Source organism: Rhizobacter sp. Root1238 (genome assembly GCF_001425825.1).
Lineage (GTDB): Bacteria > Pseudomonadota > Gammaproteobacteria > Burkholderiales > Burkholderiaceae_C > Rhizobacter.
In genome coordinates, this window is sequence record NZ_LMDM01000029.1 from 1 (window position 1) to 47,971 (window position 47,971).

Below are 47,971 nucleotides of genomic sequence, written 5' to 3' on the forward strand. Positions count from 1 at the left end.
ACTGACTCATCGGCACTGTTTGACCACAGCGAACGAAGTGAGCGGAGGGAGTTTGCCGATGCATCCCCAAAGCCGATCTTCGCAGTGGAGTCGACGGGCCCCCCGGGGGGCCCGTTGACCGCCCCAGCATGAGCCCCCAGCCCATCCCCTCACCCGCCGCGACGCGCCGCGACACACAGAAGCAGAAAACAAGGAGACCAACATGTCGGGCCTGACAAGGCAGAGAGTGAAGTGGGCCTGGTGGATGCTCACCCCGATGCTGGTCGTGCTGCTGGCCGTCGCCGGCTGGCCGCTCGCCCGCACCTTGTGGTTCAGCCTGACCGATGCGTCGCTCGCCCACCTCGACGAGTGGAAATTCATCGGCCTCGAGAACTATGGCGGTGAATACGGCGTGCTGCGCGATCCGGATTGGTGGCGCGCCGTCGGCGTCACCTTCGCGTTCGCGTTGCTGTCGGTCACGCTCGAGACGGTGCTCGGCCTCGGCGTCGCGCTGGTCATCAACCAGCCGTCGCGGCTGCGCACGCTGCTGCGCGCCGCGATGCTGGTGCCGTGGGCGATCCCGACCGTCGTGTCGGCGCGCATCTGGAGCTGGATGCTGCACGACCAGTTCGGCGTCGTGAACCACTACCTGCTGGCGTTCGGACTCATCGCGGCACCGCTTGCGTGGACGGCCGACCCGACGCTGTCGCTGTTCACCGTCGTGATGGTCGACGTCTGGAAGACCACGCCCTTCATGGCCCTGTTGATCCTGGCCGCGCTGCAGATGGTGCCGCTCGACTGCTACGAGGCGGCCAAGGTCGATGGCGTGCCGACCTGGCGGGTGTTCACCCGCATCACGCTGCCATTGATCGTGCCCGGGGTGGCGGTGGCCGTCGTGTTCCGCACGCTCGATGCGCTGCGCGTGTTCGACGTGATCTACGTGATGACCTCCAACAGCCGCGCCACCAAGAGCATGTCGATCTACGTGCGCGAACAGCTGATCGACTTCCAGCAGGTCGGCTTCGGCTCGGCGTCGGCCACGGTGCTGTTCTTCATGATCGCGCTCGTCACCATCGTGTACCTCGGCGCCACGCGTCGCCGTGTCGAGGAGGCTTCGTCATGAACGGCCCCAGCATCCACAAGCGCACGCCGGCGATGTCGGCGCTGTACTACGCGTCAGCCGCGCTGCTGCTGTTCGTCTCGCTGTTCCCGCTGCTGTATGCGGTGTCCACCTCGCTGAAACAAGGCACCGCGCTGTTCTCGCCCGAGCTGTGGCCGGCCCATGCGACGCTCGTCAACTACGCCAGCCTGTTCCGCGACCAGCCGTTCGCCCGCAACCTGCTGAACTCGGCCGTCGTCGCCGGCGGCGTCGTCGCGCTGTCGCTCGCGCTCAGCCTGCCGGCCGCGTGGGCGCTGTCGCGCGTCAGCTTCCGCGGGCGCGGCACGCTGATGCTCACCGTGCTGTCGGCGTCGATGTTCCCGCAGGTGGCCGTGCTGTCGGGCATGTTCGAGCTGGTGCAGGCATTCGGCCTGTACGACCACCTCGGCGCGCTGCTGCTCGCCGACCTCGTCATCACGCTGCCGTTCACCGTGTGGGTGCTCGTGACCTTCATGCGCCAGCTGCCGAAGGAAGTGGAAGAGGCGGCGATGATGGACGGCCTGGGCGTCTTCACGCTGATCTTCCGCATCTTCATGCCGCTGCTGTGGCCGGCCATGGTGGCCACCGGGCTGCTGGCGTTCATCGCCGCATGGAACGAGTTCCTGTTCGCGCTGACCTTCACGATCAGCACCGAGCAGCGCACCGTGCCGGTCGCGATCGCACTCGTCAGCGCCGGCAATGGTTACGAAGCGCCGTGGGGCGCGATCATGGCGGCATCGGTGATCGTCACCCTGCCGCTGATCGGGCTGGTGGTCTATTTTCAACGGCAGATCGTCGCCGGTCTCACGGCCGGCTCGGTCAAGGGCTGATTCCTCTTTTTCAAACGCACGACCATGACAACCACTCCCTCCGACTGGTGGGCCGGTGCCTGCATCTACCAGGTCTACCCGCGCAGCTTCCAGGACAGCAACGGCGACGGCGTCGGCGACCTCGCCGGCATCACGCAGCGGCTCGACCACATCGCGTCGCTCGGCGCCGACGCGATCTGGATCTCGCCGTTCTTCCGCTCGCCGATGCGCGACTTCGGCTACGACGTCACCGACTACTGCGACGTCGACCCGATGTTCGGCACGCTGGCCGATTTCGATGCGCTGGTGGCCCGCGCCCATGCGCTGAAGATCCGCATCCTGATCGACCTGGTGATCAGCCACACCTCGAAGGACCACCCCTGGTTCGTCGAGAGCCGCGCAAGCCGCGACAACCCGAAGGCCGACTGGTACGTCTGGGTCGATCCGCAGCCCGACGGCTCGCCACCGAACAACTGGCTGTCGCTGTTCGGCGGCAGCGCGTGGCAATGGGAGACGAAGCGGCAGCAGTACTTCATGCACAACTTCCTGGCTTCCCAGCCGGACCTGAACTTCCACCACCCGCAGGTGCAGGACGCGGTGCTCGGCGCCGCGCAGTTCTGGCTCGAGCGCGGCGTCGACGGCTTCCGGCTCGACACGGTGAACTTCTACTTCCACGACCGGCAGCTGCGCTCGAACCCGCCCCAACCGGCCGGGCAGTTCGCGGTCGGCGTGCCGCGTGCGAACCCGTATGCGCGGCAAAGCCATCGGTTCGACAAGACGCAGCCGGAAAACCTCGCGTTCCTGCAGCGCTTTCGCGCGCTGTGCGATCGCTATCCCGGCATCACGACCATCGGCGAGATCGGCGACGACAACGAATACGCCACGCTGCGCGCGTACACCACCGGTGCGCGGCTGCACATGGCCTACACCTTCAACCTGATGACCGAGCGCCACGAGCCGCGCTACGTGCATGCGGTGCTCGCCGAGATGCTGGCCGAGGCGGGCGATGCCTGGGTGTGCTGGGCGCTGAACAACCACGACGTGGTGCGCGTCGTCACGCGCTGGGCCGGGCTCGGCCCGGCCGAACGCGTCGCGCCGCTGCTGGTCGGGCTGCTCGGCTCGCTGCGCGGCTCGATCTGCCTGTACCAGGGCGAGGAACTCGGGCTGGCCGAGGCGGCGATTCCGTTCGAGCAGATCCAGGACCCGTACGGCAAGGAGATGTGGCCGGAATTCGTCGGCCGCGACGGCTGCCGCACGCCGATGCCGTGGGTGGCCTCGGCACCGAATGCCGGCTTCACGAGCGGCACGCCGTGGCTGCCGGTGCCGGACGGGCAGCGCCAGCGCGCGGTCGATGCGCAGGTATCGCAGCCGGCGTCGGTGCTGAACCGCTACCGGGCGTTCCTGAACTGGCGCGCGACGCAGCCGGCGCTGCGGCAAGGCGCGATGGCGCTGCTGCCGGCGCACGACCAGGTGGTCGCGTTCACGCGCGGCGACGGGGCGGACCAGGTGCTGTGCGCGTTCAACCTGTCGGACCGGCCGGCGCGCGTGGCGCACGGGCTGGCGGGCCGCTGGACGGCGATCGACGGCCACGGCTTCGGCGGCCGCATCGACGGCGACGAGATCGTGCTGGAGCCGCAGGAGGCGGTGTTCGCGCGACGGTGAGATGAACGGAACGCGCACCGTTCGGGCTGAGCCTGTCGAAGCCCTGATCGAACACACACGGAAGGAACCCAGATGTCCCAGATCCAGCTCCGCAAGGTCCGCAAGAGCTTCTCCAACGTCGCGATCCTCAACGACGTCGACCTGACGATCGCTCCCGGCGAGTTCTGCGTCTTCATCGGCCCGTCGGGCTGCGGCAAATCGACGCTGCTGCGGCTGATCGCCGGCCTCGACGACGTCAGCGGCGGCGAGATCGTGATCGACGGCCAGGTGGTCAACGAGCTGCCGCCGGCGCAGCGCAACGTCGCGATGGTGTTCCAGAGCTATGCGCTGTACCCGCACATGTCGGTGCACGAGAACATGGCCTTCGGGTTGCGCCACCACAAGCTGCCCGAGGCCGAGATCGAGCGCCGCGTCGGCGAGGCCGCCGGCATGCTGAAGCTCGAAGCGCTGCTCGAACGCAAGCCGCGCCAGCTGTCCGGCGGCCAGCGCCAGCGCGTCGCGATCGGCCGCGCGATCGTGCGCCAGCCGAAGGTCTTCCTGTTCGACGAGCCGCTGTCCAACCTCGACGCCGCGCTGCGCATCAACACCCGCGTCGAGATCGCGCGGCTGCACCGCAAGCTCGGCAACGTCAGCATGGTCTACGTGACGCACGACCAGGTCGAGGCGATGACGCTGGCCGACAAGATCGTGCTGCTGCGCCCCGATGCCGCCGCCAAGGGCCTGCTGAGCGTTGCGCAGATCGGCCGTCCGCTCGACCTGTACCACCGGCCGCAGAACCGCTTCGTCGCCGGCTTCATCGGCTCGCCGTCGATGAACTTCCTGCCGGCTGCGGCGGTCGCGGGCGATGCGGCACGGCTCGACTGCCGCCTGCCCGGCGGGCTGGCCTGCCGCGCCGCGGTCGATGCATCGCGGGTCGCCGCCGGCACCGAGATCACGCTCGGCGTGCGGCCGGAACACGTGCAACTCGGGCAGGGCGACGGCCGCGGCCACATCACCCACCTGGAGCACCTGGGCGAATTCAGTTACGCCTACGTGACCTGGCGTGACGACGAGCCACCGCTGCTGGCGAAGGTGACCGACGAGTCGCTGAAGCTCGGCGACCACGTCAGCTTCGAGCTGCCGTCGACGCAGCTGCATGCCTTCCTGCCGGATGGCGAGGCGCTGGCGCGGACGGCGGTGCACTGAAAAAAGCGGGCGACGGAACCGGCGCCGGTTTCGGCACGCCTGCAACGCCGGCGGTATCCAAACGTGAACGGGGTGAAAGGTGGCTTGTACCGAGCCCGGCGCGGGCGCTTCGGTGATGTAATCGGTGGCCGTTCTGGCAGGACCCGGGTTTCATCGTCCATGCGCGTGGTAGCCGTCATCAATCGCAAGGGAGGCAGTGGCAAGAGCACGCTGGCGACCCACCTTGCCGGCTATTGCGCCCGCCAGGGGCTGAAGGTGATGCTCGGCGACGTCGACCGGCAGCAGTCGTCGCTCGCGTGGCTGAAGCGCCGCGCCGAGCAGCCGGTGGCCCAGGGCGCCCCGGTGGTCGGCTGGGCCGTCGACCCGCGCAGCGTGCTGCGCCCGCCCGCCGGCATCAGCCATGTCGTGATCGACACCCCCGGCGGCCTGCGCGACAGCGAACTGGCCCGCGTCGTGATGTATGCCGACGTGATCGTGATGCCGGTCTGCCATTCGGTCTTCGACCGCGAATCCGCCGCCGCCTGCTACGAGGAACTGCGGACGCTGCCGCGCGTGGCCAGCGGGCGCTGCAAGGTCGCGATGGTCGGCATGCGGCTCGACGCCCGCACCAAGGCTGCCGAGCAGATGGTCGAGTGGGCGGCGCAGGCGAATTTCCCGTACCTCGGCGCGCTGCGCGAGACGCAGGCGTATGTGCGCTGCGTCGAGCAGGGCGCGACGCTGTTCGACCTGCCGGCCGCCAAGGTCGAGGCCGACCTGGCGCAATGGAAGCCGATCCTCGCGTGGGTCGAGCAGGCCTGGGCGGCGGCCGCGAAGGCCGACGTGGTGGCCCGCGCGGCGGCACGCATGACGGTGCCGCCGAGTGCGGCGCCGGCGGCCGCTGTGGCGGCTGTGCCCCGGGCGGCCCCGGCGCGCGTGGGCACGGCCGCGACGCGCGGCGTGCAGACCGCCGACCCGTTCGGTGCGCGGCCGACCAGCCCGCTGATCAAGGTGTCGTCCGGCGAGCGCGGCATCGCGGGCCGCATCGGGCGGCTGTTCGGGGTGTTCAAGTCGTCGGGTTGAACCGCTGAGCCCGCCCAGGGCGGACGGATGCGGTCGGCTACATTGCCTGCCCATGCCCGTCACCACCGACACGCTGCTCGGCGAGCTGCTGAAGCGCGTCTCCCGTTCGTTCTACCTGAGCCTGCGCATGCTGCCGCCGGGGTTGCGCGCGCCGGTCAGCCTGGCGTACTTGCTGGCCCGCGCCGCCGACACAGTCGCCGACACCCCCGGCCGCCCGACCCCCCAAAGGCTCGCGCAGCTGCTGTCCTGGCGCGAGCAGGTGGCCGGCGCGCGCCCTTCGCAACCCATCGATGCCGGCACGCCGGCCGATGACGGCGAGGCTGCGCTGATGACCGCGCTGCCCGAGGCACTGGATCTGCTGCGCCGGCAGCAAGCCGCCGACATCGCCGACATCCGCCGCGTCGTGACGACGTTGACCGACGGCATGTGCTTCGACCTCCAGCACTTCGAGCACGGCCGCCCCGGTGCGCCGGTGCCGCTGCAGACCCGCGCCGAGCTCGACCGCTACACCTACCTCGTCGCCGGCTGCGTCGGCGAGTTCTGGACCGATATCGCGATGCGCCACCGGCCCGAGCTGCAGACATGGCCGCGCGACGAGATGGTCGCGAAGGGCGTCGCCTACGGCCAGGCGCTGCAGCTGACGAACGTGCTGCGCGACGCGGCCGAGGACCTCGCGAACGGCCGCTGCTACCTGCCGGCCGAGCTGCTCGCGCGGCATGGCCTGGCCGTCGCCGACCTGGCCGACCCGGCGCGCCGCGTGGCCGCCCGGCCGCTGCTGGCCGAACTCAGCGCGCAGGCGCTGGCCGGCTATCGCGCCGGCGCCGACTACGTGCTGCGCATCCCCGCCGGCAGCCTGCGCCTGCGGCTTGCATCGCTGTGGCCGCTGATGCTCGGGCTGGCCTCGCTCGAGCTGCTGCTCGGCTCGCCCGGCTGGCTCGATCCGTCGCGGCGCGTCAAGGTCACGCGCGGCGCGGTCTACCTGATGCTGCTGCGCTCGCTGCCGACCGTGTTGTCGACCAGCGCACTGCGGCGCTGGACCGATGCGGCGCTCGCGCGCACCGCCGCGGCTTGCCGTGCCTGAACCCGACCAACCCCACCCGACGAGACTGCCGATGAACCGATCGCGATGGAGGGCCACGCTGGTGGCCGTGACCTTGGCCGTGACGACGATGGCCGCGCCGGCCGCCGAGCTGGTGCCACCCTTCACCGGACAGCACCATCCGTTCACGCCGACCAGCGGCAAGGTCGTCGGCGTCTACGTGCCGAACTGGCAGCCGCCGGCGTTGCTCGACCGCGTGCCGGCCGGCAATGTCACGCACCTGCTCTACGCCTTCCTGCACCTGTGCGGCCCGGGCCAGTTGCCCAAGGATGCGCAGGCCTGCGAAGGCAAGGCCGATTTCCAGCTCGCCACCTCGGCGCGCGACGATGAATTCGACGCCGTCTTCGCCCGCTTCAAGCAGCGCGCGCCGCACGCCAAAGTGCTTGCATCGGTCGGCGGCTGGGGCGGCTCGGACCCGTTCTTCCACCTTGCGAGCGATCCGGCCCGACGCGCGGTGTTCGCCGCGTCCGTCGCGCAGTTCCTGCAGGCGCACCCGGCCTTCGACGGCATCGACATCGACTGGGAGCACCCCACGTCGAACGGCAGCGCCAACGGCGTCGCGCTCGGCACGCCGGCCGACGGGCAGGGCTATGCGGACCTGATGGTCGACCTGCGCCGCGCGCTCGACGGGCTGGCCGCACAGACCCACCGGCGCTACTTGCTGACGGCTGCCGTCAACACCACCGAATCGCTCGCGGCCAAGGTGAACCACGCCGATGCGGCGAAGGTGATGGACCTGGTCTTCATGATGACCTACGACTTCGCCGGCGGCTGGACGCCGCTGGCCGGCCACCACACGCCGCTGGCGAGCCCGACGCCCGGTTCGAACGACAGCCTCGAAGGCGCGGTGCGCGTGATGACGAAGGCCGGCGTGCCGGCGAACAAGCTGGTGGCCGGCGTCGCGATGTACGGCCGCGGCTTCTCGGGCGTGAAGGGGCCGGGGCCGAACGGCTTCAACGGCGTGCCGCGCAGCGGCGTGTTCCCCGGCGCCGAAGGCGACATCACCTACCGCGAGCTGGCCGACGGCTGGCTCGGCCGCAAGGGCACCGGTACGCAAGGCTGGAAAGCGGCGTACGACCGCAGGACGCAGTCGTACACGCTGTGGAATGCGCGCACGCAGCAGATGATCGGCTACGACGACCCGCGCAGCGTGCGGCGCAAGGGCCGCTTCGCGGTCGCGCACGGGCTGGCCGGCGTCTTCGCATGGGAGCTGTCTCAGGACAACGGCGACATCCTGAACGCGATGAACCTCGGGGTCGGACAGACGCCGACCCCCGTGCCCGCTGCCGCGTCGATCACACGGCCATGATCGACACGCTCTTCGTGACCAGGTAGGCCTCCATCGCCTCCGGGCCGCCTTCGGTGCCGTAGCCCGAATCCTTGACGCCGCCGAACGGCATCTCGGCCACCGGCGCGGCCGGCTGGTTGATCCACAGCATGCCGAGTTCCAGCCGCTGCGCCAGCTGGTGCGCGTTCTTGATCGAGCGCGTGAAGGCGTAGCCGGCCAGCCCGAACGGCAGGCGGTTGGCTTCGGTGATGGCTTCGTCCAGCGTTTCGAAGGTGCGGATCGCGGCCACCGGGCCGAACGGTTCGTTGTTGAACACGTCGGCATCGAGCGGCACGTCGACCAGCACGGTCGGCGCAAAGAAGTTGCCGCTGCTGCCGACGCGCTCGCCGCCGGTCGCGACGGTGGCGCCGCGCTTGCGCGCATCGTCGACCACCTTGGCCATCGCGCCCAGCCGGCGTGCATTGGCCAGCGGGCCGAGCGTGGTGCCTTCGGCCAGGCCGTCGCCGAGCTTCAGCTTCTCGGCGTGCTGCACCAGCGCCGTCGCAAACGCGTCCTTCAGGCTGCTGTGCACCAGGAAGCGCGTCGGCGAGATGCAGACCTGGCCGGCATTGCGGAACTTCGCGCCGCCGGCCGCCTTGACCGCGAGCGCGACGTCGGCGTCGTCGGCGACGATCACCGGCGCGTGGCCGCCCAGCTCCATCGTCACGCGCTTCATGTGGCGGCCGGCCAGCGCGGCCAGTTCCTTGCCGATCGGCGTCGAGCCGGTGAAGGTGACCTTGCGGATGACCGGGTGCGGGATCAGGTAGGCTGAGATCTCGGCCGGGTTGCCGAACACCAGGCCCAGCACGCCGGGCGGGATGCCGGCATCGACGAAGGCGGCCAGCAGCGCGGCCGGCGACGCCGGGGTTTCTTCCGGCGCCTTCACCAGGAACGAGCAGCCGCTCGCGAGCGCCGCACCGAGCTTGCGCACGATCTGGTTGATCGGGAAATTCCACGGCGTGAACGCGGCGACCGGGCCGACCGGCTCCTTCAGCACCAGCTGCTGCGCGGCCAGGTTGCGCGACGGCACGATGCGGCCGTAGACGCGGCGGCCTTCGTCGGCGAACCAGTCGATGATGTCGGCGCCGGCCATCACCTCGACGCGTGCTTCGGCCAGCGGCTTGCCCTGTTCCTGCGTCATCAGGCGGGCGATGCCGTCGGCGCGTTCGCGCAGCAGCGCGGCGGCGCGGCGCATCACGTTGGCGCGCTCGTGCGCCGGCGTGACGCGCCAGGTCTCGAAGCCGCGCTGCGTGGCGGCCAGCGCGCGGTCGAGGTCGGCGGTGGAGGCATGTGCCACCTTGCCGATCGGCGCGCCGGTGGCGGGGTTCAGCACGTCCAGCGTCTTGCCGCCGGTGGCGTCGACCCACTGGTTGTCGATCAGCAGGCGGGTGTCGGGGTAGGAGGTGTCGCTCATGGGGGGCTTTCGGGGGTCGTCGCAGCGGAGAAGGCCGCCATTGTCGGCCTTCCCCCAAGCCCTTGCAGCCTGCTCAGGGACGGTAGAAGTACGGGTCGAGCACCGACACCTCGGTGATCGTGCCGACCGGCAGGTCGGAGCGTTTCGCGGACTGGCGGATCGCCTCCGGCGACGGGCCGTCGTAGATGCAAAAGGTCTTGCTGCGGTCCGGGTTCACATAGGAGTGGACCCAGGTGACGCCGGATTCGGCATTGCCGTCGACGACGGCGCGGCAGGCCTTGCTGCCGGCGGCGTCCATCGGGATCGAAAGGCCTTGGGGGAAGTCGCGTTCGACGAGGTAGCGGGGCATGGTGATCTCCTGGATTCGTTGGATCGGTCCGGACATCGAACCGTGGTGCAACGATAGGTTTCACGGCCCTCGCGGCACAGGGCAGCCGTTGCCCATCTTGGGTGGTGCGCCTGCCTAATTTGAAGTCGGGTCGGCGAGCAGCCCGAGCTGCCGGGCCGCGGCGGCCGCCTCGCTGCGCGACGGCGCGCCGAGCTTCGCGAGGATCGCCTCGACATGGTGGTCGATGGTGCGCGTCGAGCGCGACAGGCGCGCGGCGATCTCGGCATTGCGGCAACCTTCGGCGACGAGCGCGAGGATCTGCAGTTCGCGCGCTGTCAGGCCGGCCGCGTTGCGCCGCGTCGCGGCACGCGGGCCGCGCGGCACGGCGGCGATGCCGGCCGCGCGCATCGCGGCGCGCACCTGTTCGGCCAACGGGCGCGCGCCGAGCCGGTCGAGCAAGGCCAGTGCGTCGCGCTGCGCCGCTTCATCGCCATCGGCGAGGGCCCGTGCCTCTTCGTAGGGGCAGCCGCGTTCGCGCCACGCGGCGGCCGCTTCGCGCCAGCGCCCTGCGATCTGCAATGCATGCGGCGCCGCGCAGTGCGGCGGCGCCACCGCGTTGCCGCCGGCGCGCCAGCGCCAGAACGCCAGCTCGCCGATGAACCACGGATGGCGGTGCGCCGCCGCCAGCGCGAAGACGGCGTCGACCTCCTGCTGCACCGCGGCCGGCTGCCGCGCCTGCCAGGCCGCCTCGGCGCGCGCGCAATGCACCGGCGCGAGGCGCTGCAGCGTGCCGCTCTGGCGGGCCAGCGCGAGGGCCTCGTCCAGCACCTCCATCGCGCCAGGGTCGCCGCGCCGGTTGCGCAGGCGGGCCAGCGCGACCAGCGCCATCAGCCGGTTGGTCGATCCGGCGGCTTCGCGTGCGACCGCCGCATGCGCTCGCTCGCCGGCCTGTTCCCAACGCCCCTGGTACAGGTCGCACAGCGATTGCCAGGCCTCCATGTAGCCGGCCAGGCGGTCGAGGTCGCGCTCGCGGGCGAACGCGATGCCCTCGGCGATCGCGCGATCGGCGGCTTCGAACTCATGCACCTCGCCCGATGCGGTGCCGAGCATCAGCAGCGCGTCGGCGACGCTGGCCCCGCCGTCGTCCAGCGTGCGCGCGATGTCCAGGCTCTGCTGCAGCAACGTGCGACCGCGCGCCGGGTCGACGAACAGCAGCGCGGCCCCGACGGTCTTCAGCGCACCGGCCAGGATGGCGGGCAGCTCGAAGCGGCGGGCCAGCGCGATCGCCTGCTCGCCCCATTCGACCGCGTCGTCGAGGTCGCGGTTCAGCATGCGCAGGTACGACTCGGTCGCGCAGGCCAGCGCGAGCGGCGGGCCGGGCGGCAGGCGGCGTGCCAGCTCGATCGCACGGCGGCTCGCGGCATCGGCTTCGGCGTTGCGCAGCGCGCGCACCAGCGGCATCGTGTGCGCGGCCAGCGTCTCGACCTGGCGCGGCAGGTCGCCGGTCTTCTCGAACAGCGCGAACGCGGCTTCGCGCGCCGGGATCGCGGCGGCCAGGTCGTTCAGCTCGAAGCAATGCGTTGCGTAGACGTCGAGCAGCAGCGCGTGCTCAGTGTCGCCGAGGCGGTCGGCCCGCGCGAGCGCGTGGCGGCAGTGCGCCGCGGCTTCACGGCGCGCGCCGCGCGCGGCGGCCTCTTGCGCGGCCTGTGGCGCCAGGCGCAGCACCGCGTCGTCGTCGCCGGCCAGCAACGCGTGGTGCATCAGCCGCGCCAGCGGTGCCGCTGCAGGGCCTTGCTGCAGCGCCGCGAGCGTGCGCGCGTGCAGCGACCGGGCGCGTGCCGGCAGCAGCGCCTGTTCGACGGCGACGCGGGCCAGCTCGTGGCGAAAGCGCAGCGTGCTGCCGTCGGCCACCAGCAGGCCGGCGAGCAGGCAGGCGTCGGCGCCCGGACCGGCCTCGGCCGCGGGCAGCACCGCGTCGACCAGCGCCAACTCGATCGCGCGCGGCACGATGGCCGCGAGGTCCAGCACCTGGCGTGCCGCCGGCGCCAACTGTGCGGCGCGGGCGAGCACCGCGTCGCGCACCGTCGCCGGCACGCCGCCGCCCGCATCGGCAAGCACCTGGGTCACGAAGAACGGGTTGCCGCCGGTCGTCGCGTGCACGCCGCGGCCGTCGCGCTGCGCGGCGGTGGCCATGTGCTGCACCGCCGCGGGCGTCAGGCCGGGCACCGCGATGCGGGTCACGTCGGCGGCCGGCAGGTCGGCGAAGACCGGACGCAGCAGTGCCATCGCGCCTTCGTCGTCGCGGTGGGTCAGCAGCATCAGCACCGCGCTGCGCGCGAGCCGGCGGCCGAGGAACTTGACGAGATCGAGCGTTGCGGCGTCGGCCCAATGGATGTCTTCGATGACCAGCAGCACCGGTGCGGGCAGGCGAGTCAGTTCGTCGAGCAGTGCCGAGAACAGCGGGCCCCGATCGGCCTGGCCGGCGAGCATCGCCCGCAGCGCCGGGCTCAGGCCGCGTGCGAGGTCGTGCACCGGGCCGAACGGTCGCGGCGTCGACAGCGCCTCGCAGGCGCCCCACAGCAGGCTGCGCGGCGCGGCGTCGTGCATGAAGCGCTCGGTGAGCGCGGTCTTGCCGATGCCGGGCTCGCCGGCCACCAGCACGGTGCCGCCGCGCCCCTGCGCCGCGAGCGCGAACCGGGCTGCGAGCGCGGCCAGCAGGTCCTCTCGTTCGAACAGCATCGACATGGTGCGCGGCAGGCTAGCACGATCGTTGCTACGTCGGCTGCATCGTCCACAGGAGCATTGCCATGAGCCGCCTCGAAGTCACCGAGAAGATCATCGCCACCAAGGTTGTCAAGGGCCTGAAGTGGTCCGACGTGGCCGCGAAGGTCGGGCTGAGCAAGGAGTGGACGACGGCCGCCTGCCTCGGCCAGATGACGCTGACGCCGCAGCAGGCCGGCGTGCTGGGCGAGATCTTCGGGCTGAGCGATGCCGAGCAGAAGTGGCTGTGCGTGGTGCCGTACAAGGGGTCGCTGCCGACCTCGGTGCCGACTGATCCGCTGATCTATCGCTTCTACGAATTGGTCAGCGTGTATGGCACGACCTTCAAGGAATTGATCCACGAGGAGTTCGGCGACGGGATCATGAGCGCGATCGATTTCAAGATGGACCTGCAACGCGAACCGAATCCGGCGGGGGATCGGGTCAGCATCGTGATGAGCGGGAAGTTCCTGCCGTACAAGACGTATTGATGACATCCTCAAATCGAAGGATGAGGGATGTCTTTTTGTGATGCGCGACCTTGCGGGAGCAAGCGGGCTTCGGTTAACGTGGGCCGCTTCGGTCACACGCTGACCGCGAATTGAATCGGCAGGCGCCCACGAGCGCCTCTGTGCTGGAGGAACCGTCCGAGATGTCCATCGCTCATGCGAGCGGGGAGTGCTCGTGCGGTCGTTGAACGAGGAATGACTTGATGAAGACGATGCGAAGCCTGCTGGCCTGCGTGCTGGCGGCGATGTCTGCGCAGGCGGGGGCGACCTATTCGTGTGCCGGACCGGTGGGCTACCTGGGCGTTGACCAGAGCGGCATCCTGGCGGTGGCCTTGGTCGGCGCACCGATCCACAAGGTGTGCACGGTTGGAACGACAGGCGGGTTCCAGATGGGGCCGGCGGGCTGCAAGCTGGTGTATGCCACGCTGCTGAGTGCACGTCTTGCGGGCAAGAGCGTGACGATCTACTACGACGACAACGGGTTCACCTGCGCCACGCTTCCGGCATGGGGGGCCGTGCCGACCATGTATTTCATCGACGGGCCGAATTGATGAGTCGCCTTGCTTGCGTCATCGGTGACGTCGTCCTTCGCACGTTGCTTCTTTCCGGGCTCTGGTTGGTCGGTGCGAATGCCAGCGCTGCCGAAGGCAGCATCACCGGCTATCTCCAGTTCGTGGCTGTGATCCAGGCCAACACCATTGGCCACCAGGCCGGCAATCTGGAGGTTCAGGTCGCCGGCGGTTTCACCGTCCCATCCGGCATGTCGTGCGATTCGAACTACATCACGACGCTGAAGAGCGTCGATGCAGACAAGCGCATGTTCAGCCTGCTGTCGATGGCGCTTCTGGCGCAGAAGCCGGTCACCCTCTACATCAGCGACAACCCGGCGGTCACTGCATTCCCGGGACGTTGCAGTCTGGTGGCCGCGGCGCTGCTGCGGTGATGCGGACAGCCTGGAACGGCATCGAGAGCGACACGGCCACGGCGCAGTTCATCCATTCGCCCTGAAGCACGGGCGAGCAACCTCGGATCCCCATCGACATGCTCCAACTTTTCACACGGCGCAGCGTGACCGCAGCGCTTGCGTTCATCGCAGCCTTCTCGTCACCCATTCCGGCAATGGCCTTGGAGAGCGTGTCGGGTCAGGTCAAGCGGATCGGCTGCCATTACACCGACAACACCTGCTTCGTGGCGCTTGACAGCGCCAACTTCGGCGCGAGCCTGGGATGTGCCAACCCGGGTACCGAGTTCCGCTTCGATGGAGCCGACACACCCGCAGGCAAGCGAGCGTATGCGAGCTTCCTGGCGGCTTACCTGTCGCAAAGGACGGTGGGCGTCGTACTGGACGGCTGTTCGGCCCAGGGCTATCCCGCCCTGCGGTATTTCAATCTGCTGTGACTCACCGACGAACCAACATGAATGTGCTTTTCACCCTGCGGGCTGACGCCTGGTTGATCAGGTTGGCGAAGCCCGCACCGCGCGTGCTGGCGATGGTGTTGTCCACCGCGGCGATCAGTGCGTCGGCGCAAGGGCTGGTCGTCAGCGAAAGCGGACAGGCCGTTTACAGCTACCCGATCGCCGTGCCGCCGGGTGTGGCGGGGATGGAACCGAAGCTCAGCCTGGTCTACAACAGCGGCGGCAACAACGGGCCGATCGGCGTAGGCTGGACGGTGCAGGGCATCTCGCAGATCACGCGCTGCCCGAAGATCGAACCGGTGGCGGCCAACGGCGCGGTGAAGCCGCAGATCACACCGGTGCGCTACACGGCAGACGACAACCTGTGCCTCGACGGCCAGCGTCTGATCAAGGTCGACACCACGCAGGGCTGGGTCGGCAAGGCTGCCGCCAGCCAGGCGACGCCGGCACTGGGACTGGCGAGCGGCTTTGTCGAATTCCGCACGGAGAACGACGGCTATTCGCGCATCCGAGCCAGCGGCATGGTCGGCAGCGGCGGCGCCGACAAGGGCCCCGCCACGTTCACCGTGCAGACCAAGGCCGGCCTGACGCAGGTGTATGGGCAGACGAGCATTCGCGGCGTCGCCACGTCCGATGCCGTTGCTTTGTCGGTGGGCGGTCAGTTGCCCGGCGTGGCGACGGCCTGGATGCTGAAGAAGGTCGTCGACTCGGCCGGCAATGCGATCGAATTCGAGTACGACAACACGACGCGCACCTGGGGAAGCAAGGGGCCCGGCGACCTGGTCCTGCCGGGGCGGGAGTGGAACCTGAAGCGGGTCTACTACGGCTGCAAGGATGCCGAGGGAAGCGCGTGCCCGCAGAGGCACCAGGTCGAGCTGGTCTACGAAGAACGTCCGGACAAGGCCGAGGCCTATCACCTGGGCTCCAAGGTCGTCAGCACGCAGTTGCTGAAGCAGGTGACGGTTTCCACCGGAGCAAGCGCCGTGCGCAACTACCGGATGGCGCACGTCACGTCGAAGGCGACGAACCGGCAATTGCTGCAGGCCATCGCCGAATGCGCAGGCAGCGCGGCGGTCACCTGCCTGCCTGCGACGAAGTTCAATTACCCCGGGTTGGCCTACGACGTGAACTACGTCGGCTCCTCCAGCTTCAACCTGGGTGGCATGCCGCTGGTGAAGTTCGACGGATCGCGCGGCACGATCACCGGCGACTTCAACGGCGACGGCAAGACCGATCTTTTGCTGTGGACGAAGAACGCTGGCGTGAACGGCGAGGTCAACGAGTTGTGGCTGGCCGATGCGACGGTACCGGGCCAGTACGACAAGGTGCCGTCTCTGGGTGACCTGGCCACTGTCAGGCTGGGCGGCGTGTTTTCGGGTTACGACACGACGGTGGCCGACATCAACGGCGATGGCCGCATGGACCTGATCCGCCAGTGCCCCGTGATGGGGACGACCTCTTGCCAAGGCGCCAGTCGGCCCCGGATGTGGCTTTCCATCTCCGACAACAACGCCGGCAACTCCGGCACCTACGGGCAGTTCGTCGAGATTCCGAACCCGGCGGCAACGGTCGCAGGTCCGCTGTCGAGCGTGACTTACAACACGACGAATTTCGTCTGCAAGGCCTGGAACGGGCGACCGGATGCCGTTGCACCACAGGTGGAGTCGCGCGCGCAAGAAGCGTTCTGGCAGGACTTCGACGGCGATGGTCGCCTCGACCTGGTGACCTTCGAATGGGTTACGCAATCGGGGCTGCCGACAGGTTGCAACTTCACGATCCCACCGGAGCTGAAAGTCTTCCGCTATTACGTGGGCAACGGGGCGGGGCAGTTCGCGCTGAAGCAGCAGACGGCGATGACGGTGCCGCTGCACACCCTCGACACGGCCGCGAACGCCGGCATGTCGTTCGTCGAAGCGATGGACGTGAACGGCGACGGCCGCCTGGACGTGCTGGCCGTCAACAACCGCTGGATGCAAGGCGACGATGGCCTCTTCCACGAGACCCTGGTCGGGATCGATCCGGCACCACTGGCGGGAACGGCGGCACGCATGCTCGTCGTCGACGCGAATGGCGACGGCAAGAGCGATGTGATCCTGATGGACCCCACTGCAACGCGCACCGTGACGAGCCCGATCCCGCCGGGCCAGAGCGGAACGCCGAACGGCGTGCCCGCGAACCCGCATGAAGCGCGCCTGTTCATCAACCAGGGCGGGACCTTTGTGCGAGACGATCGACCGCTGGACTGGCTGAAGGCGTGGGGCAAGACATCGTGGAATGTCCCGATCGGCGATGGCGGTCACCTCGTGGCCGGAGGTCCTCGCTTCTTCGCGTTCGGCAGCGGTGCCGCCGGGTCGATGCCGCTGGACATCAATGGCGACGGCCTGATCGACTTCATGGCCTGGACGGGCGAAGACGATCGCCACGACCTGCGGTTCTTTACCAGCCTGGCCGGCACGGACGGCGGCAAGCCGGACGGCAGCTTTGCGGCCTTGTCGAGCACCGACCGCGGGCGCTACGGGTTGCCGGAGATGGCCACCGGTGGCGTCACCTTCCTGTCCGGCGATTTCATGGGTCTCGGCAGCGTCGGCTTCATCCGGATGCAGGACGGGGGCAACAACAACCTGTGGTATCGCAACGGGCCGCCACCCGACGTGATGAACATGGTGACGAACCTGTCCGGCGTGAGCACCTGGATCAGCTATTCGTCGACCGGCATGGCCAGCGCCGGGCTCGTCGTAGCCAACAATTCACCGATCGGTGCGGGGGTGTATGCGAACACGCGTCCGCCGATCGACCTGAGCGGCATCACCGATCCCCAGGCGCGTGCCGACAAGGCCGGCAAGCACAGTTGGCCGACGCACCACGCCCACCCTGCGCAATGGTTGGTGGCGAGCACGATGCAGCCCAGTCTCAACGGCGTAGGCAACGCGAGCAACCTGGGCGTCACGACGGCGTTTGCCTACGTTGGCATGAAGTCCGACCTGTCGGGTGGTGGCGACCTCGGACTGGAATCGGTCACCAAATACTTCCCATACGCCAACGGCGGGATGATGGCGTCGACCACCGAGTACCTGCAGCCGCTGAACAGCGAGACCGGGCAGGAGGGCACGCAGCGCAAGCAGTTCGTCGGCATGCCCAAGTGCACGTACACACGCTACATCGCAGGGTGGACACCGAACGCGCCACCGTCGAACGTGGTCCACGAGGACGTCGACAACAGCCGCAACGTGCGGCCGGGCTCGCCGCGGCAGTTGCCGAAGGCCTTGGGTGCCGGCACGCAGTCGACGGCTGGCACCGGCGTCAACAGCGAATGCTTCGATGTCGACGGTGACGTGCCCGACAAGCCCGACAAGGCCGCCGGCGGGTGGGGCTCACAGATCATCAACATGACGACCTACGTGTACTGCGATGTCCAGTCGCAGGCCAGCGGTTCGTCGGCCACCTGGATGACGCCTTGCGGCACCACCGAGGCGGTCAAGCGCCCGTACCAGATGCGCTCCGTCGAGCGAACCTGGGATCTGACGACGCCTGCGTTGAAAGTCAGCAAGGTGGACGCCGTCAACTCGACGATGACGCCGTACGGTGACGTCGGCAACGCGACGATCACGACCACGGGCTACGGCGTGGGCGGCCGGTCGGAGCCGGTCGTGGTGACCAAGTCGACGACCAACACCTACCTGAGCGGGGACGGTGGATCGAGCCGCTTCGTCGACGGAAACCGGTGGTTCTTGGGCCGCCTGGGCAGCAGCACCGTGGTGTCCTCCACGAACCTGACGCAGCCGCTCGATCGGAGTGACGCCAATCTGAATGCTGCCGCGAAGGCCACGCAGGATCCTGCGTTGAACGGCACGCCGACGAAGTTGATCCGGCCAGAAGTGCTGATGACCATCCTGCAGTTGCTGTTGGAAGACTGAGCCACGCCATGTCTGATCTCCACACGACCCTTCCCCGCCTGCTGGGCACCCTGGCCGCGCTGGCGCTGGTTGGCGCGAATGCGCTGGCCCAGACCCTTCCGGCGCCCACCTTCACCGAGACGCGCTCGAGCAAGTTCGACTACGACAACGAGACCGGGCTGCTGATCGAAGAGCAGGTCGAGGCGTTGGACCCGGCCAACACGGCCCACCCGGGCGATCCCGCGTTGTGCGTCAAGACCCGCTATGCGCTGGATTCGTACGGCAACCGGAAGCAGACGACGACTTCGAACTGCACCAGTTCGCCGCCACCGGGCGCCGCGTTTGCTGACCGCACCGCGAATGCGTCGTACAGCAATGCGGCGCAGCCACTCGGCACGCTCGACGGCAGCTACGCTACCAGCGCCTGGAATGCGCTGAACCACACCGAAGCCAGGTTCGTGGATCCGCGGTTCGGACAGGTGACGTCAATGACCGGCCCGAACGGGCTGACGACGACCTGGGAGTTCGACGCGCTCGGCCGCAAGGTGAAGGAGACGCGGGCGGACGGCAGCTTCAGCCGGATGTGGTACTGCTACGTCCAGTTCGTGGTGGACAGGACGAGCAACACGCCAGGATGCCCGGGGACGAGCGACTCGATGCCGAACCTGCCGGCGACCGACCCGAAGCCGCTGCTCGCACTGAGCTTCGTGCACACCCAGTCGTACGGTGCGAACGGTGCCGTGAGCGGCCCGTGGACCCGCGCCTACCAAGACATGCGCGGGCGCACGATGCGCAGCGTGACGCAAGCGTTCGACGGCGACAGCAGCACCGCGGGCAAGCTGATCGTCGCCGACATGTTCTACAACCAGAACGGCGCAGCCGTGCTGACGACGCAGCCGTACTTCCTGGACACGCTGAGTTCGGGGATCAACGGCAGCGCGCACGGTTTCACATACACGCAGTTCGACGTGATCGGTCGGCCGGTGGCGGTGTACACGGCCGATACCGGCGAAGGCAGCGAGTTGATCTCCGACGGACCCCTGGTGACCGAGTTGACGGCCTATGGCCATGCACCGGGCGCGATGCGGTTCGCGGTGGTGCGCTATGCCTACGAAGGCGCGAAGACGACAGTGACGCGGCGCAACCGAGGCGGCGGGCAACAGGTCGACATCCAATGGCGCGATCCGCAAGGCCACGTGGTGCTGGCCGAAGATGCGCAGCACGCGCAAACCGCCTTCCTCTACGACGCGCAAGGCAGCTTGGTGACCACGGTAGATCCGCTGGGCAACCGCGTGGAAGTTCGCTACGACGGGCGTGGCCGCAAGACGGCGATGCTCGACCCGAACAAGGGCTACTGGACCTACGGCTACAACGCGCTGGGCGAACTGACGTCGCAGCAGAGCCCGAACCAGCGCACAGCGGGCACGAGCAGCACGCTGGCCTATGACGTGCTGGGACGCCTGGTCGAGAAGGTGACGCCGGAGTTCAAGACCAGCTATCTCTTCGACACGGCCACTGGTGCTGCGAATGGTGCGGCGTGCCTGTCCGGCGTTGGAGGCGCGAACGCCACCAAGGGCAAGCTGTGCGGCAGCAGCACGACGCACGGCGTGGTGCGCTCCACGGTGTACGACCGCTACCTGCGGCCGGTCAGCGAGACCACGGCGATCAGCCCGGACCCGCGCTACGTGCAAAAGAGCTTCACGCGGAGCCTGGAGTACGACGCGAACTTCGGCCGGCTCGTGAAGCAGACCTGGCCGACCGGCGTCAGCGTTCAGTACGCCTACACGGCGCTCGGCGCGATGCAGACGGTGCACAACGGCAGCGGCTACGCCTACTGGACGGCGCAGAGGGTGAACGCGTGGGGCAAAGTGGAAGACGCGCTGCTGGGCCATGGCGTGAGCAGCCACACGCGCTTCGATCCGGTGAGCGGACGGGTCACCGATGCAGCCGCGGGGACGGGCACCGACATCACCAACGCGGCGGCGATGAACGTGTTCAAGCACCGGTATGTGTGGGATGCGCTGGGCAACCTGAGCACGCGCACCGATGTGAACGGCGCGGGGAGTGGTGATGCGAGCGAGGTGTTCGTCTATGACGAGCTGAACCGCCTGACGCAATACCAGACGACGAATCCGGGAGGCCAGACGCAGAACGTGACGCTGGCCTACAACGCGATCGGCAACATCTTGTCGAAGAGCGATGTCGGCTCGTACGTGTATCCGCCCAGCGGCCAGCCACTGCCGCATGCGGTGAGCGCGATCCGCGCACGCGCCGGCGGACCGGCCTACAACGCCGACTACGACTACGACGCGCAAGGCAACGTGAAGCGGGCCTTCGGCGACGCGCGCTATCGCACCATTCGCTACAACAGCTTCAACCTGCCGCAGGGCGACGGCTACACGCCCGGCATCGTCGGCGTCAGCAACAGTGGCGTCGCGCCCAGTTATGACTGGGTGTATGGCGAAGCCGAACAACGCCTGATCGAGCTGCGCAGGACGAGCCGCGGAACGCGCACCACGTGGAGCCTGCATCCCGATGGCGCGAACGGCCTGAGCTACGAGCAGGAGATCGACGAGAGCGGGGTGGCGACGAACCGGCACTACATCAGTGCGGGCAATGCGACGGTGCTGTTGACGACGACGGCTGCCGCGCCGACGACGGTGAGCAAACTGGAGTACTGGCACAAGGACCACCTGGGCTCAACGGTGGCGCTGACGGTGGCCGGTGGTGGCGACTGGCGCAGCCTTGTGAAGACGATTCGCTACGCGTACGACCCGTGGGGCAAGCGCCGCTATTCGAGCGGAGCAACGGACCCGGCGAACGCGCTGGTCGGCGACTATCACGACGGCGCGCCGGATGCGGCCAACGGTACGGACCGCGGATTCACCGGGCACGAGCACCTGGACGACCTCGGTGTGATCCACATGAATGCGCGGCTGTACGACCCGATGATCGGGCGCTTCATGCAGGCCGACCCGGTGGTGGGGGATCCGTTCGATATCCAGACCTACAACGCCTACAGCTACGTCTACAACCGGCCGCTGAACACGGTGGATGCGGATGGGAAGTGCCCGGTCTGTGCGGCGTTCATCGTGGGTGCGCTGATTGCTCGGGCCACCGGGATGATCGATCAGCAGCAGATGCGGATGGTGATCAGCATTGCGGTGGCGGCGTGGATCGGGCCGATGGGGCCGCAAATGGGATGGCTTGGAGCGGGGCACGCAGCGGCGACGGGGTTTGTGTCGGGGGCCATTGCCTCCGGAGATGTGAAGGGTGGCGTGCAGGGGGCGTTTTCCGGGGCTGTGTTCTTCGGAATAGGCCAAGCGGCTACGAGTTTGGCCGGCTCCGAAAACATGATGAACAACAGCGGAGCGTGGAGCGCGGGAGGCCTGGGGCGAGCGGCGTTGCATGCGGCTGGTGGATGTGTGACCTCCGTTGCTGGCGGTGGAAAATGCGGAGTCGGGGCCGCAACCGCTGGTTTGGGTAAGGTTATTGACTCCAACTTGACACCGCTTTCTGATGACGTTTTGGGCGCCATGCGGGCCGCGATTGTTGGGGGGACACTTTCGGTTATCGGCGGTGGAAAGTTCGCGAGTGGAGCTCAAACGGGGGCATTTCAATACCTGTTTAATGCGGCAATCACACGAAAAGCTCTGGCAGAGTTGTATGATCTTCGTAAGAGTGATTTCTCAAATGAACTCAAAGGGCATCATCGATTTTCGGAAAATATTGCTGCGGACTATCAAGGGGTGATGAGTAGTGAGGCTTTGAATGCGGCTAGTATCGATCGCATCGGGCAAGGGTACGTCTCAAGAGGAATTGCAGGTGATCCGCACGGGGGTTATCCTACAGCGGCCCGCCAAGCCGATGCTGCGCTGCGAACAGAATTGGATAAATTCATCGTCAATAATCATATTGATGCCAATAATCCCATGACTCAAAAGCAGTATTTTGAATTTATGAATCAGGCTGGGCGGGTTGCTGTGATCCAGAACTTCTGGAAAAGTATTACTGATTTTGTGGATCTGGCGACAAGCCGGGGAATTCGCCCGAAATTCCGTGGTCTGCCGAGTCCCAGAGGGATTACTGAGTAAAATCATGAGAAACGATGTCCGAATAGAGATATTGGAGAATAATCTCGTTGGGAGGCATGCAGAATCAGTTGCGATCCTCCAGAGTCATATTGCTACTGGAGACTTGGTCGCGACGGTGATGCTTGCTCGAATGGGTGAGGCTGCCGGATTGTCGCAAGATGCTGTAGATGAAATGATTGCTCATGTGGAGTCAGTCATGGATCCCCGGGATCCGGCAGTCCATTTAGAATTGAGTAAGGCTTACGATCAAAGATTGGGGAATTTGCCTTACGAAGAAAAAGCATTGAGAAGCTTTTCTCATCTGGTCTCTGCTGCTGAACTGGGTGGGGGGGCGACCTGTTCTTTGGCTGTAGCACGGATATATCTAACGGGCGCGATTGGTGTTGTCGCGGATGAATCACAGGCCCTTCGCTGGTATCGGCGTGCTGTAGATGAAGGAAGCGAAGAGGCATTGCAGGAGTTGCGTGCCGTTAGAAACGGTTCTGCATAGTGGTTTGCGATTATTTTGAAATGAACTCTGCAGAGGGTGCCCATAACCTTGAACAATTTGTCGATGGCTAATTATTTGGTTGCTTTGATATTAAGATGCGCCGACCCGATCATCCAGTCGAGTAACCTCTTTCCGCGGGACTGAGTCAGAATTTCGGCTCACTAGAGAAATGTTCTTCGTCAAGCTCCTGTCAATAGTGTTGTTTCTTGCGGGGTGTGCAAGCTTCGCTGGCGTTCTTTTTTTCAACTCGCGCCTTCTTGATGCACAGCAAGTCGCCAAAATGGACATCTGGCAACGTCTGCGTATCGCTGGAATCGGCCCTTTGTCGATTTTTCATGAAGCGCGCTGGCCTGATGAAACCTGCAGGTACTACGTTAGAAGGATTCGCCGATTCTCTCTGGTGGCGGCTCTGTCATTTTCATCGGCGGCACTTCTTGTCTGGGTGTACTCACTGTTCGGTGTGATTCGATGAGTGTTCGCGATATTTAGACAAGTATTTAGTCGCAAAGCTTTCTGAGGCATATCGGTGATAGCGATGGCATCCACAGTCCAGACCTTAACAGGCGCCACTTTGAAAGCCTCACAAGGAGAAGCATTGAACAAGGCATGGATAGTGGGATTGGTCGCGGCAATCGGCTGCGCCTCAGTGAACGCAGCAACCGAATGCAAGGAGACCATCACCCAGGTCTTCAATCATGCAAACGGCGACGTCTACTTCTCCACCGACAAGACCTGCAAGGCCGGGTGGTGCCAATTGAACGGCAATGCGGAGTTCGTGAAGCGCGGCTACGCGATGCTGCTTGCCGCGCAGCTGGCAGGCAAGCAGGTGGCGTTCTGGTGGCGCAGCTGGCGAGTTGCACGCAGAATGCGACCTACGCCAGCCCGGAATACATGTGGACGAGCCCGTGAGGCCAGTCCAGGCCGCCAGCCTCATCCCACCGGATCGTACTGATCCACCTTGCAATGCCCGCTCGGTCCGATGCCCTTCGCGTAGACGGTCACGGTCTTCTTGCCCAGCGCGAACATCATCATCGCTGTTGCCATCACTGCCTTGTTCGCGGTCTTGACCAGCATCCAGACGAAGGGCGCGCCATTGCGGTTGGTGGGGGGCCGGTGTCGAGCCTGATCAAGTAGCCGAGCGGGGTGCTAGTGGTGTCGGTGATGGTTCCGATCACGTACGTTGCCTGGACCTCGGCTTGCGCGCCGATGGAGCCAACGCTGCACCGGCGACCTGGAGTGCCCTTGCGGAATATCTTCAGACGGGCGCGTGGCATGTCTGCTTTCGAAGAGAACGCGGGATGTTGCCGCCAGGCGGCCTCATCGACAGGGAATTTCTCCGAATTTATGCGCGACACTCCTTCCTCGCCGGGCGTCATCCGGTTCTGCGCACCAGCCCACGGCTCCACAAGACCTCGCGGTGCGCTTCACGGGAGGACCCCATGCAGCTGACCCACTTCATCGTCATCGACCCACTGCCGCGCCGCATCATTGCGCTGGTTGACCGGTCGCTGTCCCACTGTCCCGGGCGTGTGTTTGATACGCGATGATGTCGTCCCTCAGGAATCGATCGTGGAATTGGGCGTTGTCCCGGCAGTGGCATCAGGCCCGGCTTCCGTGGCTGGCCTGGGCGCTGAGCGTCCTCGCGGGGCTCGCGGCGGTGGCCACGGCCGGCGCCTGGGTTTACCTCCAGCAGCGTCAACTGGTCGATGCCCGTCGTGAGCTGGTCGCACTCCAGGCCCGCCCCGCACCGCCCGCACCCAGCGCCCCCGCCGAGCCCGAAGCCGATTTCGCCCGCCGCCTGCCGCAGGAGACCAACACCGCCACCTGGGTCAACGACCTGCAACGCGCTGCCGCACAGTTGGGCGTCACCGTCGTCAGCGTCACCGATGCACCGCGCGCCGCCACCCCCACGCTGCTCGGCCGCCACGACCTGCAGCTCACGCTGCGCGGCGCCTACCCGCAGATCAAGCTGGTGCTGAAAGAGCTGCTCGACCGCCACGCCGGCAGCACCGTCAACCGCCTCAACCTGCGCACGATGACCAACCCCGGCGATGTCGAGGCCTCGGTCTCTGTCACCCGCTGGAGCCGGCCGTTGCCGACCCCGACCCCCGCCTCGGGAGCCACCCGCTGATGGCCCTCGGACGCGGTCTTTCGTGGGCGCTCGGCAGCACGCTGGTGCTGACCGCGCTGTCGCTGTGGAGCTCGAAAGAGGCGCCGGTGCTGGTCGCTGCCGTGCGCGACGACGCCGCGTTGCCACCTGGATCCGCCGTTCCTGCGGCGACAGACCGCGCTCCGTGGACCGGCGCCGCCGACGCCACCGCCCCGCTGCCCCCGCAATGGCCCGCGCAAGCGCTCGAGCCCGCCAAGCGCGACATCTTCCAGCCCGTGCTCCCCCCTGCGCCGCCCCCGCCGCCCGTGGCCAAGGCCCCACCGCCGGCACCGCCCCCGCCGCCTCCGCCACCGATGGCCCCGCCAATGAACTACCGCTTCTACGGCCAGATGGTCACGCCGGAAGGCGGCCACATCGTCTTCCTCGTGAAGGGCAACGCCGCCCCGATCGAGGTGACCGCGCAGCAGATGCTGGACGACGGCTACGTCGTCGAGTCCATCACCGACGAAGCGGTGAACCTGATCTACCCGTCCCTCGGGCAGCGTGCCGTCGTCGGCATCTCGCCACCGCCGCCATGAACGCCAGCCGCTCCCTCAGTCCGATGACACGTCCCGCTTGCTTCTCCCTGTCGCGCAGCCTCGTGCTGGCCGCGGCCGCCGTGCTGGCGCTCGCGGGCTGCGCCGAACAGCGCTATCGCGACCAGGCCCAGCAGCAATTGCGCGCCGGCAACTACGAGCAGGCGCTGAGCCAGTTCGAAGCCGGCCTGAAGGAATACCCCGGCAGCACCACGCTGCGCAGCGGCCAGGTTCAGGCGCGCACCGAAGCGCTGGCCCGGTTGATCGCCGAATCGGCCGCCGCGCGCGCCTCCGGCCGCTACGCCGACGCCGAGCGCCTGCTGCGCCGCGCCAAGGGCCTGGAACCCACCAGCAGCCGCATCGACGACCTGCTGGCCGACATCGCCACCGAGCAGCGCCAGCGCGCCGCCCTGGTGGAAGCCGAGCGCCTGCATGCCGACCAGCAGACCGCCGCCGCGCTGAAGATCGTCGAGCAGGCGCTGAAGGACAACCCCCGCAACCCCGACCTGCTGGCCTTCCAGCGCCGTGTCGAGGTCGGCGTGCGCCAGGCCCAGCTGCTGGCCTCGCAGAAGGGCCTGGCCGAGAACCGGCCGATCTCGCTCGACTTCCGCGACGCCGGGCTGCGCACCGTGCTCGACGTGGTGTCGCGCAACAGCGGCATCAACTTCATCCTCGACAAGGACGTGCGGCCCGACAGCCGCGTCACCGTGCTGCTGCGCTCGGCCCGCGTCGAAGACGCGATCGACCTGATCGTCAGCACCAACCAGCTGGCCAAGAAGGTGATCGACAGCCAGACGCTGCTGATCTACCCGAACACGCCCGAGAAGCAGCGCGAGCACCAGGAGCAGGTCGTCAAGGTGTTCTACCTCGCGAGCGGCGAAGCCAAGGGCGCGGCCGCCTTCCTGCGCTCGATGCTGCGCATCCGCGACCCCTATGTCGACGAACGCACCAACATGCTGGCGCTGCGCGACTCGGCCGAGAACATCCAGCTCGCCGAACGGCTGATGGCGCTGTACGACACGCACGAGCCCGAGGTCATGATGGACGTCGAGGTGATCGAGATCCGCACCACCCGCCTGACCGAGCTCGGCATCAAGTTCCCCGACACCTTCGCGCTGACGCCGCTGCCGCCGGCGGGCGCCGACGGCCTGACGCTCGGCAACATCCGCAACCTCACGCGCGACAACATCGGCCTGACCGTCGGCGGGCTGCTGGTGAACCTGCGGCGCGAGGTGGGCGACTTCAACACGCTGGCCAACCCGCGCATCCGGGCCCGCAACAAGGAGAAGGCGAAGATCCTGATCGGCGACAAGCTGCCGGTGATCACGGTGACCACCGGCACCGGCAACTTCATCTCCGACAGCGTCAACTACATCGAGGTCGGCCTGAAGCTGGAGGTCGAGCCCACGATCTACGCCGACGACGATGTCGCGATCCGCATCGCGCTCGAGGTCAGCTCGCTGGCCGGCCAGGTCAAGACCAACTCCGGCACGCTGGCCTACCAGATCGGCACCCGCAATGCGTCGACGCTGCTGCGGCTGCGCGACGGCGAAACGCAGATCCTGGCCGGGCTGATCAGCAGCGAAGACCGCTCCAACGCGAGCCGCGTGCCGGGGCTGGGTGACCTGCCGGTGCTGGGCCGCGTGTTCTCCAGCCAGCTCGACGATTCGTCGCGCACCGAGCTGGTGTTGGCGATCACGCCGCACGTCGTGCGCAACCTGCGCCGGCCCGATGCGAACGAGACCGAGATGTGGGTCGGCACCGAGGCCTCGCCACGCCTGCGCGCGGCGGGCGGGCGCCTGAGCGCGGCACCGGTGGCCGCCGGAGCGGCCAGTGCGCCGGCGGCAGGCCGCGCCGCGTTGCCGGCCGTGCCCGGCGGCGCCGCCGATGCGCAGCGCCCCGCCGCGGCGCCGGCAGCCGCCGCCACGTCGGCGCTGAGCTGGAGCGCGCCGCGCGAGGTCAAGGTCGGGGACACCTTCGTCGCCACGTTGAACCTGAACACGCCGGTGCCGTTGCGCGGCATGCCGGTGCAGGTCTCGTTCAGCAAGGACACGCTGTCGCTGGTCGACGTCGATGAAGGCGAGCTGTTCCGCCAGGGCGGCGCCACCACCAGCTTCAGCCGCAGCGCCGATGCCGAGCAAGGGCGTTTCAATGCCGGCGCGATCCGCAACCAGGCCACCGGCGCGTCGGGGCAGGGCAGCCTGTTGAGCGTGCGGATGAAGGCCACGGCCGCGGGCACCGCCGAACTGAGCGTCACCGGCGCGCAGCCGCTCGGCATCGATGCGCCGGCGGTGGCGCCCGGCCTGCCGCCACCGCTGCGGGTGATCGTCAAATGAGCTTGCAACGCCGGCGCGGCTACACGCTGATCGAACTGGTGGTGGTGCTCGCCGTGCTGGGCCTGCTGGCCGCGGCGGTGTTTCCGCTCGCCGAGATCACGCTGCAGCGCGAGCGCGAGCGCGAGCTGAAGCAGGCGCTGTGGCAGATCCGCGAGGCGATCGATGCCTACAAGCGCGCCAACGACAAGGGCCAGCTCGCCCACCCGCCGGGCAGCAGCGGCTACCCGCCGAACCTGCAGGTGCTGGCGGCCGGCGACGGCAGTGCGGCCGTGCCGGGGCAGCGGCTGGTGTTTCTGCGCCGCGTGCCGCGCGATCCGTTCGCCAGCCCCGAGCTGCCGGCGGAGCAGACCTGGGGCCTGCGCAGCTTCCAGTCGTCGGCCGAGCAGCCGCGGGCCGGCGACGACGTCTACGACGTGTTCTCGCGCTCGACGCGGGTCGGCCTGAACGGCGTGCCGCTGAAGGATTGGTGATGAACAAGCCACGCGGCTTCACGCTGATCGAGTTGATGGTGGTGATGGCCGCCATCGGGTTGCTGCTGGCGGTGACGGTGCCGCGCTACACCGAGCACGTCGACCGCGCGCGCGAGGTCGTGCTGCGCCAGAACCTCGCAGCCACGCGCGATGCCATCGACAAGTTCTACAGCGACCGCGGCCGCTACCCCGCGGCCTTGCAGGAACTGGTGCAGGCGCGCTACCTGCGCCAGTTGCCGCTGGACCCGGTGACCGATCGCGTCGACACCTGGGTGCTGGTGGCGCCCGACGGGAACGGCGGTACCGGCACCGGCACCAGCGCCGGTGCCAGCGTGTCCGACCTGCACAGCGGTGCCGCCGGTACCTCGCGCGACGGGAGCCCGTATGCGAGCTGGTAACCACACGCGTTGCACCCGCCGGTCGACCGGCGGCTTCACCTACGTGCTGGTGCTGCTGCTGGTGGCGCTGATGGGCCTCGGCCTCGCGGTGGCCGGCCCGCGGTGGTCCGACGCGGCGCAGCGCGACCGCGAAGACGAGCTGCTGCGCATCGGCGGCCTCTACGCCCAGGCCATCACCCGCTACCACGAGGCTTCGCCGGGCTCGCTGAAGCAGTACCCGCCGTCGCTCGACAGCCTGCTGCAGGACACGCGCTACGTGGGCACGCGCCGTCACCTGCGCAAGCTCTACACCGATCCGATGCAGCCGGGCCAGCCGTTCGCGCTGGTGCGCGGTGCCGATGGCGGCATCCGCGGCGTGCACAGCACCAGCGAGGCGCAAACGCTGCGCGTCAGCCTGCCCCCGATGGACGGCGTGGCCGAGATGCCCCCCGCCTCAAAATACAGCCAATGGATCTTTCTCGCGAAGCCGCAGCCATGACATCACTTGCCTTCTTTCGCCCGCGCCGTCGCCGGTCGGCCCCGTCGAGTGGCTTCACGTTGCTGGAACTGCTGGTGGTAATCCTGATCATCGGGCTGTTGACAGGCATCGTCGGCCCGCGCTTCCTCGGCCAGATCGGCCGCTCGGAGGTGACCGCGGCCAAGGCACAGATGGACGCCTTCGACAAGGCGCTGCAGGCCTACCGCATCGACACCGGCCGCTACCCGAGCACCTCGCAAGGCCTGCAGGCGCTGCTGACGGCGCCGTCGGACGAGCCGCGCTGGCACGGCCCCTACCTGCGTGACCAGTTGCCGCTGGACCCGTGGGGCATGCCTTACCAGTACCGCTCGCCGGCCACCGCGCCAGGCAAGGATTTCGACCTGCTGAGCCTCGGCAAGGACCGCGCGCCCGGCGGCACCGGCGACGACGCCGACCTGCAGCGCTGACATCGGCTGCGGCGCTGGCAATTCCCGTGCATTACAAGGTCCGCTACTACGATCCGAGCCAGGCCGCCGTGCTGGAGCGGACGGCGCACGCCGATTCGCTGCAGGCCTTGCAGGCCGGGATCGCGCAGGAGGGCCTGGTCTTCGTCGGCGCCGACCTGCAGGCCGAGGCGCGCCAGCGCGCGCCGGCCTTGTCCTTCGGCGCCCATGCCTTCAACGTGCCGTGGTGGTGCCGCGAGTTGCGCACGCTGCTGCAGGCCGGCATGACGGTGGTCGAGGCGCTCGAGACGCTGCAGGCACAGTCGTCGCAGGGCGCGCGCGGCGACATCCAGTCGCGCCTGCTGCAGTCGCTGCGCGAAGGCCGGCCGCTGTCGAAGGCGATGCAGGAAGCGCAGGCTTTCCCGGCGGTGCTGGTGGCCAGCGTGAAGGCGAGCGAGCGCACCAGCACGCTGGCGACCGCGCTCAGCGATTTCCTGGCGCATGACGAGATGATGGCCGCGCTGCGCAAGCAGGTGGTGAGCGCTGCGATCTACCCGGCGGTGGTCGTCACGCTGGGCCTGTTGATCACGCTGTTCCTGCTGCTGTTCGTGATCCCGCGCTTCTCGGGCATGTACGTCGATTTCCACGGCACGCTCAGCGGGCCGACGCGGGTGCTGCTGGTGTTCAGCCACCTGGTGGCAGCGCACACGGCGGCGGTGATGACCGGCCTGGCGGTGCTGGTTGCGGCCGGTGTCGCGTGGGTGCGCTCGGGCGCCGCCGCGCGCAGCGTGGCTGCACTCGCGGGGGCCATCGGCCCGCTGCAGCGGCAGTGGGACCATTTCCGCCTCGCCAAGCTCTACCAGTCGCTTGCGCTGATGTTCCGTGGCGGCTACACGCTCGACGAGGCGATGGGCATCTGCGAGACGCTCGGGCTCGGCCCGCGCATGACCGACGCGATCGCGCAGGCCCGCGTCGACCTGGCGCGCGGCAAGCGGGTGTCGGCCACGCTGTCGCAGGCCGGGCTGACCGACACCGTGGCCGAGCGCCTGCTGGCCGTCGGCGAGCGCACCGGCAGCTTCGACGTGGTGCTGCAGACGATCTCGCAGCGCCATGCTGCGGCCTTCACCACCTTCGTCGAGCGGGCGACGCGGCTGGTCGAGCCGATCCTGCTGCTGCTGGTCGCGCTGCTGGTCGGCGGCATCGTCGTGATGATGTACATGCCGATCTTCGACATCGCCAATGGAGTGCGTTGAGTCATGAGCGAACCCTTGTCCGCCACCATCGCCGCGGCGCGCCGGCAGCACAAGGCCGGCGCCGGCAGCGTGCTCGACGTGCTGCTGCGGGCCGCGCCGGCCGGCGACCTCGGCCGCCGGCTGCGCGAGGAAGCCGGCGTCGAGGTCGTCGCGCGGGCCGATCAGGCGACGGCCGACTGGTCGGTGCTGCCGATGGACATGGCCACGCAGGCCCGCTGCGTGGTGGTGGGTGCGTCGGTCGACGGTGCCGTGCAGCGCTGGCTGGCGATGGAAGATCCGTGGGACGACGCCAAGCTGCGCCGCATCTGCATCCGCATTGGCGAGCCGCTGCAGCCGGCCGCTGCCAGCGGCGAGGCGATCCGGTCGTGGCTGGGCGAGTCGCAGGGACAGTCGCAAGGGCAGGGTGCCGCACGCGATGAAGCGGCCAAGCCGACCGCCGTCGCCGATGGCCCCATCGTCGGCTTCGTCGACGGCGCGATCCGGGCCGGCTTCCAGGTCGGCGCGAGCGACATCCACTTCGAGTGCGACCGCTCCGGCGTCACGGTGAAGCACCGGCTCGACGGCGTGATGGTGCGCTTCGCCCGGCTCGACGGCGCGGTGCAGGCCGAAGAAGTCATCTCGCGCATCAAGGTACTGGCCCAGCTCGACATCACCGAGCGCCGGCTGCCGCAGGACGGCCGTTTCCGCATCGACATCCAGGGCGGGCGCGTCGACCTGCGCGTCTCCATCATGCCGAGCGTGTTCGGCGAGGACGCGGTGCTGCGGCTGCTCGACAAGGCGCAGCTGCGGTCCACCGATGCGTCGGTGACGCTGGACCTGCTCGGCTTCGACGAGGCCGGCGCCGGCGTGATCCGCGAGCTGTCGATGGCGCCCAGCGGGATGATGCTGGTCACCGGCCCGACCGGCAGCGGCAAGACGACCACCGTCTATGCCGCGCTGTCGGAGATCAACACCGGCCAGGAGAAGATCATCACGATCGAGGACCCGGTCGAGTACGAGCTGGCCGGCGTGCTGCAGATCCCGGTGAACGAGCGCAAGGGGCTGACCTTCGCGAAGGGGCTGCGCTCGATCCTGCGGCACGACCCGGACCGCATCCTTGTCGGCGAGATCCGCGATGCCGAAACGGCCGAGATCGCAGTGCAGTCGGCGCTGACCGGCCATTCGGTCTTCACGACGGTGCATGCGAACAGCCTGACCGACATCATCGGCCGCTTCCGCCACTTCGGGCTCGACATGTTTGGCTTCATGTCGTCGCTGAACGGCGTCGTGGTGCAGCGGCTGATGCGCAAGCTGTGCCCGGACTGCGCGGCGTCGCGCCCGGCCACCGAGCGCGAGGCGCGCTGGCTCGGTGTGCCCCCCGATACCGAGGTGCCGGCAGCGGTGGGCTGCGCCGCGTGCCATGGTTCCGGCTACCGCGGGCGCTTCGTGATCTCGGAGGTGCACGTGATCGACGACACCTTCCGCGACCACGTCACCGAGGGCTCGCCGCTGTCGGTGCTGAAGGGCCATGCCTATGCGGGCGGCACGCTGACGCTGGACCAGCAATCGGTGCGGCGCGTGAAGCGCCGCGAAACCACGATCGAGGAGGTGCGGCGTGTCGTCGGTGCGATCTGAAGGCGCGCAGGCCTACCTGGGTCGGCGGTGCGTGGCGTGGCGGTCCGGGGACCAGCCGTGGCAATGGCAGCAGGTCGACGGGATCGACGCCGGCGTGGCGGCTGTCGCCGCGGCGCTGACGGCCGATCCCGCGGTTTGCAAGCCGGCGGTGGCGCTGTGGCTGGCCGGCAGCCTGGCGAGGCCCTTCATCGTTCCGCCGGCACCCGGACTGCGCCGCTGGACCGAGGCCCGGCGCCTGGCCGAGGCGCTGGCGCCCGACGAGACCGGCCTGGCCGGACCGTGCGAGGTGTGGCTGGATGCCGCGCCGCCAGGTCACGCGGTGCTGGGCGTCGCGGTCGAGACCGCGACGCGCGACGCCATCGAGCGCGTGCTGGCGGCGCACGGTGTGCGGTCGACCGCGATGCGGCCCTGGTGGACGACGGCGATCGCGCGCGCGCTGGACGGACAGGCGGCGGTGTCGCGCATCGTCGTTGCGGAACCGGAGAGCCTGGTGGTGCTGGCCGGCCGCAACGCGGTGTTCAGCGCCGCGGCCACCTGCGCGCCGCTGCCGTCGCCGGAGCGTGCGGCGGCCTGGTTGCAGCGCACGGTGCTGAGCCTGGGCATCGCCGACGGCGAGGGCGTGCGGGTGGGTTTGTCGTCGGGTTCAGGATTGACGGATGCAGTGATGGAGCCGTGGGCATGAAGCGGATCGAGGTCGACTTCGTTCGGCGCCAACCGCCAGGACCGGCGTGGTGGGGGCTGGCGGTGCTGTTGCTCGTCGCTGCGTTCGCGCTGGTGGCCTGGGGCTGGGTGCTGAGGGCGGATGCAGCCGACCTGCGCTCGCAGATCCGGCAGTCGGACGAGCGCGCGAATGCACTCGCGCTGCAGGCGTCGCGGCGCAGCGAGGCGCCTGTGCAACCACCGCCTGCGTATGCCGCCGATGCGAACGCGGCGCTGCGGCTGCAGCGCATGCCCCTCGACGCGGCGCTGGCCTCGCTCGAAGCGGTCGGCACGGTCGGGGTGCTGCCGGTGTCGGTGGACGTCAACGCCGCCGATGCGATGGTGCGCGTGCAGGTCGAGTTCTCGACCTACGAGGCGCTGCTGAAGTACCTGGAGGACCTCAATGCGGGCGAGCCGAGCGAACGATGGAGCCTTGCGACAGCGCAAGGGACCGGGCTGGGCGCCACGGGACGGCCGACGGCGCTGATCGTGTCGCGGTGGCGTGGTGGGCAAGCTGTGCCGTATTCACGTTGAACCCTGATCGCGAGCCCGCCGGTGTCTGCATGGGGTGGCACGGCGACCGGCAAGGTGACGCAGGTGATCGGGTCACTCGATCGGGTCGTACTGGTTGACTTCGCAATAACCGCTGCCGCCAGTGCCTGACGTGTAGACCGTTGCGCCCTTCTTGCCCAGAGCGAACATCATCAGCGTCGTCGCGACCATGGTCTTGTGCTCTGCCCTGATCAGCATCCAGCCGCCAGGCGCGCCAGTGCAATTGGTCGGTTGTCCTGCATCCACCATGATGAGCAGGCCCGCGGGGGTGCTTGTCAGGTTGGTGACAGATCCCGTGACGTAACCCTCGGCAGCGTGCGCACCAATCGTCGAAGTTGCCAGTACCAGCGACAGGATGGCTTTCAGACGCGGCGATGAACGGGTGATTGGCTTCAACATGTGGTGGCCCATTGGTTACCAGTTGCCGAGATAAGCGACCGGGCCTTGCTGTGCGGGGTTTTCGACACCGATGTAGAGCGGCTGCCCGGCCGTGATCTTCGTGAGCAACGTAGCCCACTGAACTTTGCCCGCTGGTGTTGTCGTGTCGATCGAGTAGTTGTAGCAGCACGGCAGGAAACTGCCATTGAACTGATTGAGGTTGCGCAGGAAGACGGTGCCGCCTTGCATCTGCCAGGTGAGCTTCGATGCGTCGGGCAGGTAGGCGAATTCGACGGCGCTGGCGTGGGCAGAGGCCAGCGACAGCAGGGCGGCAGCAAGGATCTTCATCATGGGCGGGCGGAGCATGTGGCGCGGCGGGAAGTGCCGCCGCAATTCTCAGCGATGTCGCTCAGAACTGGTAGCGGCCCGAGACGCCACCCACCCAATTCCGCCCCGGCGCCGGCTCGAAGTACCGCGCATTGCCTTCGTTGACGATCACCGAGCCCGCATAGCGCCGGTCGAACAGGTTGTCGCCGCGCACGAAGGTGTCGAGCCGCCAGGCGCAGCTCACCAGCACATGCCCGACGCTCGCGCCCACCACGGCCTGCCCGCCGGCGGCATCCGAGTTCAGGTCGTTGACGAACACCTTGCCGAGCGCGCGCAGGTCGACCGACGCGCGCCAGCCTTGCGGGGGCGCCCACGCCAGGCTCGCCTGCAGGCTGCGGCTCGCGATGCCCGGCATGCGCTGGCCCGACGTGATCTGCACGTTCGGCGCCGCGCACGGCGTCGTGGTGCAGGTCATGAACGCATCGCGGTAGCGCGCATCGAGCCAGGTCGCCGCGGCCTGCGCCTTCCACGGTTCGGGCAAGGCCGCCGTCCAGCCCAGCTCCAGACCGTTGCGCCGCGTGCTGCCGGCGTTCTGGAAGGTCGAACGCCCACCGGTGTTGGTCAGCGTGACGATCTCGTCGGAGGTGCGGGTCTGGAACACCGCGGCGTTCAACTCGCCGAGACCGTCGAGCCGCGCCTTCGCACCCAGCTCCAGGCTGCGGCTGGTGGCCGGCTGCAGCGTGAAGTTCAACCCGGTCGCGCCGTTCGGACGGTAGCCCAGCTCGTTCAGCGTCGGCGTCTCGAAGCCCTTGCCGAGCGTCGCGTACAGGTGCAGCGACGGGCTCGCCGCCCACAGCACGCCGAGCACCGGCAGCGTCGCGCGGTAGTCGGCGCGGCCGCTGTCGTCCGGGTTCGCGCCGGCGATGTAGTTGTCGTGCGATTCGAAGCGTACCCGGCTGTGCCGCACCCCGGCGTTCAGTGTCCAGTCGACGGCGGGCTGCCACGAGGCCTGCACATAGGGATCGAGGTTGCTCGCGAAGTTGGTCTCGTCGCGCCGCAAGCTGCCGCGTTCGCCGCGCTGCGGCGTGGCCGGGGCGCCGGTGAAGTTGAGGTACCCCTGCCGCAGCTCGCGCAGCCGGTCCCAGGCCAGGCCGCCGATCAGCGTCAGCGGCTGGTCTGCCAGGCGGGTCTTCGTGGTCCAGCGCCAGTCGGTGCCGCTGTAGTCGCGCCGCAGGTCGATCACGCCGCCGGGGTGCAGCGCGTTGGCCTGCGTCGCCACCGGGATCGACTGGAACTGCTCGGTGCGGCGATGCCCGCCGTACACCATCACGCGCAGCGCGTTGGCGCCCGACAGGCGATGGTCCAACACGATGCCGGCCTGCGTCTGCGACACCGTCTTGCGCGTGTCGAAGTCGGTTGCGACCGCGTCGACGCTGCGCGGGTTCGCATCGAACGCGGCGCGCGTCAGCCCGAGCGAGTCTTGCGCGAACGGCAGCGCGACGCTGTTCAGCACGACGCTCCAGCGCGTGCCCTCGTCCGCCCGCCACACCAGCTTCGCATTGCCGATGTCGCGCCGCGCGGCGCTGTGCTCGCGGTAGCCGTCCGTCTCGAAGTGGCTCGCGCTCAGCAGGTAGCTGAGCCGGCCTTCAGAACCCGACAGCTTGCTGCTGCTGCGCAGCGCGCCGTCGCTGCCGCCGGCCATGCCGAAGCTGAGCGTCGGCCGGCCTTCGCCCTCTTCGGTGAAGACCTGCAGCACGCCGCCCGACGAATTGCCGTACAGCGCCGAGAACGGCCCGCGCAGCACCTCGATGCGCTCGACCGAGTTGAGGTCGGCGTTGCTGATCTGGCCTTGCCCGTCGGGCAGCGTCGCCGGGATGCCGTCGACGTACAGCCGCACGCCGCGGATCCCGAAGGTCGACCGGGCGCCGAAGCCGCGCACCGAGATCTGCACGTCCTGCGCGTAGTTCTGCCGGTCGCGCGCCTGCAGGCCGGGGATGCCGGCGAGGCCATCGGAGAGGTTGACCTGCAGCCGGCCGTCGCGCAGCCGCTCGCCGTCGACCACGTCGATCGAGGCCGGGATGTCGAAGCGCGGCGTCTCGGTGCGGGTGGCCGTCACGGTGACGGTGGGCAGCACCTGCTGTGCGAGCGCCGGGGCGGCCGCCGCGGCCAGCATCAGCACAGGGAAAGGGAGTCGACGAGTCATGCGCGCAGGGTTGGCAATCGGTGTGCCGACACTGCGGCGAGTCAGCCGAACACGATGGCCAGGCTGGTGAACAGCGCCGCCGCCAGCGTTGCCGCCAGCAGCCACGGCCCCCTGCGCCAGCGCTTGCGCGGCGGCGGCGGTGGCGCCAACTGGTCGTCGCCCATCAGCTGTCGCAGCGCCGCGCTCGAATCGAAGTGCCGCGACACCGACAGCAGCGCCATGTCGGGTGCGAACGACGCGCGGGTCATCGACTGCGTTGTCGCGAAGCTCTGCGCGAGCGGCGTGAACGAGGTCATCGACACGCCCGCGCTCATCGGCGCCTCGGCATCCGCCTCGTCGTCCGCCGCGCCGGACAGCCCGCTGCGCGCGGTCAGCAGGTCGGCGGCCAGCGCCTCGGCGGTCTGGTAGCGGTCGGCCGGCTGCTTGGCCAGCGTCTTCGCGACGATCAGGTCGAGCACCACCGGCACGTCCGGGTTCAGCCGGCTCGGGATCGCCGGCTCGGCGTGGCCGATCGCATACATCAGCTGGTTCACGTCCGCGCCGTTGAACGGCGTCGTGCCGGTCAGCATCTCGTGCAGCACGACGCCAAGCGAGAAGATGTCGGCCCGGTGGTCGATCTCGTTGCCGGCGATCTGCTCCGGCGACATGTACTTCGGCGAGCCGAGGATGGTGCCGGTCTGCGTGATCACGTCCGACGTCGGGATGCGCGCGATGCCGAAATCCATCAGCTTCGCGTGCCGCCCGTGCACCAGCATGATGTTGGCCGGCTTGATGTCGCGGTGGACCACGCCCTTCGCATGCGCGACGCCGGCGCCCAGCGCCACCTGGCGCACGATGTCGACCGCCATCGCGAGCGACACCCGGCTGCTGGCGAGCCGGTCGCGCAGCTCGACGCCTTCGAGCAGCTCCATCGCCAGGTAGGCCCAGTCGCCGTCGCGGCCGACGTCGTACACCGTCACCAGGTTCGGGTGGTTCAGGCCGCCGGCGGCACGGGCTTCCTGCTGGAAGCGCACCGCATGCTCGGCCGCGGCGTCCTCGCCCATGTACAGCGTCTTCAACGCGACCGGGCGTCCCAGCTGCTCATCGTGGGCGCGGTACACCACGCCCATCGCGCCGCGGCCGAGTTCCGACTGGATCCGGTAGCGGCCCAGCTGCGTCGGGATGCGCGGGTCGACGTGGGTGTGGATGATGGTGTCCGGAGAATTCATGGCTCAATTCCCGAGCCGGCGGCGCAGGTCCTGCCAGAACCCCGACTTGCCCTGCTTGCCGGGCTTGGCCGGTTTTGCGGCTGCGACGAAGCGGTGCTGGATCGTGATGCGTTCGCCCGGCGCGACCTGAACCTCGGTACTGTACGGCGGGAAGCCGACCGCGGTCAGCTCCAGCGTGTGCGGGCCGCTCGCGAGCTCGATCTGCGCGAGCGGCGGCGTGCGGCCCTTGTGCTCGCCGTCGACCGACACCTCGGCCGGCGGCTTCACGTCGAACACGATCGTCGCGCCCTGGGTGGCTTCGCGCCATTCGTCCAGCCCGTAACGCACCGCGATGCCCCCGCCGATCAGCAGCGCGCTGCCGATGATGCCGCCCAGCAGCAGCCGGCGCTGGTACTGCAGGCTCGCCTGCGGGTTGATCGCGAACAGCTCGTGCGTGCGCACCTGGTCGTCGATCGAGGTGCCGGCCAGCTCGAGCCGGCGCGCGGCGCCCGGCGAGTTGACGTCGAGCGCATCGCGGAAGCTGCGGGTGGCCAGCATGCGGCCGGGCTTCGCGAAGGTGGCGATGGCCGCCGCGGTGCTCAGCCCGTCGCCCATCAGCGCCGGCCCGCCTTGCGCATCGGACACCAGCTTGACGGCGCCGTGGTTCAGCCCGACCACGCAGCGCCGGCTGCGGCTCTTGCGCGCGAGGCGCTGCGCGACGTCGAAGGCCACCAGCGGATCGGCGGTGATCACGATCGCGATGCCGTCGCGGGCATCGAGCACGATGCGCTCGCTGGCCGGAACCGCGTCCAGCGCCGCCGCGGCCCGCGCTTCCAGCCGGGCCTTCAGCGTCGCCTGCTCGGCCACCGGCGCGCTGCCGAACTCCCGGATGCGGGCGAACACGACGCTCGCAGGCTTCGCGGTCGGGACTCGGTTTTCTTCAGGCATCGGGGGCGCAGGCGTTCGGAAGGGCGGGCGGGTCGGAAACGCGTGGAACACGCGATTGGAAACGCATTTGAGCCTACCACCGCCCACCTGCCGGTGGCGGGATGCAACCGGTTGTGCCATACGTCACGCCGATGGCCGCGATGGCTCCAGGGCTCGACGAGCACGCGCCTTTCCACGGCACACCAACGGGTGTTCAGGTCGCCGTGAAGGCCGACAGGATGGCCACCGTGCAGCGGCTCGCGACATCGGCGATGAAGCGTTCGAAGTCGACGTGCGCGCTGTCGTCTGCGCGGTCGGAGATGCTGCGCAGCACCGCGAACGGCACGCCGAAGTCGTGGCAGACCTGGGCCACCGCGGCGCCTTCCATCTCGACCGCGAGCGCGGCAGGAAAAGCGTGCTGAAGGGCCGCGGCTTCCGGTGCGCTGGCGACGAAGCGATCGCCGCTGAGGATCAACCCGCGACGCACCCGAGGCTCGGCGATGCCGAAATCCGCCAGGTGCTCCAGGTGCAGGCCGGCCAGCGCCGATGCGGCGGCCACCTGCAGCGCGGCCGACAACCCTGCATCGACCGGGAACTGCGACAGCCCGTACAGCGGCACCTCGTAGCGCGGAAACAGCGGCGACGCATCCATGTCGTGCTGCAGCAGCGTGTCGGCCACCACGATGTCGCCGACGCGCGCCGGACCGAGGCCGCCGGCCACGCCGGTGAACAGCACGCGCTCGACGCCGAACTCGGCGAGCAGCAGCGTCACCGTCGTGGCGGCTGCCACCTTGCCGATGCGCGACAGCACGAGCACGGCGTCGTGCGCGCCGAGCCGGCCGGTCCAGAACTCGCGCCCGGCACGCTGCACGCAGCGTGCACCGGACAAGCCCTGCTGCAAGCCGTGCAGCTCCTGCGCCATGGCGCTGACGATCGCGATGCGTGACATCTTCACATGATGCCTGCGGAGGCCCCCGGTACCCGATGCGCCTGACATGGCGTAACCTCCGTCGCCATTGCGCTCACTGGGAAGAGCAGTCGAATCACTCATGAGGCACATGCATTGACGTTTTCATCTTTCATCCGCGGTCGGGTGCCGTGGCTGCTGAGCGCCACCCTTGGGGGGTCGGCAGCGGCGCTGGCGCAATCACCGGCCTGCGACCAGTTCAAGGACACGGTCGCCACCCGCATCCCGGCCGAGGCGCTCGGCACGCTCGTCATCGCGGCGGCCTCGACGCCGGTGCCACCGGGCGCCAAGGTGGTCGGCACCTGCGATGGCGGTGCGTTCAAGATCCTGCATTACCGGCGCGGGCTGACGCCGCAGGCGGCGAATGCGGACAACGCGGCGAGTGCGCCGAGCGCCTCGAGCTCGGCGAGCGCGGCCAGTGCCGTCGCAGCGGCCCCGCGGGTGGCGGCGCGTGCGTCCGCGCCGGTCGCGGCGGCATCCCGGCCCGAGCCGGCGAAACCGGTGGTCGCGAAGCTGTCGGACCCGGTGAAGCCGGTGGTGGTGCCGAAGCCGCCGGAAGCAGCGGCCAGCCCGGTGGCGATGGCGCCCGCGGTGGTGGTGCCCGCGCTACCCGACACGCGCGACACGCGCGACACGCGCGACGAGCCGCTGATGCGCGACCCGCCTCCGCCGCCGCCCGACGGCCCGGGCTGGGTCGCCACGGCGACCGACGCGCTGGTCGCGCACTGGCCCTGGACCCTGGGCGCCGTCCTGCTGGTGCTGGGTGCCTGGGGCTGGTCCTGGTTCTCGCACCGCCAGAGCTACGACGCGGCGGGGTTGCCGCGCGGGCCGAAGCTCTGACCGGGGCTCAGCTCGCCAGCACCGCGTAGTCGGTGTAGCCCTTGGCGCCCGGCGTGTAGAAGGTCGAGAAGTCCGGCGCGGTCAGCGCTGCGTCCTTCTTCATGCGCTCGACCAGGTCGGGGTTCGAGATGAACGGGCGGCCGAAGCCGATCAGGTCGGCCTGGCCGGCCTGCAGTGCCTTCTCGCCGCTCGCGCGGTCGAAACCGCCGGCCAGGATGAACGGGCCCTTGAAGGCCTCGCGCAGCGCGGCCTTGATGGCGGCCGGAATCGGCGGCGCGCCCATTGCCGAATGGTCGAGCTGGTGCACGTACAGCAGGCCGATGGCCGACAGCTCCTTCACCAGCGCGACGTACTGCTCGTCGACGCCGTCGAACGGGCCGGTCGCGTTGAAGACGCCGTGCGGCGACACGCGGATGCCGACCTTGCCGGCGCCGATGCGGGCCGTCACCGCGCGCACCACCTCGAGCGCGAAGCGGTTGCGGCCGGCCGCGCTGCCGCCGTAGCCGTCGGTGCGCTGGTTGACGTTGCCGTTCAGGAACTGCTCGATCAGGTAGCCGTTCGCGCCGTGCAGCTCGACGCCGTCGAAGCCGGCCTCGATCGCCAGCTGGGCCGACGCGGCGAATTCAGCGACCGCGTGGTCGATGTCGGCCTGCGTCATCGCGCGCGGTGCGCTGTGCGGCTGCATGCCGTTCGAATCGGTGTACATCTCGCCGGGCAGCACGGCGGCCGTCGGGCCGACCACTTCGGCACCGGCCGGCAGGTTGGCGGCCTGCGAGACGCGGCCGGTGTGCATCAGCTGGATCACGATCTTGCCGCCCTTGGCATGCACCGCATCGGTCACCAGCTTCCAGCCGGCGACGTGGGAGGCGTTGTACAGGCCCGGGATGCGCGCATAGCCGAGGCCGTTCGGCGACGGCGAGGTGCCCTCGGTGACGATCAGCCCGGCGCCGGCGCGCTGGGCGTAGTACTCGGCCATCAGCGCGTTCGGCGTGTTGGCCTCGACCGCGCGGCTGCGCGTCATCGGCGACATCACGACGCGGTTGCGCAGCGTCAGCGAGCGCAGGGTGGTGGGTTCGAAAAGCATGGGGCTGTCCTTGGAGATCTGGCTGAACTGATGCGGAAATTGTCCGGAAAGGTCGCGCATCGTAGGACCGACGCCATCCGACTGTCGGCAGTTGTCAGGAGGCCTTTTGCAGATCGGGCCATTCGCGCGGCCGATGCATGCCCCTGCCATCTGGAGTAGATGGCAGGGCACGGCTGGCGGGAATCAGGCGTGGGTGGTGCGGGGCAACTGGTACGCCACTGCCTGCCGCCTGCGCTGCTCGTAGAGCGCGATCAGGCCGGGCTGGTCGAGCGCGGCTTCCGCGGCCGGCCACACGCCTTGCGCGGCCAGCTCCGCGTGGTGCAGCCGCAGCGCGTCCAGCAGCCAGTCGGCGCGTGCCAGCGTCGTCGGCGTGCAGGTCTGGCCCTTCAGGTCGTCGTCCAGGTCGGTCGCATGCGAGCGCCAGCCTTCGCGCAGGTACAGCCCGGACAAGCTGCCGCCAAGTGCGCCGCGCCACCCGGCGCAGATTCCGTCCAGCCACTGCAGCACCGTCACCGTCGCGCCGTCGGCGGCCAGCAGGCTGCGCAGGCGCTGGTACGCCTCCAGCGCGATCGACTTTTCGAGGCGGAACGCGCGCAACGCGGCATCCGCCCCATGCTCGCGCTCCAGCCGCAGCAGCCAGCCGAACACATGGCGCGATTCGATGCGCTCGGCCAGGTGGTGCTGCGGCGCGCTGAGCCCGGTGCCGGCGCTGTTGAAGTGCCGCAGCGGGTCGAAGCGATACAGGTAGCCGTAATCGAACAGCCAGACCTGCCGCTCGTCGCGCAGCAGGTTGCCGGGGCAGAAATCCCATTCGAAGAAGCCGGCGCGCAGCAGCGCGAGGCCGGTGTCGAACAGCTGGCGCAGGCCGGTCTCGTCCCAGTCGTTCACCGGTGTGCCGGCGATCCACGGCGACACGACGAGGCCTTGTTTCAGCGACGCGTAGACGGTCGGGCTCAGGCCGGGGCGTTGCAGCGCGGGCAGGGCGGCCATCTCTGCGCGGCGCTGCAGCTCGTTGAGGAACGAGGTCTGGCCGTCGACGCCTTGCACCTTGCAGGCGGCGCGGGCGCGCTTGACGGCCCAGTCGCGGCCGCCGGCCTGCACGCGGAACACCTCGGCGGTGAGGCCGCTGTCGTGCAGCTCGCGCACCGCGGGGTGGCGTGCGTCGAGGCGCATCAATTCGTCGGGAGGCAGCGGGCAGCCGGAGGCGTCGCCGATGACGAGGTCGCGGCCGGACGCGACCCAGTCGAGCTGGCGCTGGCGGCGCAGGTGTTCGATGTCGATGGGGGTGTCGATGCGGGGCAGGGTCGTCATGGCGGGCCGGATTCTGCCGGGTGCAACGCTATAGTCAATGCGCCCTGTGCTCCACGCCCCGATGCCGAAACCCGCTCCCGAACGTTCGCGACTCACGCTGGCCGATGTGGCCGCGAGCCTGGGCGTGAGCCGCACGACGGTCTCGAACGCGTTCAACCGGCCGGAGCAGTTGTCGAAGGACCTGCGCGAATCCATCCTCGCCCGCTCGCGCGAGCTCGGCTACTACGGCCCCGACATGATGGCCCGCGCGCTGCGGCGGCGCGAGCTGCGCGAGGTGGCGGTGGTGTTCCACCACGACCTGCGCTATGCCTTTGGCGACGAGCTGAGCCTCGACTTCCTGCGCGGCGTCACCCGCCAGCTCGACCAGCGCGGGCTCAGCCTGCAGCTGATCCCGAAGCTCGGCCGCCAGTTGCTGCTGCAGGCCGCGTTCCAGACGACGGCCGATGCGCTGATCGTGCATGCCGAGATCGGCCCCGAGGTGGTGCCGCAGGTGCAGGCGGCGCACAAGCCGATCGTGCTGGTCGACACGCAGGTGCCGGGCACGCCGTCGGTGTGCCTCGACGACCGCCAGGGCGCGGCGCTCGCGATGGGCCATGCGCTCGCGGCCCGGCCCGATGCGGTGCTGGTGATCACGTTCCCGCTCGACGACGCCGAGCGTGCGCGGGCGCTGGGCGCGGATCCGGCGCGCAGCCCGTTCGTCACGTCGGAGCGATTGAGCGGCTATGCGCAGGCGGTGCGGGCGCACGGTTTCGACGAGCGGTGCGTGTTCTGGTCGCCGGTCGATGACAGCGAGCCCGAGGCCGCGGCGGCCCAGGCCGCGCAGGCGATGCGCGAGCGGCTGGCGCCATGCCGCCGCATCGCGCTGGTGGCGATGAGCGACCGCATGGCGCTCGCTGCGCGCAGCGTGATCGTCGATTGGGCAGGGACGACGCTCGTTGCCGCGGTCGGTTTCGATGACATCGCGGCAGCCCGCGCAGCCGGGCTGACGACGATCCGCCAGAACGCGATCGTGAAGGGGGAGACGGCGGTGCGCATCGTGCTCGATGGCGACGACTCGGTGCTGCTGCCGCTGGAGCTGATCGTTCGCGACACGTAGCGCGTCGCCGGTGACTACAGCTGTCTCACGAGTCGTCGTTCAGCCGGCATTTGGAATGCCGATTCCATTGGGGTTTTGCCCGTCGAATTACAGGGTAAACCCTCTCTTTCTCGATTCAGTTGACCGCATAAAGTGGCGCCCAACCTGCAGAAGCATCCTGTTTGTAGTCAAACTACAACGCTCATGCGGCCGTCCTGAACCCGATCCGCATGACCGACCTCGCCACTGCACCGCGCCACGCACCCGCCGCATCACGCTCCGCCCACCGCTCGGCGGCCGACCCCGCCGCCTGGTGGCGCGGCGCCGTGATCTACCAGGTCTACCCGCGCAGCTTCGCTGACCACAACGGTGACGGCATCGGCGACATCGCCGGCATCGTCGACCGCTTGCCGTACATCGCGAGCCTGGGCGTCGACGCGATCTGGGTCTCGCCGTTCTTCCGCTCGCCGATGAAGGACTTCGGCTACGACATCGCCGACTACCGCGACGTCGATCCGCTGTTCGGCACGCTGGCCGATTTCGACCGCCTGATCGCCCGCACGCACCAGCTCGACCTGAAGCTGATGATCGACCAGGTGCTGTCGCACACCTCCGACCAGCACGACTGGTTCCGCGAAAGCCGCGCGAGCCGCGACAACCCGAAGGCCGACTGGTACGTGTGGGCCGACCCGCGGCCCGACGGCACGCCGCCGAACAACTGGCTCAGCGTGTTCGGCGGATCGGCCTGGCAGTGGGATTCGCGCCGGCGCCAGTACTACCTGCACAATTTCCTCGCGAGCCAGCCCGACCTGAACTTCCATTGCCCGGAGGTGCAGGACCAGCTCTTGGCCGACATCCGCTTCTGGCTGGAGCGCGGCGTCGACGGCTTCCGCTTCGACGCCTGCATCTTCCACTTCCACGACCGGCTGCTGCGCGACAACCCGCCGGCCGAATCGCGCGACACCCGCTCGGTCGGCGAGAGCAACCCGTACGGCATGCAGCGCCACCTGCACGACAAGACGCAGCCGGAGAACCTGGCGTTCCTGCAGCGCGTGCGCCGGCTGCTCGACGAGCGTGGCGCGGCCAGCCTCGGCGAGATCGGCGACGACGATTCGCTGAAGACGATGGCCGACTACACCCGCGGCGGCGACAAGCTGCACATGGCCTACAGCTTCAACCTGCTGACCACCGAGCGCAGCGCCGCCCACATCCGCGAGCAGGTCGAAGACCTGGAGGCGCAGATGCACGACGGCTGGGCCAGCTGGTCGTTCGGCAACCACGACGTGCCGCGCGTGTTGACGCGCTGGGGCGGCCCTGGTGCGGAACTCGCCTACGCGAAGGTCGTGACCGCGATGCTGGTGAGCCTGCGCGGCAGCGTCTGCTGGTGGCAGGGCGACGAGCTCGGGCTGACCGAGGCCGAGATCCCGTTCGAGCAGGTGCAGGACCCGTACGGCCTGGCGTTCTGGCCGGAGTTCAAGGGCCGCGACGGCTGCCGCACGCCGATGCCCTGGGTGCATTCGCAGCCGCACGCCGGCTTCAGCCAGGGCCGCGCGGTGCAGCCATGGCTGCCGGTGCCGCCGGAGCATGCGGCGCGCGCGGTCGACGTCAACGAGCGCGATCCCGCCTCGCCGCTGAACTTCATGCGCCGCTTGCTGGCCTGGCGCCGGCAACAGCCGGCGATGGTCAGCGGCGACATCCGCTTCATCGATGCGCCGGAACCGGTGCTCGCGTTCGTTCGCTCGCCGGAAGCGGGTGTCGCAGGCGCTTCGCTGCTGTGCGTGTTCAACCTCGGCAGCGAGCCGGTCAGCGTGGATCTCGATGCGCCGGCGAGCACCGTGGCCGCGACGCAGCTCGATGCCGCGCTGCAGGGCTCGCGCAGCGGGCGGCGTTTCATGCTGCCGGCGCACGGGCTGTATTTCGGCGAACTCGCCGCCTGACCGAAAGCCCACGATGGCCGACCTGCAACTGAAGTCGCTGCGCAAGGCGTTCGACGACGTGKTGATCCTGCACGGCGTGGACCTGGCGGTGCGCGACGGGGAGTTCCTGGTGTTCGTGGGCCCGTCGGGGTGCGGCAAGTCGACGCTGCTGCGCTGCATCACATCGGCGGCGARCTGGTCAACGAGGTGCCGCCGGCCAAGCGCGGCATCGCGATGGTGTTCCAGAGCTACGCGCTGTACCCGCACATGACGGTGGCCGAGAACATGGCGTTCGGGCTGCGGCTGGCCGGGTAYTCGAAGGACGAGATGCGCGCCGCGGTGCAGCGCGCGGCGCAGGTGCTGCAGATCGAGCACCTGCTGGAGCGCAAGCCSAAGGCCTTGTCGGGCGGGCAGAGGCAGCGGGTGGCGATCGGCCGCGCGATCGTGCGCAAGCCGGGCGTGTTCCTGTTCGACGAGCCGCTGTCGAACCTGGACGCGGCGCTGCGGGTGCAGATGCGCGTGGAGCTGTCGCGGCTGCACCAGGAACTCAAGACCACGATGATCTACGTGACGCACGACCAGGTGGAGGCGATGACGCTCGCGCACCGGATCGTCGTGCTGAACGCGGGCCGGATCGAGCAGGTGGGCACGCCGATGGCGCTGTACCACCGGCCGGTCAACCGCTTCGTCGCGGGCTTCATCGGCTCGCCGCGGATGAACTTCATCGACGGCACGCTGCAGTCCAAGGCCTTGTCGGGCGGGCAGAGGCAGCGGGTGGCGATCGGCCGCGCGATCGTGCGCAAGCCGGGCGTGTTCCTGTTCGACGAGCCGCTGTCGAACCTGGACGCGGCGCTGCGCGTGCAGATGCGGGTGGAGCTGTCGCGGCTGCACCAGGAGCTCAAGACCACGATGATCTACGTGACGCACGACCAGGTGGAGGCGATGACGCTCGCGCACCGSATCGTCGTGCTGAACGCGGGCCGGATCGAGCAGGTGGGCACGCCGATGGCGCTGTACCACCGGCCGGTCAACCGCTTCGTCGCGGGCTTCATCGGCTCGCCGCGGATGAACTTCATCGACGGCACGCTGCAGTCCRCGAACGCCGGCCTGGCGCGCATCGCGCTGGCCGATGGCTCGAGCGTGACGGTCGATGCGGACGTCTCGTCAGTGGCGCCGGGAGCCAAGGTCACCGTGGGCTTGCGCCCCGAGCACGTCGACGCGAGCGCGCAGCCGAGCCCGGACGCGCTGCGCGCGCACGTGCAGCTCGCCGAGCACCTGGGCGACACCACGTACCTGCACGTGACGCTGACCGGAGCCACGGACGYGATGACGATCCGCACCGCGCCGGAGAACCCGCTGCACACCGGCGACACCGCGTACCTGAGTTTCCCGCCGCAGCGCGGCTTCCTGTTCGACGAGCAGGGGCGCACGCTCTTCCCTTCCCCACAACAAGCACCCGGAGACAYGACATGAACACCAAGCGACATCACCTGAAGCTGCTGGCYGGCGCCGCGGTCCTGGCCCTGGCTGGCACCGCCCTGCCTGTGACCGTTCACGCCGCCGAGCCCGGCAAGCTGCTGATCTGGATCAAYGGCGACAAGGGCTACAACGGGCTGGCCAAGGTCGGCGAGGAGTTCACCGCCAAGACCGGCGTGCAGGTGGTGGTCGAGCACCCGGAAGACGCGCC

At 68.8% G+C, this 47,971-nt stretch carries 42 protein-coding genes and 3 pseudogenes; 33 read left to right on the top strand and 12 right to left on the bottom strand.

Annotation, left to right across the window (positions count from 1 at the left end; genetic code table 11):
- Positions 1-202: 202 nt before the first annotated feature.
- The 7 genes from ASC98_RS20470 (at position 203) to ASC98_RS20500 (ending at position 8,240) form a co-directional block, all read left to right on the top strand.
- Complete coding sequence (locus tag ASC98_RS20470) at positions 203-1,102, top strand: carbohydrate ABC transporter permease (RefSeq protein WP_056810462.1); 900 nt, start codon at positions 203-205, stop codon at positions 1,100-1,102.
- Complete coding sequence (locus ASC98_RS20475; protein WP_200953117.1) at positions 1,099-1,947, top strand: carbohydrate ABC transporter permease; 849 nt, start codon at positions 1,099-1,101, stop codon at positions 1,945-1,947. Before ASC98_RS20470 ends, ASC98_RS20475 begins: the two co-directional genes overlap by 4 nt.
- Positions 1,948-1,971: 24 nt before the next feature.
- Positions 1,972-3,588 (top strand): alpha-glucosidase, encoded by a 1,617-nt coding sequence (locus tag ASC98_RS20480; RefSeq protein WP_056810464.1) that lies wholly within the window; start codon positions 1,972-1,974, stop codon positions 3,586-3,588.
- 72 nt (positions 3,589-3,660) lie between these two features.
- Positions 3,661-4,773 (top strand): ABC transporter ATP-binding protein, encoded by a 1,113-nt coding sequence (locus tag ASC98_RS20485; RefSeq protein ID WP_056810466.1) that lies wholly within the window; start codon positions 3,661-3,663, stop codon positions 4,771-4,773.
- A 159-nt stretch (positions 4,774-4,932) separates the two neighbouring features.
- On the top strand, positions 4,933-5,832 hold the full coding sequence (locus ASC98_RS20490; RefSeq protein WP_056810469.1) for a ParA family protein: 900 nt from the start codon (positions 4,933-4,935) through the stop codon (positions 5,830-5,832).
- Positions 5,833-5,884: 52 nt separating this feature from the next.
- Positions 5,885-6,913 carry a phytoene/squalene synthase family protein gene (locus ASC98_RS20495; protein ID WP_056810473.1) on the top strand — a complete coding sequence of 343 codons (1,029 nt, stop codon included), beginning with the start codon at positions 5,885-5,887 and terminating at the stop codon, positions 6,911-6,913.
- A 31-nt stretch (positions 6,914-6,944) separates the two neighbouring features.
- On the top strand, positions 6,945-8,240 hold the full coding sequence (locus tag ASC98_RS20500; RefSeq protein WP_162249363.1) for a glycoside hydrolase family 18 protein: 1,296 nt from the start codon (positions 6,945-6,947) through the stop codon (positions 8,238-8,240).
- Here ASC98_RS20500 and ASC98_RS20505 read toward each other — a convergent pair.
- The 3 genes from ASC98_RS20505 to ASC98_RS20515 form a co-directional block, all read right to left on the bottom strand.
- Positions 8,227-9,672: an NAD-dependent succinate-semialdehyde dehydrogenase gene (locus ASC98_RS20505; protein ID WP_056810480.1), complete on the bottom strand. Its 1,446-nt coding sequence runs from the start codon at positions 9,670-9,672 to the stop codon at positions 8,227-8,229. The two genes, ASC98_RS20500 and ASC98_RS20505, sit on opposite strands and share 14 nt — an antisense overlap.
- Before the next feature lie 73 nt (positions 9,673-9,745).
- Positions 9,746-10,021 carry a DUF4242 domain-containing protein gene (locus tag ASC98_RS20510; protein WP_056810483.1) on the bottom strand — a complete coding sequence of 92 codons (276 nt, stop codon included), beginning with the start codon at positions 10,019-10,021 and terminating at the stop codon, positions 9,746-9,748.
- Positions 10,022-10,135: 114 nt separating this feature from the next.
- Positions 10,136-12,745, bottom strand: a complete 2,610-nt coding sequence (locus ASC98_RS20515; RefSeq protein ID WP_056810485.1) for an AAA family ATPase — start codon at positions 12,743-12,745, stop codon at positions 10,136-10,138.
- 62 nt (positions 12,746-12,807) lie between these two features.
- Between ASC98_RS20515 and cynS the strand changes: the two genes are divergently transcribed.
- The 9 genes from cynS (at position 12,808) to ASC98_RS30695 (ending at position 24,114) form a co-directional block, all read left to right on the top strand.
- Positions 12,808-13,251, top strand: coding sequence for a cyanase (gene cynS / locus ASC98_RS20520; protein WP_056810488.1), 444 nt, complete (start codon positions 12,808-12,810; stop codon positions 13,249-13,251).
- Positions 13,252-13,472: 221 nt separating this feature from the next.
- On the top strand, positions 13,473-13,820 hold the full coding sequence (locus ASC98_RS20525; protein WP_056810491.1) for a hypothetical protein: 348 nt from the start codon (positions 13,473-13,475) through the stop codon (positions 13,818-13,820).
- Positions 13,820-14,212 (top strand): hypothetical protein, encoded by a 393-nt coding sequence (locus ASC98_RS20530; protein WP_157598291.1) that lies wholly within the window; start codon positions 13,820-13,822, stop codon positions 14,210-14,212. Before ASC98_RS20525 ends, ASC98_RS20530 begins: the two co-directional genes overlap by 1 nt.
- Positions 14,213-14,310: 98 nt before the next feature.
- On the top strand, positions 14,311-14,667 hold the full coding sequence (locus ASC98_RS31155; protein ID WP_056810497.1) for a hypothetical protein: 357 nt from the start codon (positions 14,311-14,313) through the stop codon (positions 14,665-14,667).
- Between the two features lie 17 nt (positions 14,668-14,684).
- Positions 14,685-18,599, top strand: a complete 3,915-nt coding sequence (locus ASC98_RS20540; RefSeq protein WP_162249362.1) for an FG-GAP-like repeat-containing protein — start codon at positions 14,685-14,687, stop codon at positions 18,597-18,599.
- Positions 18,600-18,607: 8 nt separating this feature from the next.
- Complete coding sequence (locus ASC98_RS20545) at positions 18,608-22,672, top strand: RHS repeat-associated core domain-containing protein (RefSeq protein ID WP_056810502.1); 4,065 nt, start codon at positions 18,608-18,610, stop codon at positions 22,670-22,672.
- A 4-nt stretch (positions 22,673-22,676) separates the two neighbouring features.
- Entirely contained in the window at positions 22,677-23,162 is a 486-nt protein-coding gene (locus ASC98_RS30685; protein ID WP_157598290.1) for a hypothetical protein, read from the top strand.
- Positions 23,163-23,331: 169 nt separating this feature from the next.
- A complete protein-coding gene (locus tag ASC98_RS30690) occupies positions 23,332-23,634 on the top strand; it encodes a hypothetical protein (RefSeq protein ID WP_157598289.1) in 303 nt (100 codons plus the stop codon).
- Positions 23,635-23,757: 123 nt separating this feature from the next.
- The gene (locus tag ASC98_RS30695; RefSeq protein WP_157598288.1) at positions 23,758-24,114 is read left to right on the top strand and encodes a hypothetical protein; all 357 of its coding nucleotides are present in this window, start codon (positions 23,758-23,760) and stop codon (positions 24,112-24,114) included.
- Here the strand turns inward: ASC98_RS30695 and ASC98_RS30700 are convergent.
- Positions 24,093-24,236: a hypothetical protein gene (locus tag ASC98_RS30700; protein ID WP_157598287.1), complete on the bottom strand. Its 144-nt coding sequence runs from the start codon at positions 24,234-24,236 to the stop codon at positions 24,093-24,095. The two genes, ASC98_RS30695 and ASC98_RS30700, sit on opposite strands and share 22 nt — an antisense overlap.
- A 508-nt stretch (positions 24,237-24,744) precedes the next feature.
- On the opposite strand from ASC98_RS30700, the gene ASC98_RS20550 reads away from it, so the two are divergent.
- From ASC98_RS20550 to ASC98_RS20600, 11 genes are read left to right on the top strand one after another with little or no spacing between them, the layout of a single operon-like run.
- Positions 24,745-25,293 carry a hypothetical protein gene (locus tag ASC98_RS20550; RefSeq protein ID WP_056810505.1) on the top strand — a complete coding sequence of 183 codons (549 nt, stop codon included), beginning with the start codon at positions 24,745-24,747 and terminating at the stop codon, positions 25,291-25,293.
- Complete coding sequence (locus ASC98_RS31355; protein ID WP_056810508.1) at positions 25,293-25,850, top strand: hypothetical protein; 558 nt, start codon at positions 25,293-25,295, stop codon at positions 25,848-25,850. The genes ASC98_RS20550 and ASC98_RS31355 overlap by 1 nt, the downstream gene beginning before the upstream one ends.
- 23 nt (positions 25,851-25,873) lie before the next feature.
- Positions 25,874-28,183 carry a cohesin domain-containing protein gene (locus ASC98_RS20560; RefSeq protein WP_157598286.1) on the top strand — a complete coding sequence of 770 codons (2,310 nt, stop codon included), beginning with the start codon at positions 25,874-25,876 and terminating at the stop codon, positions 28,181-28,183.
- The gene (locus ASC98_RS20565; RefSeq protein ID WP_056810514.1) at positions 28,180-28,653 is read left to right on the top strand and encodes a type II secretion system protein; all 474 of its coding nucleotides are present in this window, start codon (positions 28,180-28,182) and stop codon (positions 28,651-28,653) included. Before ASC98_RS20560 ends, ASC98_RS20565 begins: the two co-directional genes overlap by 4 nt.
- The gene (locus tag ASC98_RS20570; RefSeq protein ID WP_200953115.1) at positions 28,653-29,051 is read left to right on the top strand and encodes a type II secretion system protein; all 399 of its coding nucleotides are present in this window, start codon (positions 28,653-28,655) and stop codon (positions 29,049-29,051) included. The genes ASC98_RS20565 and ASC98_RS20570 overlap by 1 nt, the downstream gene beginning before the upstream one ends.
- A complete protein-coding gene (locus ASC98_RS20575; RefSeq protein WP_157598285.1) occupies positions 29,038-29,529 on the top strand; it encodes a type II secretion system protein in 492 nt (163 codons plus the stop codon). The genes ASC98_RS20570 and ASC98_RS20575 overlap by 14 nt, the downstream gene beginning before the upstream one ends.
- A complete protein-coding gene (gene gspG / locus ASC98_RS20580; protein WP_056810523.1) occupies positions 29,526-29,975 on the top strand; it encodes a type II secretion system major pseudopilin GspG in 450 nt (149 codons plus the stop codon). Before ASC98_RS20575 ends, gspG begins: the two co-directional genes overlap by 4 nt.
- A 26-nt stretch (positions 29,976-30,001) precedes the next feature.
- Positions 30,002-31,204 (top strand): type II secretion system F family protein, encoded by a 1,203-nt coding sequence (locus tag ASC98_RS20585; RefSeq protein ID WP_056810526.1) that lies wholly within the window; start codon positions 30,002-30,004, stop codon positions 31,202-31,204.
- A 3-nt stretch (positions 31,205-31,207) separates the two neighbouring features.
- Positions 31,208-32,818, top strand: coding sequence for a GspE/PulE family protein (locus ASC98_RS20590; protein WP_056810528.1), 1,611 nt, complete (start codon positions 31,208-31,210; stop codon positions 32,816-32,818).
- On the top strand, positions 32,799-33,500 hold the full coding sequence (locus ASC98_RS20595) for a hypothetical protein (protein WP_056810531.1): 702 nt from the start codon (positions 32,799-32,801) through the stop codon (positions 33,498-33,500). The genes ASC98_RS20590 and ASC98_RS20595 overlap by 20 nt, the downstream gene beginning before the upstream one ends.
- The gene (locus ASC98_RS20600) at positions 33,497-34,051 is read left to right on the top strand and encodes a hypothetical protein (protein WP_056810534.1); all 555 of its coding nucleotides are present in this window, start codon (positions 33,497-33,499) and stop codon (positions 34,049-34,051) included. The genes ASC98_RS20595 and ASC98_RS20600 overlap by 4 nt, the downstream gene beginning before the upstream one ends.
- 72 nt (positions 34,052-34,123) lie before the next feature.
- Here ASC98_RS20600 and ASC98_RS30710 read toward each other — a convergent pair whose 3' ends face one another.
- From ASC98_RS30710 to ASC98_RS20625, 6 genes are all read right to left on the bottom strand, one after another.
- On the bottom strand, positions 34,124-34,468 hold the full coding sequence (locus tag ASC98_RS30710; protein WP_157598284.1) for a hypothetical protein: 345 nt from the start codon (positions 34,466-34,468) through the stop codon (positions 34,124-34,126).
- A gap of 15 nt (positions 34,469-34,483) precedes the next feature.
- Positions 34,484-34,798: a hypothetical protein gene (locus ASC98_RS20605; RefSeq protein WP_056810538.1), complete on the bottom strand. Its 315-nt coding sequence runs from the start codon at positions 34,796-34,798 to the stop codon at positions 34,484-34,486.
- Positions 34,799-34,856: 58 nt separating this feature from the next.
- Positions 34,857-36,977, bottom strand: coding sequence for a TonB-dependent receptor (locus ASC98_RS20610; RefSeq protein WP_056810541.1), 2,121 nt, complete (start codon positions 36,975-36,977; stop codon positions 34,857-34,859).
- A gap of 41 nt (positions 36,978-37,018) precedes the next feature.
- Positions 37,019-38,185, bottom strand: a complete 1,167-nt coding sequence (locus tag ASC98_RS20615) for a serine/threonine-protein kinase (RefSeq protein ID WP_056810545.1) — start codon at positions 38,183-38,185, stop codon at positions 37,019-37,021.
- 3 nt (positions 38,186-38,188) lie between these two features.
- A complete protein-coding gene (locus ASC98_RS20620) occupies positions 38,189-39,112 on the bottom strand; it encodes a PEGA domain-containing protein (protein WP_056810548.1) in 924 nt (307 codons plus the stop codon).
- 193 nt (positions 39,113-39,305) lie between these two features.
- Positions 39,306-40,040: a 5'-methylthioadenosine/adenosylhomocysteine nucleosidase gene (locus tag ASC98_RS20625; RefSeq protein WP_056810568.1), complete on the bottom strand. Its 735-nt coding sequence runs from the start codon at positions 40,038-40,040 to the stop codon at positions 39,306-39,308.
- Positions 40,041-40,154: 114 nt separating this feature from the next.
- Here ASC98_RS20625 and ASC98_RS20630 point away from each other — a divergent pair, with 114 nt between their 5' ends.
- On the top strand, positions 40,155-40,898 hold the full coding sequence (locus ASC98_RS20630) for a hypothetical protein (protein WP_157598283.1): 744 nt from the start codon (positions 40,155-40,157) through the stop codon (positions 40,896-40,898).
- Positions 40,899-40,905: 7 nt separating this feature from the next.
- Here the strand turns inward: ASC98_RS20630 and ASC98_RS20635 are convergent, their stop codons facing one another.
- Together ASC98_RS20635 and ASC98_RS20640 are read right to left on the bottom strand one after the other, a co-directional pair.
- Positions 40,906-41,982 carry an alkene reductase gene (locus ASC98_RS20635; protein ID WP_056810554.1) on the bottom strand — a complete coding sequence of 359 codons (1,077 nt, stop codon included), beginning with the start codon at positions 41,980-41,982 and terminating at the stop codon, positions 40,906-40,908.
- A 183-nt stretch (positions 41,983-42,165) separates the two neighbouring features.
- Entirely contained in the window at positions 42,166-43,293 is a 1,128-nt protein-coding gene (locus ASC98_RS20640; RefSeq protein ID WP_056810556.1) for a hypothetical protein, read from the bottom strand.
- A 61-nt stretch (positions 43,294-43,354) separates the two neighbouring features.
- Between ASC98_RS20640 and ASC98_RS20645 the strand changes: the two genes are divergently transcribed.
- From ASC98_RS20645 to malE, 5 genes and pseudogenes are all read left to right on the top strand, one after another.
- On the top strand, positions 43,355-44,389 hold the full coding sequence (locus ASC98_RS20645; protein WP_162249361.1) for a LacI family DNA-binding transcriptional regulator: 1,035 nt from the start codon (positions 43,355-43,357) through the stop codon (positions 44,387-44,389).
- Positions 44,390-44,598: 209 nt separating this feature from the next.
- Complete coding sequence (locus ASC98_RS20650) at positions 44,599-46,305, top strand: alpha-glucosidase (RefSeq protein ID WP_082542321.1); 1,707 nt, start codon at positions 44,599-44,601, stop codon at positions 46,303-46,305.
- Between the two features lie 13 nt (positions 46,306-46,318).
- Positions 46,319-47,088, top strand: a pseudogene (locus ASC98_RS32405) (ABC transporter ATP-binding protein); the annotation flags it as partial.
- Positions 47,089-47,397: 309 nt separating this feature from the next.
- Positions 47,398-47,757, top strand: a pseudogene (locus ASC98_RS32410) (TOBE domain-containing protein); the annotation flags it as partial.
- Positions 47,754-47,971: pseudogene (malE, locus tag ASC98_RS31830) on the top strand (maltose/maltodextrin ABC transporter substrate-binding protein MalE); the annotation flags it as partial. The pseudogenes ASC98_RS32410 and malE, both read left to right, overlap by 4 nt.

Excerpts from the sequence above, each read along its gene's own strand:
- ASC98_RS20470 (WP_056810462.1), top strand. The coding sequence starts at position 203 with ATGTCGGGCCTGACAAGGCAGAGAGTGAAGTGGGCCTGGTGGATGCTC.
- ASC98_RS20475 (WP_200953117.1), top strand. The coding sequence starts at position 1,099 with ATGAACGGCCCCAGCATCCACAAGCGCACGCCGGCGATGTCGGCGCTG.
- ASC98_RS20480 (WP_056810464.1), top strand. The coding sequence starts at position 1,972 with ATGACAACCACTCCCTCCGACTGGTGGGCCGGTGCCTGCATCTACCAG.
- ASC98_RS20485 (WP_056810466.1), top strand. The coding sequence starts at position 3,661 with ATGTCCCAGATCCAGCTCCGCAAGGTCCGCAAGAGCTTCTCCAACGTC.
- ASC98_RS20490 (WP_056810469.1), top strand. The coding sequence starts at position 4,933 with ATGCGCGTGGTAGCCGTCATCAATCGCAAGGGAGGCAGTGGCAAGAGC.
- ASC98_RS20495 (WP_056810473.1), top strand. The coding sequence starts at position 5,885 with ATGCCCGTCACCACCGACACGCTGCTCGGCGAGCTGCTGAAGCGCGTC.
- ASC98_RS20500 (WP_162249363.1), top strand. The coding sequence starts at position 6,945 with ATGAACCGATCGCGATGGAGGGCCACGCTGGTGGCCGTGACCTTGGCC.
- ASC98_RS20505 (WP_056810480.1), bottom strand. The coding sequence starts at position 9,672 with ATGAGCGACACCTCCTACCCCGACACCCGCCTGCTGATCGACAACCAG.
- ASC98_RS20510 (WP_056810483.1), bottom strand. The coding sequence starts at position 10,021 with ATGCCCCGCTACCTCGTCGAACGCGACTTCCCCCAAGGCCTTTCGATC.
- ASC98_RS20515 (WP_056810485.1), bottom strand. The coding sequence starts at position 12,745 with ATGTCGATGCTGTTCGAACGAGAGGACCTGCTGGCCGCGCTCGCAGCC.
- cynS (WP_056810488.1), top strand. The coding sequence starts at position 12,808 with ATGAGCCGCCTCGAAGTCACCGAGAAGATCATCGCCACCAAGGTTGTC.
- ASC98_RS20525 (WP_056810491.1), top strand. The coding sequence starts at position 13,473 with ATGAAGACGATGCGAAGCCTGCTGGCCTGCGTGCTGGCGGCGATGTCT.
- ASC98_RS20530 (WP_157598291.1), top strand. The coding sequence starts at position 13,820 with ATGAGTCGCCTTGCTTGCGTCATCGGTGACGTCGTCCTTCGCACGTTG.
- ASC98_RS31155 (WP_056810497.1), top strand. The coding sequence starts at position 14,311 with ATGCTCCAACTTTTCACACGGCGCAGCGTGACCGCAGCGCTTGCGTTC.
- ASC98_RS20540 (WP_162249362.1), top strand. The coding sequence starts at position 14,685 with ATGAATGTGCTTTTCACCCTGCGGGCTGACGCCTGGTTGATCAGGTTG.
- ASC98_RS20545 (WP_056810502.1), top strand. The coding sequence starts at position 18,608 with ATGTCTGATCTCCACACGACCCTTCCCCGCCTGCTGGGCACCCTGGCC.
- ASC98_RS30685 (WP_157598290.1), top strand. The coding sequence starts at position 22,677 with ATGAGAAACGATGTCCGAATAGAGATATTGGAGAATAATCTCGTTGGG.
- ASC98_RS30690 (WP_157598289.1), top strand. The coding sequence starts at position 23,332 with ATGTTCTTCGTCAAGCTCCTGTCAATAGTGTTGTTTCTTGCGGGGTGT.
- ASC98_RS30700 (WP_157598287.1), bottom strand. The coding sequence starts at position 24,236 with ATGCTGGTCAAGACCGCGAACAAGGCAGTGATGGCAACAGCGATGATG.
- ASC98_RS31355 (WP_056810508.1), top strand. The coding sequence starts at position 25,293 with ATGGCCCTCGGACGCGGTCTTTCGTGGGCGCTCGGCAGCACGCTGGTG.
- ASC98_RS20560 (WP_157598286.1), top strand. The coding sequence starts at position 25,874 with ATGACACGTCCCGCTTGCTTCTCCCTGTCGCGCAGCCTCGTGCTGGCC.
- ASC98_RS20565 (WP_056810514.1), top strand. The coding sequence starts at position 28,180 with ATGAGCTTGCAACGCCGGCGCGGCTACACGCTGATCGAACTGGTGGTG.
- ASC98_RS20570 (WP_200953115.1), top strand. The coding sequence starts at position 28,653 with ATGAACAAGCCACGCGGCTTCACGCTGATCGAGTTGATGGTGGTGATG.
- ASC98_RS20575 (WP_157598285.1), top strand. The coding sequence starts at position 29,038 with ATGCGAGCTGGTAACCACACGCGTTGCACCCGCCGGTCGACCGGCGGC.
- gspG (WP_056810523.1), top strand. The coding sequence starts at position 29,526 with ATGACATCACTTGCCTTCTTTCGCCCGCGCCGTCGCCGGTCGGCCCCG.
- ASC98_RS20590 (WP_056810528.1), top strand. The coding sequence starts at position 31,208 with ATGAGCGAACCCTTGTCCGCCACCATCGCCGCGGCGCGCCGGCAGCAC.
- ASC98_RS20600 (WP_056810534.1), top strand. The coding sequence starts at position 33,497 with ATGAAGCGGATCGAGGTCGACTTCGTTCGGCGCCAACCGCCAGGACCG.
- ASC98_RS30710 (WP_157598284.1), bottom strand. The coding sequence starts at position 34,468 with ATGTTGAAGCCAATCACCCGTTCATCGCCGCGTCTGAAAGCCATCCTG.
- ASC98_RS20605 (WP_056810538.1), bottom strand. The coding sequence starts at position 34,798 with ATGATGAAGATCCTTGCTGCCGCCCTGCTGTCGCTGGCCTCTGCCCAC.
- ASC98_RS20610 (WP_056810541.1), bottom strand. The coding sequence starts at position 36,977 with ATGACTCGTCGACTCCCTTTCCCTGTGCTGATGCTGGCCGCGGCGGCC.
- ASC98_RS20615 (WP_056810545.1), bottom strand. The coding sequence starts at position 38,185 with ATGAATTCTCCGGACACCATCATCCACACCCACGTCGACCCGCGCATC.
- ASC98_RS20620 (WP_056810548.1), bottom strand. The coding sequence starts at position 39,112 with ATGCCTGAAGAAAACCGAGTCCCGACCGCGAAGCCTGCGAGCGTCGTG.
- ASC98_RS20625 (WP_056810568.1), bottom strand. The coding sequence starts at position 40,040 with ATGTCACGCATCGCGATCGTCAGCGCCATGGCGCAGGAGCTGCACGGC.
- ASC98_RS20635 (WP_056810554.1), bottom strand. The coding sequence starts at position 41,982 with ATGCTTTTCGAACCCACCACCCTGCGCTCGCTGACGCTGCGCAACCGC.
- ASC98_RS20640 (WP_056810556.1), bottom strand. The coding sequence starts at position 43,293 with ATGACGACCCTGCCCCGCATCGACACCCCCATCGACATCGAACACCTG.
- ASC98_RS20645 (WP_162249361.1), top strand. The coding sequence starts at position 43,355 with ATGCCGAAACCCGCTCCCGAACGTTCGCGACTCACGCTGGCCGATGTG.
- ASC98_RS20650 (WP_082542321.1), top strand. The coding sequence starts at position 44,599 with ATGACCGACCTCGCCACTGCACCGCGCCACGCACCCGCCGCATCACGC.